General features: G+C 72.6%; 31 protein-coding genes and 1 tRNA gene. 16 read left to right on the plus strand and 16 right to left on the minus strand.

Going from position 1 to position 44,274, the window contains the following annotated elements:
• Window positions 1–39: 39 nt before the first annotated feature.
• Window positions 40–2,280 (minus strand): MMPL family transporter, encoded by a 2,241-nt coding sequence (locus tag QOZ89_RS29450; protein ID WP_071054296.1) that lies wholly within the window; start codon window positions 2,278–2,280, stop codon window positions 40–42.
• Window positions 2,281–2,830: 550 nt separating this feature from the next.
• On the opposite strand from QOZ89_RS29450, the gene QOZ89_RS29455 reads away from it, so the two are divergent.
• Window positions 2,831–4,537, plus strand: a complete 1,707-nt coding sequence (locus QOZ89_RS29455; protein ID WP_071054294.1) for a GGDEF domain-containing protein — start codon at window positions 2,831–2,833, stop codon at window positions 4,535–4,537.
• A gap of 785 nt (window positions 4,538–5,322) precedes the next feature.
• Window positions 5,323–6,393 carry a glycosyltransferase family protein gene (locus tag QOZ89_RS29460; RefSeq protein WP_071054292.1) on the plus strand — a complete coding sequence of 357 codons (1,071 nt, stop codon included), beginning with the start codon at window positions 5,323–5,325 and terminating at the stop codon, window positions 6,391–6,393.
• Window positions 6,394–6,451: 58 nt separating this feature from the next.
• Here the strand turns inward: QOZ89_RS29460 and QOZ89_RS29465 are convergent, their stop codons facing one another.
• The gene (locus QOZ89_RS29465; protein ID WP_071054290.1) at window positions 6,452–7,252 is read right to left on the minus strand and encodes a TetR/AcrR family transcriptional regulator; all 801 of its coding nucleotides are present in this window, start codon (window positions 7,250–7,252) and stop codon (window positions 6,452–6,454) included.
• Between the two features lie 182 nt (window positions 7,253–7,434).
• Between QOZ89_RS29465 and QOZ89_RS29470 the strand changes: the two genes are divergently transcribed.
• The gene (locus QOZ89_RS29470) at window positions 7,435–9,774 is read left to right on the plus strand and encodes an MMPL family transporter (RefSeq protein ID WP_071054288.1); all 2,340 of its coding nucleotides are present in this window, start codon (window positions 7,435–7,437) and stop codon (window positions 9,772–9,774) included.
• A gap of 77 nt (window positions 9,775–9,851) precedes the next feature.
• On the opposite strand, the gene QOZ89_RS29475 is transcribed toward QOZ89_RS29470, so the two are convergent.
• Together QOZ89_RS29475 and QOZ89_RS29480 are read right to left on the minus strand one after the other, a co-directional pair.
• Window positions 9,852–10,388 carry an ATP-binding protein gene (locus QOZ89_RS29475; protein WP_397428861.1) on the minus strand — a complete coding sequence of 179 codons (537 nt, stop codon included), beginning with the start codon at window positions 10,386–10,388 and terminating at the stop codon, window positions 9,852–9,854.
• 635 nt (window positions 10,389–11,023) lie between these two features.
• Window positions 11,024–13,414 (minus strand): SpoIIE family protein phosphatase, encoded by a 2,391-nt coding sequence (locus QOZ89_RS29480; RefSeq protein WP_312626764.1) that lies wholly within the window; start codon window positions 13,412–13,414, stop codon window positions 11,024–11,026.
• Window positions 13,415–13,528: 114 nt separating this feature from the next.
• On the opposite strand from QOZ89_RS29480, the gene QOZ89_RS29485 reads away from it, so the two are divergent.
• From QOZ89_RS29485 to QOZ89_RS29495, 3 genes are all read left to right on the plus strand, one after another.
• Window positions 13,529–17,782 carry a HAMP domain-containing protein gene (locus QOZ89_RS29485; RefSeq protein WP_083420084.1) on the plus strand — a complete coding sequence of 1,418 codons (4,254 nt, stop codon included), beginning with the start codon at window positions 13,529–13,531 and terminating at the stop codon, window positions 17,780–17,782.
• Between the two features lie 361 nt (window positions 17,783–18,143).
• Complete coding sequence (locus tag QOZ89_RS29490; RefSeq protein ID WP_071054284.1) at window positions 18,144–18,785, plus strand: response regulator; 642 nt, start codon at window positions 18,144–18,146, stop codon at window positions 18,783–18,785.
• Between the two features lie 448 nt (window positions 18,786–19,233).
• Window positions 19,234–22,077, plus strand: coding sequence for a WD40 repeat domain-containing serine/threonine protein kinase (locus QOZ89_RS29495; RefSeq protein WP_312626768.1), 2,844 nt, complete (start codon window positions 19,234–19,236; stop codon window positions 22,075–22,077).
• A 40-nt stretch (window positions 22,078–22,117) separates the two neighbouring features.
• Here the strand turns inward: QOZ89_RS29495 and QOZ89_RS29500 are convergent, their stop codons facing one another.
• From QOZ89_RS29500 to QOZ89_RS29535, 8 genes are all read right to left on the minus strand, one after another.
• Window positions 22,118–22,495 (minus strand): metal-sensing transcriptional repressor, encoded by a 378-nt coding sequence (locus QOZ89_RS29500; RefSeq protein WP_083420082.1) that lies wholly within the window; start codon window positions 22,493–22,495, stop codon window positions 22,118–22,120.
• Window positions 22,496–22,612: 117 nt separating this feature from the next.
• Window positions 22,613–24,091, minus strand: coding sequence for an allophanate hydrolase (atzF, locus tag QOZ89_RS29505; RefSeq protein WP_312626770.1), 1,479 nt, complete (start codon window positions 24,089–24,091; stop codon window positions 22,613–22,615).
• A 123-nt stretch (window positions 24,092–24,214) separates the two neighbouring features.
• On the minus strand, window positions 24,215–24,928 hold the full coding sequence (gene biuH, locus QOZ89_RS29510) for a biuret amidohydrolase (RefSeq protein ID WP_071054279.1): 714 nt from the start codon (window positions 24,926–24,928) through the stop codon (window positions 24,215–24,217).
• A gap of 187 nt (window positions 24,929–25,115) precedes the next feature.
• Window positions 25,116–26,288 (minus strand): BMP family ABC transporter substrate-binding protein, encoded by a 1,173-nt coding sequence (locus tag QOZ89_RS29515; RefSeq protein WP_071054278.1) that lies wholly within the window; start codon window positions 26,286–26,288, stop codon window positions 25,116–25,118.
• Between the two features lie 215 nt (window positions 26,289–26,503).
• Window positions 26,504–27,421, minus strand: a complete 918-nt coding sequence (locus QOZ89_RS29520) for an ABC transporter permease (protein ID WP_071054276.1) — start codon at window positions 27,419–27,421, stop codon at window positions 26,504–26,506.
• On the minus strand, window positions 27,418–28,620 hold the full coding sequence (locus QOZ89_RS29525) for an ABC transporter permease (protein WP_083420080.1): 1,203 nt from the start codon (window positions 28,618–28,620) through the stop codon (window positions 27,418–27,420). The genes QOZ89_RS29520 and QOZ89_RS29525 overlap by 4 nt, the downstream gene beginning before the upstream one ends.
• A gap of 41 nt (window positions 28,621–28,661) precedes the next feature.
• Entirely contained in the window at window positions 28,662–30,317 is a 1,656-nt protein-coding gene (locus QOZ89_RS29530) for an ABC transporter ATP-binding protein (RefSeq protein ID WP_312626777.1), read from the minus strand.
• A gap of 415 nt (window positions 30,318–30,732) precedes the next feature.
• Entirely contained in the window at window positions 30,733–31,542 is an 810-nt protein-coding gene (locus QOZ89_RS29535; protein WP_274536640.1) for a GntR family transcriptional regulator, read from the minus strand.
• A gap of 444 nt (window positions 31,543–31,986) precedes the next feature.
• On the opposite strand from QOZ89_RS29535, the gene QOZ89_RS29540 reads away from it, so the two are divergent.
• Window positions 31,987–32,673: an alpha/beta fold hydrolase gene (locus QOZ89_RS29540; RefSeq protein ID WP_071054385.1), complete on the plus strand. Its 687-nt coding sequence runs from the start codon at window positions 31,987–31,989 to the stop codon at window positions 32,671–32,673.
• A gap of 46 nt (window positions 32,674–32,719) precedes the next feature.
• Here the strand turns inward: QOZ89_RS29540 and QOZ89_RS29545 are convergent, their stop codons facing one another.
• Window positions 32,720–32,977 carry a hypothetical protein gene (locus tag QOZ89_RS29545; RefSeq protein ID WP_131804234.1) on the minus strand — a complete coding sequence of 86 codons (258 nt, stop codon included), beginning with the start codon at window positions 32,975–32,977 and terminating at the stop codon, window positions 32,720–32,722.
• A gap of 158 nt (window positions 32,978–33,135) precedes the next feature.
• On the opposite strand from QOZ89_RS29545, the gene QOZ89_RS29550 reads away from it, so the two are divergent.
• Window positions 33,136–33,366: a hypothetical protein gene (locus tag QOZ89_RS29550; protein ID WP_312626783.1), complete on the plus strand. Its 231-nt coding sequence runs from the start codon at window positions 33,136–33,138 to the stop codon at window positions 33,364–33,366.
• A gap of 331 nt (window positions 33,367–33,697) precedes the next feature.
• Here QOZ89_RS29550 and QOZ89_RS29555 read toward each other — a convergent pair whose 3' ends face one another.
• Together QOZ89_RS29555 and QOZ89_RS29560 are read right to left on the minus strand one after the other, a co-directional pair.
• Window positions 33,698–34,066: an FmdB family zinc ribbon protein gene (locus QOZ89_RS29555; RefSeq protein WP_071054270.1), complete on the minus strand. Its 369-nt coding sequence runs from the start codon at window positions 34,064–34,066 to the stop codon at window positions 33,698–33,700.
• 104 nt (window positions 34,067–34,170) lie between these two features.
• A complete protein-coding gene (locus QOZ89_RS29560; protein ID WP_312626786.1) occupies window positions 34,171–34,830 on the minus strand; it encodes a 5-formyltetrahydrofolate cyclo-ligase in 660 nt (219 codons plus the stop codon).
• An 88-nt stretch (window positions 34,831–34,918) separates the two neighbouring features.
• Between QOZ89_RS29560 and QOZ89_RS29565 the strand changes: the two genes are divergently transcribed.
• From QOZ89_RS29565 to QOZ89_RS29600, 8 genes are all read left to right on the plus strand, one after another.
• Window positions 34,919–35,839: a UTP--glucose-1-phosphate uridylyltransferase gene (locus QOZ89_RS29565; protein ID WP_071054268.1), complete on the plus strand. Its 921-nt coding sequence runs from the start codon at window positions 34,919–34,921 to the stop codon at window positions 35,837–35,839.
• Between the two features lie 566 nt (window positions 35,840–36,405).
• Window positions 36,406–37,677 carry a molybdotransferase-like divisome protein Glp gene (glp, locus tag QOZ89_RS29570; protein WP_071054266.1) on the plus strand — a complete coding sequence of 424 codons (1,272 nt, stop codon included), beginning with the start codon at window positions 36,406–36,408 and terminating at the stop codon, window positions 37,675–37,677.
• Entirely contained in the window at window positions 37,678–38,250 is a 573-nt protein-coding gene (gene moaC / locus QOZ89_RS29575; protein WP_312626789.1) for a cyclic pyranopterin monophosphate synthase MoaC, read from the plus strand.
• Window positions 38,247–38,834, plus strand: coding sequence for a MogA/MoaB family molybdenum cofactor biosynthesis protein (locus QOZ89_RS29580; RefSeq protein ID WP_312626791.1), 588 nt, complete (start codon window positions 38,247–38,249; stop codon window positions 38,832–38,834). Before moaC ends, QOZ89_RS29580 begins: the two co-directional genes overlap by 4 nt.
• Window positions 38,831–39,463 carry a GNAT family N-acetyltransferase gene (locus tag QOZ89_RS29585; RefSeq protein ID WP_071054262.1) on the plus strand — a complete coding sequence of 211 codons (633 nt, stop codon included), beginning with the start codon at window positions 38,831–38,833 and terminating at the stop codon, window positions 39,461–39,463. Before QOZ89_RS29580 ends, QOZ89_RS29585 begins: the two co-directional genes overlap by 4 nt.
• Window positions 39,464–39,859: 396 nt before the next feature.
• A complete protein-coding gene (locus tag QOZ89_RS29590) occupies window positions 39,860–41,494 on the plus strand; it encodes a SepX/GlpR family protein (RefSeq protein WP_312626794.1) in 1,635 nt (544 codons plus the stop codon).
• An 893-nt stretch (window positions 41,495–42,387) separates the two neighbouring features.
• Window positions 42,388–42,981, plus strand: coding sequence for a hypothetical protein (locus QOZ89_RS29595; protein WP_312626796.1), 594 nt, complete (start codon window positions 42,388–42,390; stop codon window positions 42,979–42,981).
• 145 nt (window positions 42,982–43,126) lie between these two features.
• Window positions 43,127–43,203 (plus strand) — tRNA-Ala (locus QOZ89_RS29600).
• 348 nt (window positions 43,204–43,551) lie between these two features.
• Here QOZ89_RS29600 and QOZ89_RS29605 read toward each other — a convergent pair.
• On the minus strand, window positions 43,552–44,274 hold a 723-nt coding region (locus QOZ89_RS29605), incomplete at its 5' end, for an HNH endonuclease signature motif containing protein (RefSeq protein ID WP_397428862.1).

A 44,274-nucleotide genomic window follows, 5' to 3' on the forward strand; every position in this document is an offset into this window, starting at 1 on the left:
CCTCGCAACGGGCCAGCCGTTTGTCGGGTGGGACCGTGGTCAGCTGATGGCTGCCCGCTCTTCGTCGGACGGTTCGGCGCGCGGCGAGGGCAGCGCCACAGTCGACGCCGCCGCCGCCCCACCGCCGTGCAGGTCGAGGTGCGGCAGGATCCGGTCGAGCCAGCGGGGCAGCCACCAGTTGGCGCGGCCGAGCAGGGCCATGGTCGCCGGCACCAGCACCATCCGGATGACGGTCATGTCGACCAGGACGGCGACCGCCATGCCAAGGCCGAGCATCTTGACGGTCACGTCCGGGTCCAGCGCGAAGCCGGCGAAGACGGCGATCATGATGAGGCCGGCGCTGGTGATGACCCGGCCGGTCCTGGCGAGGCCCCGCGTGACGCTGCCGCGCGCGTCGCCGGTGGCCAGCCAGTCCTCCCGGATCCGGGAGAGCAGAAACACCTCGTAGTCCATGCTCAGCCCGAAGAGCACCGCGAACATCAGTAGCGGCAGCCAGCTCGACATCGGCACCGCGTGCGGCAGGCCAAGGGCCTCAGCGCCCCAGCCCCACTGGAAGACGGCGACGATGACGCCGTAGGCCGCGGCAATCGACAGCATGTTCATCACCGCGGCCTTCACCGCAACCAGCGGCGAGCGGAACACCACCAGCAGGAGCAGCACCGAGACGCCGACGACGAAGCCGACGACCTCCCACAGCTGGTCGGCGAGCAGGGCGGAGATATCTGTGAACGAGGCCGTCCAACCGGTGATCTCGGCGCCGCCGGGCAGCACGTCGGCCCGCAGGTGGCGGACCAGCGCGGCGGCCTTCGGGTCGCTCGGGCCGACAGCCGGCTCGGCGACGAGAAGCGCCGTCGACCCGTCCGCGGAGAAGATCGGCGCGGCCACGTCGGCGACGTCGGGAGTCGAGCGGATCCTCTCGGCCAGCGGGTCGAGCTCGGCCCTCGGCAGCGTGCGCAGGTCCGCGGCGATCAGCAGCGGACCGTTGGCCCCCGGGCCGAACTCAGCCGCGATCAGGTCGTAGGCGCGCCGCTGCGTGAGCGACGTCGACTGGCTGCCGGCGTCCTGCGGCCAGGTCCGCATGTCGAGCACCGGGGCCGCCAGGGCGAGCAGCAGTCCGAGCGCGCCCAGCGCCCAGGGCAACGGCCGGCGGCCGACCCGGGCGGCCCAGCGCGCGGTGAGCGGTTGCCTGGCTGGCTGGCCGGCCATTGGGGCGGGGCCGGTCATGCCGGTCTCGCCGCCCGGGCCGGTCCCGGCGGCGGCCGCCGCCGCGGTAGCCGTCAGGGCCCGGCGGGTCTTCCGGCCGAGCAGCCGGTAACCGGTCAGGCCGCACAGGGCCGGCACCAGCGTGAGTGACGTCGCGACGACGGCGACGACGACCACGGCCGTGGTGAAGCCGGTCGTGGAATAGGTCTTGAGCTCGACGAGTCGCAGGCCCATCAGTGCCAACACCACCGTGGCGCCGGCGAACAGCACCGAGGTCCCGGACGTCGCCGTGGCCCTGGCCGCCGCCTCCCGCACCGGCAGGCCGGCGCGCAGGCCCTCGACGTGCCGGGTGACGAGCAGCAGGGCGTAGTCGATGCCGACGCCGAGGCCCACCATCGTGCCGAGGGTCGGGGCGATGGTGCTGACCTGGGTCGCCGCCGCGATCAGCGTGACGCCGGAGGAGCCGACGCCGAGCCCGATCAGGGCGACGGCCAGTGGTACGCCCGCGGCGACGACCGAGCCGAACGCGAGCAGCAGGATGACCAGGGCGGCGGCGATGCCGATCGCCTCGGCCGCGCCGTTGACCTTCTGGATGTTCTCCGCGACCTGGCCGCCGATCTCGGTGGTCACGCCCGCGGTCCGGGTGGGACCGGCCACGGCCGCGACCAGGTCGTGGAGTGCCTTCTTGCCGCCGACGTCGGTGACCGGCCGGTCGTAGTAGGCGGTGATGAGCGCCGTGTCGCCGTCGGCGGACAGCCGGGGCGGGGTGACCAGGTCGACGTGCTCGACGCCGGCGAGGTTTCTGGAGACGGCGGCGATGACGGCGTCGTCGAGCCGGCTGTCGCGGTCGTGCAGCACGATGCGCGCGTCGGCGCCCGCGACTTCGGGGAATCCGCTGCGCAGTAGGTCGGTCGCCACCTGGGACGGAAGGCCCGGGGTGTCGTAGTTGTCCTGCGGCGTACCGCCGAACACGCTCGCCAGCCCAAACGTCAGTACCAGCGCGGCGACCCAGGCGCCGATCACCCGCCAGGGATGGGCGGCGCAGGCCCCGCCCAACCGGTGCAAGAACCCGGACATCGTTTTCCTCGTTCCCCTCGGGGTCGCGGTCCCCGACATGACGAGCCGGGCCCGGGGACTGTGACATCCGTGGTCATCCGCGGGCAGTCGCGCGCGCGACTGGCAGACCGGCGGACATCTGACGAACCGGCGGCCGTATGTGACCAAAGGTTGCGTTCAGCACCATTGGGTAGATCTGTCGCATAAGCGTGTGCCCTGTGCGGGGTTCCTGGGCTGTTGGTAGGGCGACTGCGCCCCGCAACCGAGAGGAACAAATTCTGGACAAGTAAGGCACATGTTCCATGGCATGATCTATACGAAGAGCGACGACTCGATACTGTTGCGTTGGAAGTCACGGTAGGCCGGCTCCCAGCGGCAAACAGTTCATACCGGTATGTATGCGAACCGTGTGCTGGCGCCGTCGCGGGTGCCGGCACGGCCAAGATCGCGGGCGCGATACGTCTCCTTCGCCGTGGACGTCGTCTCGGCGGTGCCCGCGGCCCGTGTCCCGACGTGAGGCGGCCGCCCCGACGCGCGGCGCGTCCCTGGGCCCTCTGGCGAAAGGCTGCGCATGGCATCGGCTAACGATCTTTGCCAGGCCGGCTCGCCGTCGCCGGCCCGCCTGTCCGCGCCGGAGTTCGGCGCGCCCGGCGGCTCGCCGCCGAGCCCGGTGGGGCCCGCCCGGCTTGCGTCCGCGGGCCGCGTCGCGGTGAGCCTCGCCCGCTCGCCCGTCCCGGCCGCCGAGCGGGCGACCGCGCTCTCGTACCCGTGGGCGGGCCGGCTCTGGCTGGGCTACGTGGCTGTCGGCGCGGTGGTGGTCGCCAGTTGTTACGTCGCCGGGCACTGGGCGGGCTCCGCGTCCCACGGCTGGCTGGTCGCGCGGCTTGCCGTCTACAGCGCCACCACCGCGTCGGCCGCCGGCGCGGTGTTCTTCGGGCTCCTGCGGTTCCGCCCGGCGCACTGGTCGCCCTGGCTGCTCATCGGGATCTCGCAGCTGGTCTACGCCGGCGCGGGCGTCGCCTTCTGCGTCGATCATTACCTGTACGCCTCGCCGACGTTCCTGGCCGTCAGGGACGTGCTCTACCTGGCCCACTACCCGGTGCTGGTCGCCGGCCTGCTGCCGATCGTCCGCCTGCGCGCGCCCGGCGGGGACCTGCCGGGCCTGCTCGACGGGCTGCTGGCCGCCACCGGCGCGGCGACGCTGTCCTACCTGAACCTGATCAAGCCGCGACTCGATGGCGAACTGTCCACGGCGATCGCCGTCATGTGGGTCGCGTGCCCGATCGCCGACCTCATCCTGTTCGCGATCGGTGTCCGGCTGGTGCTGGGCACCGGCAGCCGCCCGCCGGCGTTCAGCCTGCTCGCCGCGAGTCTGTTCCTGAGCCTCGCCGCGGACGCCGGTTACGCGCTGCGACAGCTCGGCGACGGCTATTCGGTGGGCGGTGGGCTGGACGCGGTCTGGCTTGCCGGGAGCCTCGCCCTCGGCGCCGCCGCGCTGCACCCCACGATGGCCAGTATCGCCGAGCCCGCGCACCGTCCCGCCGGGCTCGGCCGCCTGCGGCTCTGGGCGCTCTATCTCGCCGGCCTGGCCGGGCCCCTCACCCTGGTCCTGCGGCGCGGGCGGGCAGACTCGTGCACCGAGCTGGTCAGCGCACTGGCCATGGCCGTGGCGACCGGACTGATCATGATCCGGATGCGGTACGCGGAGGTCCAGCAGCGCCGGCTGGCCAACACCGATGTGCTGACCGGCCTGTGCACACGGCGCTTCCTGGAAACCCGGCTGGCGCTGGCTACGGCGAGGGCCGCACCGCGCGGCTGGGCGCTCGCGCTGTTCCTGGTCGACATCGACCACTTCAAGTCGATCAACGACCGGTACGGCCACCCCGCCGGGGACCGCGCGCTGGCCGAGGTGGCGCTCCGGCTGCGCGCCGTGGCCCAGTCCCGGGACGTTGTGGCTCGCTACGGCGGCGAGGAGTTCGCGCTGCTCGCCACCGGAGTCGGCCAGGACGACCTGCGTGCACTTGGGGAGCTGCTGCGCGCGACGGTCGCGGCGACGCCGGTCGTCATCGCGGACGGAGTCCAGCTGACGGTGACCGTCTCGGTCGGCGCGGCCGCGGTCGCCGCGGCGCCCGCGAGCCCGGCGGAGCTGGTCGACCGCGCGGACCGGGCCCTCTACGCCGCGAAGTCCGCCGGCCGCGACCGCGTCGCCGTCGCCGACTGCGTCGAGTGCGAGCGCATTCGCGCCCATACCCGGCTGCGAGCGTTTGGCTCGTATTGATGCCATAGGGCATTTTGTGGCTCATGCGCCGGGCACGGCGGTTCGAAGGCCTATGGTGCGTGGCCGGGCCCCGAATCTACGGCGCGGCCATCGGGCATGGTGGGCGGTCCGGGTGACGCCGGGGTGTCGGAAAGACGTCAGGTGGCGAGTAAGCGTCGAGTCGGCGTCACGCGCATCGAACCGGCCGACTGCGGGTAGTCCCTACCGGACGCTGAAAACTCGGGTGCGGCCCCGCCCATTGTCATGAGGCCAAGATGCGTCAGGGTGACGATGTCGCCACCGACCATGACCGTCACCCGGGGCTCCGGTGTGAGGGAGCTAACGCCCCGCCCCGCGCCCGGGTGGGAGGAATGGCCGGAAGCGGATACTTTGGCCAGGAGGACCTTTCCGATATCGCCCGCCCCGTGCGGGCCGCCGCCGGTCTGCCCTCGCCGCGGCGAGGACGGACGCGACGGACCACGTTGTCAGGCAGATTGGCGGGTCGCTGTTCGGTGCCCGTGCCGCCGCTGGGCGGCCCGGGAGAGCGACCGTACGGATAGAGAGACCGTACGGATAGAGAGGAAGTGTTCCGGCCGACGGGCGGAGCCGGGCCGGGCGCGGTGCCCGGGCGAGCTCCTTCGCTGTCGCGACGCGCGCGCTGGAGCGGGGTGGTGCGGGTTCGGCGCGACTCGCACGTGGTGGCCGACACCCCGCGCCGACGACGCTCCAGGCGGCGGGCGCGACAACACCCATGGCCGGGTGGAGGGGATGTCCACACCAGACAAGGTCACCAGAGAGGGGCGTCCGTGCAAACGCTCGATCCCACCACCCTCGACCTCGACGCGATCGAGGAAGACAGGCTCGCGAGGGGAATCACGCTGAGCCTGCTGATTCCGGCCAGAGGGCCGGAGTCCGCGAAAACTTTGGGAAACATGATCGCGCAGCTTCGGGATCGATGGATGCGGGACCGGCATGTCCTCGACGAGATAGGCGTGATCGTCGATCCGACCTCGGACGGCGACGAGCACGGCCTGATGGAGATCGCCGAGGAGGCTGGTGCCAGCTGGGCGGTGCGCGGCGAGAGCGTGCTGGCGGCGCACGCGGGCGCGGAGGCCCCGTCGCTGGGCGGCAAGGCCGGGGCCATGCGCAGCCTGGCCTACCTCGCCTTCGGCAGCCGGCTGATCTTCCACGACTCCGACCTGGAGAACTACGACACGGCCACGGTCGGCCGGCTCGCGGCCGCGGCCACCGCCGACGAGGGCCTGATGTTCGTCAACGGCAGCTCGCCCCGGCTCACCGGCGGCGGCCAGCCGGGTGGGCGTACCACGGAGATGCTGCGGTCGCTCTACTCGAAGCAGCTCTCAGGCTACGTCCCGGCGATCACCGGGACGTACCAGCCCCTGATCGGTGAGTTCGTCCTCGACGCGGATGTCTTTGCCGCGCTGGCGTTCTCGCGGGGCTACGGCGTCGAGACGTCGGTGAAGGTCCTGGCCATGGACCTGCTGGCCCCCGAGGAATGCGCCCAGGTGGAACTGCCGATCAAATACCAGGTCGGCCAGCACTATCACGACCTGGTCAAGCAGTTCCATGAGATCAGTTTCACCGTCGACGTGCTGGAGGCATACTTCCAACGCCGCCGGGTCGATCCGCGCGTGACGGTCTGCGAGATCGCGGACGAGTACGACCTGCTGTTCCCGGGCCGGCAGTACGCGCTGCACCGGCCACCGGGCTACGACCAGGTCGACTTCGTCCCGCGCCTCGGTTTCTACCCGCCGCTGGCGAGCTCGCCCGCCTACCAGGCGCGGATGCCCGAGATCATGGCCGCGCGGCACGCGGCGCTGGACGCGCTCAGCCACAAGATGCGTACTTCCGCCTGACGGCCCGGCCCGCCGGGCACGTGACCGTGCCTTCTGCCCTCGCCCCTCCCGCGATCGGTTACCGAGCGGGATGGGCGCTGGGCGCGCCGGTGGGCGCCGCGCTCCCGGCGAGCCAGTCGGCGGGCGAGGGAGCGGCGGTGGTCGCGATGTCGATCGGGTGCCGGTAGCCGATGCGGACGATGACGTCCAGCATCTGCTGGTCGAACAGGTCGTCGAACTGGCCGAGTGTCGGCGGCAGGTGGCCGAACAGCTCCAGCGACAGGAAGCCGTGCAGCTGGGTCCAGACGATCAGGCAGCCGGCCAGGCCCGCCGCGGAGATCGGGGCGCCCTCGTCCACCCCCCAGTCGACCAGCCGCGCCCGCAGTTCCGGCTTGAGCTGCTCGTCGAGGTGGGACGGGTCGACCGCACCGCCGCCCATCTGCTCGATCATGCAGCGGAACAGCACGCCGGTGGCGCGGTGCATCTCGGCGCCGCACCGCCCGGACTTGTCCAGCTCCAGCGTGCGCGGCCCGAACAGCAGCGCGTACGCGGGCTCGTTCTCATGCGCCCAGTGGCGGTATGCCCTGGCCAGCAGCAGCCAGCGCCTGGCCTGGTCCGGCTCGTCGACGGCGGCGTCGAAGGCCGCCTCGAGCGTGTCCGCGAGCGAGCCGAACGCGTCCGCGCACAGCTCGGTGATCAGGACGTCGTGGCTGTCGAAGTACCGATACAGCGCCGACGGGGTCATTCCCATCGCCCTGGCCACGCCGCGCAGCGAGATCGCCGCGACCCCGCCCAGCGCGACCTGGTCGCGGGCAGCCTGCTTGATCTCCGCGATCGTCGCCGCGCGCTGTCGCTCGCGACGCGGTGCCAGTGGAGTCATCCGGGTCATCTTTCCAGCCGAGATCCGATGCCGCGACCGGTCGTGCCTGGCCGGCGAGTCGCATTCCGGTCAGTGCCAGCGGCCCTCGGGGTCCGAGGGGCGGGGCGCGGTGGTTGCTCTTGACAGCATTCTCTTCAGAGAACACTGTTCTCTCTTGAGACTATAGCTCTCAGGAGGCAACGGTGTTCACACGTCTCGCCGGGGCAGTCACCGGCCGGCCCCGCCTGGTCCTGACCATCACGTTGATCTTCGTCGTCGGGGCGGGCGTGCTCGGCGTCGGCGCCTTCGGCAAGCTGATGACCGGCGGCTTCGACGACCCGAAGTCCGACTCGTCCCGTGCCGCCGACATCGTCGACACCCAGTTCGGCGGCGCGCCCAACCTGGTCCTGCTGGTCACCGCGCGATCCGGGACCGTCGACGACCCAGCCGTCGCCGCGGCCGGCCGGTCGCTGACCGCCGAGCTCGGCAAGGAGCCGGGCGTGCGAGGCGCCGCCTCCTACTGGACGGGTGCCGGTCCGTCGCTGCGCTCGGACGACTCCCGCGAGGCGCTGGTCGTCGCGACGGTCGACGACGACCACGCGGATGACCTTGTCAAGAAGTACGAGGACGCGGCCGACGCGGCCGGCCCGGTCACGGTGCGACCGGGCGGGCCGGCGGGCGTGAACAGGGACATCGGCAGCAGCGTGAGCACCGACCTCGCCACCGCCGAGTCGTTCGCCATCCCGATCACGCTCGTCCTGCTGGTCATCGCGTTCGCCGGTGTCGTCGCCGCGCTGCTCCCGCTGGGCGTCGGCCTGATCGGGATCCTCGGCGGGTTCGCCGCGCTGTCCGTGATCGCCGAGGCGACCGACGTCTCGATCTTCGCGGTCAACCTGGCGACGTCGCTGGGGCTCGGCCTCGGCATCGACTACGCGCTGCTCACGGTGAGTCGCTTCAGGGAGGAGCTCGCCACCGGCAAGGACAAGCGCGCCGCGACGGTCGCGACCGTGCGTACCGCCGGGCGCACCATCCTGTTCAGCGGCGCCACCGTCATCGTCGCGCTCGCCGTGATGCTCGTCTTCCCACCGTTCTTCCTGAAGTCGATGGCGTACGCGGGCATCGCCGTCACCCTGGTCACGATGCTCACCGCCGTGGTGGCGCTGCCGGCCGTCCTGCTGCTGCTCGGCGAACGGGTCAACGCGCTGCGCGTGGGTGGCCTGGTCGGCCTGATCCGGCGTCGCCGCGTCGCCCGGGAGAGTGCGGCGTCCGCGGCGGCCGGCGCCACGCCGCGAGAGGCCACCGAGTCGCCGTTCTGGCGCGTCGTCGCGACCCAGGTGATGCGCCGGCCGCTGCTCACCGGCCTGCCGGTGGTCGCGCTGCTCCTGCTGCTCGCCGCTCCGCTCCTGCACGTCAGCTTCGGCACGCCGGACGACCGGGTGCTGAGCGGCGGCACGCCGAGCCGGGTCGTCGGCGACGTCCTTCGGGACGACTTCGACTCCAACATCAGCGGCGCGCTCGACGTCGTCGTCAACGGCCCCACCACGACCGACGCGCTCGCCGGCTACGCCACCGAGCTGTCCAGGCTGCCGGGCGTCGGCCGGGTCGACAGCGCCGTGGGCGAGTTCCGCGGCGGCGCGCGGACCGAGCCACCTGGCCCCGCCTCCGCCCGCTTCACCGCAGACGCCGGAGCCTACCTGCGGGTCGTCCCGTCGATCGACCCGATGTCCGCCGCCGGCCAGGACCTGGTCCGCGAGGCCCGCGCGCTGCCGGTGCCGGCGGACACCGAGGTCCTCGTCGGTGGCCAGTCGGCCTATCTCACCGACGGCAAGCACGCGATCAGCGCGAAGCTCCCGCTCGCCATCGGTCTGATCGCGCTCGCGACGTTCGTGCTCCTGTTCCTGTTCACCGGAAGCCTGGTTCTCCCGCTCAAGGCCATCGTGCTCAACGGGCTGGTGCTCGGCGCCGTCCTGGGCGTCTCGGTCTGGATCTTCCAGGACGGGCACCTCGCCGGCCTGTTCGGCTTCACGCCGGGCCCGTTGGACACGTCGATGCCAGTGCTGCTGTTCTGCATCGCGTTCGGCCTGTCGATGGACTACGAGGTCTTCCTGCTGTCCCGCATCAAGGAACAGCACGACGCGGGCCGGCCCAACGCCGAGGCCGTCGCCACCGGCCTCGCCCGCACCGGCCGGATCGTCACGACCGCCGCGGTGCTGCTCGCCGTCACCTTCGCCGCGTTCGCGACCGGCTCGGTGCGGTTCATGCAGATGTTCGGCCTGGGGACGGCGCTGGCGATCCTGCTGGACGCGAGCCTGGTCCGCGGCGTCCTCGTCCCGGCCTTCATGCGGGTCGCGGGCGACCTCAACTGGTGGGCTCCCGCGCCGCTTCGCTGGCTCCACGCCCGTATCGGCCTCAGCGAGGCCGGTGAGGCCACCCCGGCCCTCGCTCCGGCCGCGGCGGCGGCCCCGGTCCCGGCCAACATCCCGCGCCCGGGCGGCGAGCCAGAAGGCCGGACCTCCTCGGCCGCCTCCGCCACCACGCCCTGACCTCGCCATCCGACTCCGCGCCGGCTGTCAGCCCATCGGTCGCCGGCGCGGGTGTCCTTCGCGCCTCGGCGGCCGGCTCAGGCCGCCGGGGTCGGCCGCGGGGTGGCGGCCGGGACGGGAGCCGAGGCGTGGCCGTCGGGGGTGTGGGCCGGGGTGACGGCCAGGTCGAACCAGAGGTACTTGCCGGAGCCGACGGTCACGGCCCCCCAGCTGCCGGCGAGCGCGTCGAGGACGAGCAGGCCACGGCCGCCCTCGGAGTCGTCGTCGACGGCGCGGCGTTCGGGAAGCGCTGTGGAGGTGTCGGAGACCGAGGCGTGGATCAGCCCTGGGCGCAGCTCTACCAGCAGCCATACGGGCGGCTGGCCGTACTTCACGGCATTGGTCACCAGCTCGCTGACGAGGAGCTCGGCGACCGATGTGGCGTCCTCGTCCAGGCCGGCGCCACGCAGTGACTCACGCAGCACCTGGCGGGCGTGCGGCACGGCCGAAGGCAGGTAGGGCAACTCAGCGAGGATGTGGGTAGCGGGTGGGGTGCCCGACGACGCCCGGCGCACCACATTCACCGGCACCACATTCACCGGCACCGCCTCCCCCTTCGGTTCCGCGAGCGGCATCGAAGGGGACCCCTGCATCGCGCTCATCGACCACCAAATCGGAACGAGAACATCCAACACGGTCTACCCAGCCGGAGCGGTCCGGAAGCCTCGTTAGACACCGATTTTTCCGGCCACCTCGCCGTCCGGAGCCCGCGCGGCCGGTCCACCCGCGCGGCCGGCGGCCCGGGAACGCGGGAGCGCCGGTCTGGTGTCGGCGAGCCTTGGTCACGCTCCGGGTCGGCTCACCCCGAAATGACGGTCGGTCATTGCCGGGGGCTGCCGCCAGCCTCCTACCCCACTACCCGTTGTCGCAACCACCCGTCGTTGTTGACCACGGAGAGTCGCTGTTCGTTCCCGAGGATGAACGGCAAACCGGGGCAGACGGGACACACGCCGCACCGAATGGGGCCGGATACGTCGTCCATCTCCCGAACTCGCGCTGACGCGTGGCGGGACAGTCGCATCACTCTGGGTGATGCCACTCCAGGTCGCAGATGGCGCCGCCATCCCGGCGAACGACATGCCTGCCAACATCATCGGCGCAGCGCCACTCAGCGACCGCCGGTGACAGCGCCTCAGCGCAGCACCCGGGGTCCCTGCCAGATTGGCTACGCAAGCTCCGCCAATCCGGCAGGAACCCCGGCGGGACCGCCTCAAGGCTGGCTGGGCACGCGGAGGACGACGATGGCGATGTCGTCGCGCAGGTTGCCGCCCGCGAACCGGTCGGCCGCGGCACGCACCCGATCGGCGACGCCCTGCGCGGACAGCCCCGCGCAGCCGCCGACCGCTTCCAGGAGCCGCTGCTCGCCGAGCAGCTCCCGGCCCGACCGGGCCTCCACCACCCCGTCCGTATAGAGCACCAGGGCGTCGCCGGGGTGCAGCTCCACGTCCGTGGACGGGAACGCGACCTCGTCGTCGTCGAGCACGCCCAGCAGCGTCCCGGGCACGCCCACGTAGGCCGCGCCGCCGTCCCCGGCCAGCAGCACCGGTTGCGGATGGCCAGCCAGGTGCAGCGTGAGCCGAACACCCTTCTCCGACGGCTCGGCGAGGCTCGCCGTCGCCATGGTGCAGAACCTCGGCTGGCCGTGGGGGTAGGCCGTCGCGGTGTCGCGCAGCGTCCTGTTCAGGTCGACGAGGATCTTTCCCACCGGGGTGGCCTGGCCGGTGAGCAGCCGCAGGACGGCCCGCGCGACGCCGGTGACGGTGGCCGCCTCGGCGCCCTTGCCGCAGACGTCGCCGATCGCGACCGTCCAGCCGTCGGGCCCGGGCATCAGGTCGAAGAAGTCGCCGCCGACGTCCAGCCCGGCGGAGCGGGCGGCGCCGTAGGCGGCGCCGAGGTCGAGGCCGGGGATCTCGGGCAGCACGGGCGGGCGTAGCCCCGCCTGCAGGCCGTCGGCGAGCTCCACCTGCCGGCTGTAGAGCTTGGCGTTGTCCACCGCGAACGCGGCCCGGCGGGCGAGGTCGGCCAGCAGGTCGGCCTCGTCGGCCGCGAACATGCCACCAGGGTCACGCCCGATCGCGACCACGCCGAGCACCCGGCGCCGGGCACGCAGCACGGCCACGAGGACCGGGCCGTCCGGGGTGGTCACCTGCCGCACCGGTGTCGTGCCGGCGCCGCGCACGGCCGCCAGCAGGGGGCCGGCGGGGTCGGTGGCCGCCGCGGTGAGCTCGGGCTCCGCGGCCTCCTCCGCGTGCGCGACCGCCGAGAGGACCGGGTTTCCGTCGTCGCGGCGCAGGTAGACGGCACACCACCGGCCGATCCGCGGCACCGGCAGGTGGGCCAGCATGGACAGCGTGTGCTCCAGCTCGAGGCTGCCGGCGAGCAGGTCGGAGGCCTCGGCGAGGAACGACAGCATCCCGATCCGGCGCTCCTCGGCCTGGCGCATGTCGCCGCCGCCCAGCGCGAGCGCCATCCAGCGCGCGACGAGCCGGACCCGCTCCGCGTCGACGGCCGCCGGCTGGCCGCCGTGGCCCGGATGGGCGGGGTCCGGCCAGAGCAGCACCTCGCCGAGGCTGTCCTGGGTCGGGTCGAGCGGGAACGACAACGCGTCGGTGGGCTCGCCGGTGTTGCCGAGGGCGGCGACGATCTCCGGCTCCGGGTCGTCTGGCGACGGCCGGTGAACCAGTCCGCCGGTCACCGGCTGGGCGTCGACGAGCTGGGCGAGCAGCTCGGCGACCTCGCCCTCGGCCGTGAGGGCACGCGCGGTCGACCGGGAGATGATCCGAGGGGACCGCGGGTAGGGCTCCAGCGCCGGTTCGGGGGCGGCCGACGGCGAGGCGCCCGGGGTCCCTGCCGGATCGACGAACGGGGTCCCTGCCGGATCGGCGGAGCCGATCTGGGAGGTCGTGATCTGGCAGGTTCGCTCGCTGTGACGAGGGAGAAAACCGTCGGCGGGCGGGTCGGTGGGTACCGCGGTCGGCTGTGTCGGCCCGGCCAGCGGGCTGGCCGGGGACCGCTCCACCCGCGCCGGCGTGGTGCTCGCGGCGGGGGACGACCGCGCCGCGGGCGCAGATGTGAGAGAAATCACATTGTCTGCCGGCTCGGAGGGGGCGGTGGCTGGCTCGCCGGGCGATGATTCCGTCCGGGTGGTGCCGATGAGACGGAACCAGACGGTTTTGCCTCCAGCGCCGTGCTCAGTGCCCCAGCTGCTGGCCAGCGCGTCGACGAGGGCGAGACCTCGGCCGTCCTCGCGCAGGCCGCCCAGGCCCGACTCGCCGAGGCCACCCTCCTGGCCACCAGCCTGCCCGTCGCCCGCGCCGCGCCGGGAGGAGCCGATGCGCACCGGATGCAGATCGTGCACCCGGACCGCCAGCTCCCCAGGCGAGATGGCCGTGACATCGACCGTCGCCGGCGTGCCCGCATGGACCACCACGTTGGTGACAAGTTCCGTGACCAGCAACAACGCCGAGTCGAGGGTGTCCTCGTCGATCCTTCCGCGAAGAGCGGACAGCAGGAACCTGCGGGCGGAGCGCGGTGACTCCGCTGCGGGCGGCAGTGTGATGGTGTGGTGAGGTAGCCGTCCATCCAGCCCTACGGCGCTCATGTCGGTCAGTCTCTCCTGTGATGTCCCCGGCTAGGCGGATACTGACGCCGGGTGTGACCTGCCGAGGGACGAATAGCTACCACCGGTGTGCTGCCGTAGACCCCGAGGAGACAGATGAGCCTCGATCGTGACCACGAAGCGCCGGACGCGCGCCAAGATGATGGTGCCCTGTCCGGTTCGTCGGCGAGCACGAAGGCCCGCTCAGCATTGGCCGACCACGGGGGGACCACGGAGGGTGCTGGATCGTCGAGCCAGAACGGCGGCGGTCATGGGACAGCGACCGCCGTTCTGGACGGCGCGCCGCCGGATGGGCCAGGAGGGGGCCACGACCTCGCCTCGGCCGCCGTGGACGACCTGCTGGCAGATCTGCTTGCCGGCCTGTCCGGACTCTGTGACGGCGACTTCAGCGTCCGCCTCGGCCTCCGGGACGGGCTGTCCGGCGAGGTCGCCCGCCGGTTCGACGAGCTGGCCGCCACCCAGGAGCGGCATGCCCGCGAGCTGGAGCGGGTGAGCAATGTCATCCGCCGCGAGGGCCGGCTGACGCAGCGGATGGACGACCTCGGCGGCCGGGACGGCTGGCGCAGCCTCACCCGGTCGGTGAACTCGCTGATCGACGACCTCGCCCGCCCGACGCACGAGGTCGGTCGGGTCATCGCGGCGGTAGCCGAGGGCGATCTCTCCCAGCACATGCCGCTGGAGATCGCGGGCCAGCCGGTGCGGGGTGAGTTCCTGCACATCGGCACGACTGTGAACACTATGGTCGACCAGCTGTCCTCGTTCGCCGATGAGGTGACGAGGGTGGCCCGCGAGGTGGGCACCGAGGGCAAGCTGGCCGGCCAGGCGCAGGTCAAGGGCGTCTCCGGCGTGTGGCGGGACCTGACCGAGTCGGTGAACTCGATGGCGGGCAACCTGACCGCCCAGGTCCGCGGCATCGCCCACGTCACCACCGCGGTGGCGAACGGCGACCTGTCGCAGAAGATCACCGTCGACGCTCAGGGCGAGATCGCCGAGCTCAAGCACACCGTCAACACGATGGTCGACCAGCTCTCCGCCTTCGCCGACGAGGTCACCCGGGTCGCCAAGGAGGTCGGCACCGAGGGCAAGCTCGGCGGCCAGGCGACGGTCAAGGGCGTCTCCGGCGTCTGGCGAGACCTGACCGACTCGGTCAACGTCATGGCCGCCAACCTGACCACCCAGGTTCGCGGCATCGCCGAGATGGCGGCGGCGGTCCAGCGCGGCGACCTGACCCGCCAGATCCAGGTCGACGCCCGCGGCGAGGTGGCCGCGCTCGCGCACACGCTGAACACGATGGTCGACCAGCTCTCGTCGTTCGCCGACGAGGTGACCAGGGTCGCCTGGGAGGTGGGCACCGAGGGCAACCTGGCCGGCCAGGCGCACGTGCGCGGGGTCTCCGGGGTCTGGCGGGACCTGACCGAGTCGGTGAACTCGATGGCGGGCAACCTGACCGCCCAGGTCCGCAACATCGCCCTGGTGGCGAAGGCCGTCGCCAACGGCGACCTCTCACAGAAGATCACCGTTACCGCTCAGGGTGAGATCCTCGACCTCAAGGAAACCCTGAACACGATGGTCGACCAGCTCTCGGCCTTCGCCGACGAGGTCACCCGGGTCGCCAAGGAGGTGGGCACCGAAGGCAACCTGGGCGAGCAGGCGCACGTACGCGGGGTCTCCGGGGTGTGGCGGGACCTGACCGACTCGGTCAACGTCATGGCCGCCAACCTGACCACCCAGGTCCGCGGCATCGCCCTGGTCACGACGGCGGTCGCCAAGGGCGACCTGTCCCAGAAGATCACCGTCAACGCGCAGGGCGAGATCGCCGAGCTCAAGGACACCGTCAACATCATGGTTGACCAGCTGTCCTCGTTCGCGGCCGAGGTCACCAGGGTGGCCCGCGAGGTCGGCGTCGAGGGCGAGCTCGGTGGCCAGGCGACGGTCGCCGGGGTCGCCGGCGTGTGGCGCGACCTGACCGACAGCGTCAACCAGCTCGCCTCGACGCTCACCATCCAGCTGCGCGCGATCGGTGACGTGTCGACGGCCGTGACCCGCGGCGACCTGACCAGGACGATCTCGGTCGAGGCCGAGGGTGAGGTCGCCGAGCTCAAGGACAACATCAACCAGATGATCACCCGGCTGCGCGAGACCACCGAGGTGAACGCGCAGCAGGACTGGCTGAAGTCGAACCTGGCTCGGATCGGCAGCAAGATGCAGGGCCAGCGCGACCTGTACGCCGTCTGCCAGATGATCATTTCCGAGATGACCCCGGCGGTGAACGCCCAGCAGGGCACCGTCTACCTGCTCGACTTCATCGAGGGCGACAAGCTGCGCTACGTCGCCGGCTACGGCTCGGTGCCGCGGCGCCGCTCGGACGGCACGTTCCTGTTCGGCGAGGGCCTGATCGGCCAGGCCGCCGTCGAGAAGAACCGGATCAGGGTGGAGAAGGTGCCGGCCGGCTACCTCACCATCCGCAGCGGCCTGGGCAGCGCGCCGCCGTGCGACCTGGTCGTGGTGCCGGTGCTGTTCGAGAACCAGGTGCTCGGCGTGATCGAGCTGGCGAGCTTCACGCCGTTCTCGGACCTGCACCTGAACCTGGTCGAGCAGCTCGTCGACACGATCGGCGTGGTGCTCAACACGATCATGGCGAACGCCAGGACCGAGGAGCTGCTGGCACAGTCCCAGCGGCTCACCCAGGAGCTGCGTTCCCAGTCGGTCGAGCTGCAGCGCACGAACGCCGAGCTGGAGGAGAAGGCGCAGCTTCTCGAGGTGAAGAACCGCGAGATCGAGCTCGCCAGGATCGGCCTGGAGGAGAAGGCCGAGCAGCTCGCGCTGTCGTCGCAGTACAAGACCGAGTTCCTCGCCAACATGAGCCACGAGCTGCGCACCCCGCTGAACAGCCTGCTCATCCTGGCGAAGCTGCTGGCCGACAACCAGGACGACAACCTCACGTTCCAGCAGATCGAGTTCGCCAAGACGATTCACTCGTCCGGCTCCGAGCTGCTCATGCTGATCAACGACATCCTCGACCTGTCGAAGGTCGAGGCCGGGAAGATGGACGTCGAGGCGGCGACGGTGCGCACGGACGCGCTGTGCGACGGCATCGGGCAGGCGGTCAGGCCGCTGGCCGCGCAGAAGGGGCTCACCTTCGCGGTGACGGTCGCCTCGGACGTGCCGGCGGAGTTCGTCACCGACGAGCAGCGCATCCAGCAGGTGCTGCGCAACCTGCTGTCGAACGCGGTCAAGTTCACCGATGCCGGCACGGTCCGCCTGGAGGTCACGGTGGCCTCGTCCGACGGGCCGTTCATCGTGCCGAGCCTGCGCTCGGCACCGACCGTGCTGTCGTTCGCTGTGTCCGACACCGGCATCGGGATCGCCGCCGACAAGCTCCGCATGATCTTCGAGGCGTTCCAGCAGGCGGACGGGACGACGTCGCGGCGCTACGGCGGCACGGGGCTCGGCTTGTCGATCAGCAAGGAGATCGCGCGGCTGCTCGGCGGCTCGATCGCGGTGTCCAGCGCGTTCGGGCAGGGCAGCACCTTCACTCTCTACGTCCCGTCGGTGATGCCCACGGATCACGTGCCCTACGGGCTCACGCCCGGCGAGCCGGACGATGTCCTGATCATCATCGGGGACGAGGGCGCGTCGAGCGGGGGCCAGCCCGGGCTCGACGGCCACGGCGCGTTCACCCCGCCCGGCCAGCCCGGCACCGGCTACCCGGCCGTCGGCCCTGGCGACGCCTGGGCCCCCGACACCTCGGTGACGCGTCTCGCGCCCTCCCAGCCGGCGCTGCCGAGCGGCGAGCCGGACGCGACCGACCTCCCGGCCATGCGGACGCTCCCGGCCGGCGAGCCGGTGGGCGGCGCCGGCACGGGCGTCGCCACCGGGCGTGGGGAGCTGGGTACACCGGAGCCGGGCGGGACGCCGTTCCTCACCGAGACCTCGCGGCCGCGCCGCGAGGTCGACCCGGACGAGGCCGACCCGCTGCAGGGCACCACGGTGCTGGTCGTCGACGATGACGTTCGTAACGTCTTCGCGCTGACGAGCGCGCTGGAGATGTTCGGCATGCGGGTGCGGTACGCGGACAACGGGCGTGACGCAATCAAGCTGTTGCAGCAGGAGAGCGACGAGGCCGTCAGGCTGGTGCTGATGGACGTGATGCTGCCCGGCATGGACGGCAACGAGGCGACCACGGTGATCCGGGCGATGCCGGCGTTCGTCGATCTGCCTATCCTGGTGCTGACCGCGAAGGCGATGCCAGGCGACCGTGAGAAGAGCATCTCGGCCGGCGCGAGCGACTACATCACGAAGCCGGTCGACCTCGACCGCCTCCTCTCCGTCATGCGCTCTCATCTTTAGCGGGCGCCGGGGCGCCCGTCACAGATGAGAACTGTCGGGCGCCAGCGCCGTCCCTACGTGGTTCCGGGCCGAGGTATATGGCGGTGGCTGAGCTGATTCCGGGTCGAGGAGGTGGCTGAGTTGGCGCCGCGCCGATGCGCCGTCACCGGGCGGCGGCGTGCCTCGCTGGGCGGGGACCGGCGCCTGCCTGGGAAGCCGGTAGGCGCGGCTCACAGGCGATTCTTCGGGGGGCGGTGGTGACCGCTCGGGGGCTATCAGCGATGGTTGGTATGCCGGCGCGCGCATGGAGGACGAGTCTGGGGCCCCATGACCCGCGGAACCGGCGCGACCGAGGCGCATCACGACAGGAGGAGGAAGGCGGGTGACCGAGCGGACCGGCGGTCCTGTCGACCCAGGAGACGGGCCGAGTGCGGAACGGCCACGGAGCAAGATCCTGTTGGTCGACGACCGGCCCGACAACCTCATGGCGCTGGAGGCGATCCTGGCCTCTCTGGACCAGGAGCTCGTAACCGCCTCCTCCGGCGAGGAGGCGCTCAAACGGCTGCTCGTCGATGACTTCGCGGTGATCCTGCTGGACGTGCAGATGCCCGGTATGGACGGGTTCGAGACCGCCCACCGGATCAAGCAGCGTGGGCGGACCAGGGACACGCCGATCATCTTTCTCACCGCCATCGACCGTGAGCCGCATCACGCCTTTCGGGGATACGCCGTCGGCGCCGTCGACTACATCGCCAAGCCGTTCGACCCGTGGCTGCTGCGGGCCAAGGTCAGTGTCTTTGTCGAGTTGTTCGAGAAGAACGAGCGGCTCAGCGAGCTGGCCCACCAGCGGGTCCGCGACTTCGACCTGATGACCGAGGTCGCGGAGCGGTTGACCGCGCTCGATGTGCTGCTGGAGGGTGCGCGCGACGCCTCTCCCGAAGAGATCATCGCGGCGGCGGGCGCGGAGGTGCGCGGGTTGGTGGCACGACTGCGGCCGTTCGCCCGGTCAACGCCCGCCGGCTGATGTCGCCTGGGTGATCGGCGGTCGTCGGTGGCCGGCCCTTTGTTGTCGATGGTCGGGGTGGCGGCGTGCGGCGGTCGGGGAACGCGGGCGAAACGCCCGCGCGTCCGCATCTGCGCTGTCCGGGCATTCCGGCTCGTCATCGGGCCGCCCGGGCACGCGGATAGCATCCGACCTGGACAGACGTACCGAACGGCAAACTCGATGACACCTCCGAGTCCGGCTTTCAAGGACGGCCGGGTCGTCGCGGTTGCCGGCGGGCCAGCGGTATCCGCTGGGGTAACCAGGCGGCTGGATGTCGTTCGGCGAGACCGCGTCGTCCCCTGGCTGGTCGGCGTTTCCTGGAGGTCTGTGCGTGGCCGGTGAGCGCCCGACACCCGCGCGCCGGAGCCGCGGCGGCCGCGCGGAACACCCGACGCGGATTGGTCCGTACTTCGTGGAGCGGGTCCTCGTGACCAGCGGCACCGGGGTGGTGCACCTGTGCCGCGCGGGCGACGGAAGCCGCTCGGCCGTGAAGATCATCGCTCCCGACCTGGCCTGTGACCGGGCGTTCCTGGGGCAGCTGCGCGTCGAGGCGCTGCGTGCGCGAGACACCGCGCCGGCCTGCCTGGCCGAGGTCCTGGGCGTCGACGTGGACGGGCCGACGCCGTACGTCGTGACGGAGTTCCTCGACGCTCCGACCCTCGGCGCGATGGTCGCCTCCGGCGGCCCGTTGTCCGCGGCCGCGGTCGGGCGGCTGGGAGCGGCGATGGCCACCGGGCTCGCCGAGCTGCATCACCAGGACCTGGTGCTAGGCGACCTCAAGCCGGCGCGGGTCGTGCTCGCCGCCGGCGGGCCCCGGTTCATCGACTTCGGCGTCGCCCGGGCCGCCGGCCGCCTCGGCAAGGGGACGCGCCGCGGCCCGGCGATGGCGACCTTCGGCGCGCCCGCGTTCATGGCACCGGAGCTGGCCCTGGGCCATTCGCTGACAGCCGCCGCCGACGTGTTCGCCTGTGGTGCGCTGATCATCTACGCGGCCACCGGCCGGCCGCCGTTCGGCGAGGGCGCGCCGCGCGCGCTGTTGCAACGGGTCGTCTACACCGAGCCCGACCTCGCGGGCGTGCCGGCGCCGCTCGCGGCGCTGCTGGCCGACGTGATGCGCAAGAACCCGGACCGCCGGATCAGCGCGCGCGACCTCGCCGACCGCCTGCTCGAGCTGGCCAACCTGCCCACACCGGCCACCGCGCCTGTCCCCGCGCCCCCGGCCCCCCTCGCCCGTGCCACGGCCGGCCAGTTCGCGGCGGCAGCCGGGCTCGAGGACCTCTTCGAGGACGTCGCGCCGCGGCTGGAGAACGACGACACCCGTCCAGCGGACGAGCCGGTGGCGGTGGACGAGCCGACCGCGGTGGACGAGCCGGCGGCGGTCGATGAGCCAGCCGTGGCGGACGAGCCGACGCCTGCGGAGCCGAAGCCTGCGGAGCCGACGCCTGCCGAGCCGACGGCGGACGATGCCACGTCAGCACCAGCCACGTCCGCGCCGCCCGGGTCCGCGACGGCTACGGCAGCCTCGCCCGAGGAGACAGCCTCGCCCGAGGAGACAGCCGAGCCCGTCGCGACGGCTGAGGCATTGAGCGCGGTCGACCTTCCGGAAGGCGCCGCAACGGTTCCGGACGCCCCGGTGGTGGTGCCCGACGACGAGGTGCCCGACGACGAGGTGCCTGACGAGGACGGCCCACCGGCGCCCGACGAGGACGCCGGTGCATCCGCGCCAGCGGCGTCCGCCCCAAAGGGCGGGACGAAGCTGACGGGGGACAGCGAGCCGTCCGCCGAGCCGACGCGATCGGATGACGCTCCCGGCGAGTCCGCCATCGTCCCGTTGCCCTCCGCCGCCCAGGGCGCCGACGACGAGTCGGCCTCGCCGCCGGCGCCGGACACCGAGCCAGCGCGGGGCGGGGGCGGTAGCCGCTGGCTCCGGGCGGCCGCCCGCCGGCCGCGGGCGCTGGTGACGCCGGCGAGCGTGCTAACCGGCGCCATCATGGTCGCCGTGGTGGTCGTCGGCGTGATCGCCATCCTTGACCGGGCGCACGCGGCCCGGGACGCCGCGACGTCGCGGCGGCTGGCGGCCGAGGCGGGTCAGCTCCTCCCCGCGCGCCCGGATTTCGCCGGCCAGCTCGCCGTGGCCGCATACCGGATCTCCGAGACGCCGCAGGCCGCGAAGGTGCTGGTCGACGCCGCGGTGCGCGAGACCGGGCAGGCGGGCGGCGCTGTCCATGACGTCGCGCTCAGCGCGGACGGCGCCACCCTCCTGCAGGCGGGTGACACCGGCGTTGGCGTCTGGGACCTGCGCGACCCGAGCACGGTTCACCGCGGTGCCACGCTCCTCGCGAAGACGGGCGCGGTCATGGCGGTCACCGCCGCGCCGGCGGACGCCGGCAACCGGCGGGTGATGGCCACCGGCGGGGCCGACCGGCTGGTCAGGCTGTGGGACCTCACCGACCCGGCCCGCCCCGTCCAGCTCGCGGCGCTGCGCGGCGCCGCGGCGACGGTCAACGACATCGCCTTCTCCGCCGACGGCCGCACGCTGGCCACCGCCGAGGCGGATGGCGCCGTGCGGCTCTGGGACGTCGCCGACCACGCCCACCCCCGCCAGCTCGCCGCCGTCAGGGTCGCGGGCCCGGCGCTGTCGGTCGCGCTCGCGCCGGACGGCCGGACCCTCGCGGTCGGGGCCGTCGGCTTCCTGCGGATCTGGGATCTCCCGGAGCGGGCCCAGCCTCGCCCGTACGCCGAGTTCTACGTCTGGGCCAAGGCGAGTCAGGTCCGGTTCAGCCCGGATGACTCCCTGCTCGCCGTCGCCACCACCCCGCTCGACCGGCGCTCCGCCGGCGTCGCCGCGTCCACGGCGTCGGACGGCGGCAAGGTCCAGCTCTACCAGCTTTCGGGCGGCCGGCGGCCACGGCCGGTAGCCACGTTCGGCGCCCGCCCCGCCGGCGTCGCCGGACTGGTCTTCAGCCTGGACGGGCGGACGCTTCTGACCGGCGGTGCCGACGGTGAGATCTCGGTCTGGGACATGACGTCGCCGACGCGCCCGAAGGTCGGCGGGACCCTGCGCGTGGACGGGACGCCGGGCGCGCTGGCCCTCAGCTCGTCCGGCCGCGGCTGGGTGCTGGCCGCCGCCGGCGCCGGCTCGGCGCGGGTGTGGGAGCTCGACCCGGCGGTCGCCGCGGAGCAGGTCTGCGCCCGCGTCGGCACTCGCCTCACCCAGGCCGAATGGCTGCGCGCCGCCCCTGGCCGCACCTACGAGGCCCCCTGCCCGTAGCCCGCGGGGGAGGACAGGCGAGGGGCGGGAGCGGGCAAGGTCAGGAGCGGACGAGGCGGGCGATGGCGGCGCTCGCCTCGCGCAGTTTCTCGTCGGCGACCGGGCCGCCGGTGGCGACGGCGTCCGCGACGCAGTGGCCGAGGTGGTCCTCCAACAGGCCGATCGCGACGGACTGCAGGGCGCGGGTGGCGGCGGAGACCTGCGTCAGGATGTCGATGCAGTACTTGTCCTCGTCGACCATGCGCTGCAGACCACGGACCTGGCCCTCGATCCGGCGCAGCCGAGCGAGGTAGTCATCGCGGTGCGCACTGTAGCCGTGCTGGCCGTGTGACGGCACCGCCTCGGCGACCGGGTCCTGGGTCCCGTCCTCGTCGCCGCTCACGTCGGGCCCGTCGCCTGCCCGCGGCTTCGTCGACATGGCTGCCACGCCCCGTCCCTAGCCCACCAGGTACTCCCCAAGGGTACCCAGCCGGCTCGCCGCCGTGGGGCGGGCCGCGGCCGCCACACGGCCGTGGCCCGGGCTCGTCGGGCGCGATCAGGCAGGCAGGCTGGTGGCCGCCGTCCCGGGTGCCGCGGCCAGCGGGAAGGTGCCGCGTCCTGGCGCGAGGCCGGAACTCGTGTGCAGCGCGGCGCCGACGGCGGCGAGCTGGGCGTCGGAGCCGGCCGGGCCGATGACGCTCACGCCGTAGGGCAGACCGCCGCCGAAGCCGACCGGGACCGCGACGGCGGCGAGGTCCAGCAGGTTCGCGAACGTCGTGTACCGACCGAGGCGGGCGTTGCGCCGGATCGGGTCGGCCAGCATGTCCGCGACGGAGAACGTCCGGGGCACGGTCGGCAGCACCAGCGCGTCGACCGCCCGCCACGTCGCCTCGGTCTGGCGGCGCAGCGTCCGCAGTCGGTCGACACCGGTGAAGACGTCCACGCCGCTGATCCGGGCGCCGGGCGCGAGCAGCTCGGCGACGACCGGGTGCACGGCGTCCGGATGCTCCTCCAGGAAGTCGCCGACCGCGGCGTAGCGCTCGGCAAGCCACGGGCCCCCGTAGAGCATGGTCCCGGCCTCGAAGAACGGGGCGAGGTCGATCTCGACCAGCTCCGCGCCCATGGCGGTGAGCAGGTCGAGCGCGCGCCCGAACACCGCCTGGACCGCGTCGTCGCAGTCGGCGGCCACCATGGCCGCGGCCGGGATCCCCAGCCGGACGGACGGCGCGCCCAGCCCCCCGAGACTGGGCGCGCCTCCCTCGCCCGTCCAGGGGACCCGGCCGGGTGTCGGCGAGGGAAACTGGCGCGACCAGGGGTCGTGCTCGTCGAAGCCGCTGATGACGTCCAACACGAGCGCGCCGTCGGCGATCGACAGCGCCGCCACGGAAGGGCAGTCCAGCGACCGGCAGGCCGGCACAACGCCCCTGGAGCTGACCAGCCCCCGGGACGGCTTGATGCCGACGGTGTTCGTCAGCGCGGCCGGCACCCGGCCGGAGCCGGCGGTGTCGGTGCCGATGGCGAACGTGACCAGGCCCGCGGCGACCGCGACCGCCGACCCGGAGCTGGACCCGCCGGCGATCATCGCCGGGTCGAACGGCGAGGTGGGGATGCCATAGGGGCTGCGGACCCCGGACAGGCCGGTGGCGAACTGGTCGAGGTTGGTCTTGCCGACACAGACGGCGCCGGCGGCGAGCAGCGCGTCGACCAGCTGCGCGCCGACGGTGGCCTGGTAGCCGAAGCCCGGGCAGGCGGCCGTCGTCGGCATCCCGGCGACGTCGATGTTGTCCTTCACCCCGAACGGCAGGCCGAACAGCGGCGGGAGGTCGTCACCGGGCGCCACCGCCGCGGCACGCGCGTCGAGCTCGGCCGCCCTGGCGAGGAGGTCGGTGCGGTCGGCGACGTGGATCCAGACGCCGTCGTCGCCGCGGGCGGCGATCGCCGCCAGCACCGCGTCGACGACGTCGGCCACGCGCAGCCGCCCCGAGAGGTAGGCGGCGCGCAGCACGGCGGCCTGCAGGTCGAGCGGCGCCGGCACGAGCGCCGGCGCGGTCGGGGAAGCCGGGGCTGGGGCTGGAGCTCCGGTCAGGGCTTGGGTTTGGGTTTGGGTTTTAGGATGTGCCAGGGCTTCGGGCTCGGGGAAGGCGCTGACCATCGCCGGTCAGCCGGCGACCGGGGCGGCCACGGCGGTGAGCAGCGCGTCCGAGGTGGCGACCGAACCGAAGACGCCGCCCTGCATCTTGACCATGTTGAGGGCGGCCTCGTAGTTGCCGTGGTCGGTCGCGCCCGTGCAGTCGGACAGCAGCAGGCACTCGTAGCCACGGTCGTTGGCGTCGCGCATCGTGGTGTGGACGCACACGTCGGTGGTGATGCCGGTCAGGATGATGTGGGTGATGCCGGCGCGCTGCAGGACCAGGTTCAGGTCGGTCGCGTAGAACGAGCCCTTGCCCGGCTTGTCGATGACGACCTCGCCGGGCAGTGGGGCGACCTCGGGGACGATCTCCCAGCCTGGTTCGCCGCGGGTCAGGATCCGCCCGCACGGGCCCTCGTCGCCGATGCCGGCGCCGATCCGCTTCGAGCGCCACAGCTTGTTCGGCGGGCAGTCGGACAGGTCCGGGCGGTGGCCCTCGCGGGTGTGCACGATGAAGAACCCGAGCGGCCGCAGTACCTCGAGCAGTCGCGCCGTCGGTGCGAGCCCCGCCCTGGTGAGCTCCAGGTCGTAGCCCATGGCGTCGACGTAGCCGCCCTTGCCGCAGAAGTCGACCTGCCAGTCGATGTTGATCACGGCGGTGGTGGCCGGGGAGAACGATCCGTTGTACGGCCAGTTGTACGGGTCCGCCTCAACGGTGGCGAAGGTGACGTCGTTGGCGGTCATCGTGGTCCTTTCGGTTTCCCCGAGCTGCTGGCGTGGTCGACGGCCGGCGACGGCGGCCGTCGGCGGCCCGGACGCCCCGGCGGCACGGAAGCCGCGCCCCGGGGCGTCGCGGGGGTGGAGCGGTAGACCTGACCGCGGCGGGACGGCGACGCCCCTGGCCGCGGTCAGGTCATGATCCGGGCCGTCCTCAGGACTTGGGAAGCTCCCCGACGACGCCGTCGACGAAGTAGTCGATGGTGTCGAGGGTGGCGTAGTCCGGGACCGTGCCGGCCGGGATGCGCACCTTGCCCTCCTGGTCGGTGATCGGGCCCTTGAACGGCGAGCCGTCCGCCGCCGAGATGTCCGTCTTGGCCTTCGTGATGGCGTCCTTCGTCTCCTGGGTCACGGATGGCCCGAACTTCGACTGGACGAAGGGGTTCTCACCGTTCTTGTATCCGACGCGGTAGTTCGCGTTGTACTTGCTACCGGTGAAGGTCCCGCCCAGCGCGGTCTTCACGATGTCGGTGTAGAGCGGGCCCCAGGCCCATTCGGAGCCGGTGAGCCAGCCCTTAGGCGCGAGCGACGAGGCGTCCGCGTGGTAGCCCACGGTGAATGCCCCGCCGGCCTCGGTCGCCTTGATGACGGTGCCGGTGCAGTCCTGGTGCTGGCTGATGACGTCGACGCCCTGGGAGAGCAGGCTCTGCGTGGCCTGGGCCTGCTTGGCCGGGTCGCACCAGTTGGAGGTGTTGACGGTGTAGGTCTTCGCGTCCGGGTTGACCGACTTCGCGCCGAGCTCGAACGCGTCGATGTTCGCGATGGTCTGCGGGATCGGGAACGCGTAGACGTAGCCCAGCTTGTTGGACTTCGTCGCCTTCCCGGCGGCGATGCCGGCCAGGTAGACCGGCTCGTAGACCGTGCCGAAGTAGGTGCCGGTGTTCGCCGTGACCTTTCCGTCGGCGATCACGTTGCCCTGCTGGACGACGACTACGTCCGGGTGGGCGGCGGCGACCTTGAGCGCGGCGTCCAGGTGGCCGTAGCTGGTGGCGAAGATGATCTTCGCCCCCTTCTGGATCATGCCTTCCATGACCCGGGCCGCGTTGTCGTCCTCGGGGACGTTCTCCGCGGTGATGACCTGCAGGTCCGGGAAGGCCTTCTTGATTTCCTGGCTGCCCTGGTAGGCGGCCTGGTTGTAGCCGTAGTCGTCCTTCGGGCCGACGAAGATGAAACCGACGGCCTTGCTGTCCTTGCCCGGCGCCGAGGAGCCGGAGGCGGTAGCGGCGGAGTCGTGGGACGCCGCGCTGCTGCAGCCGGCGGCCGCGATCGCGAGCGCGGAGGCGACGGCGGTGAACGCCACCACGACCCGCCGTGAACGGAATCGCATTGTGAAAGAGGTCCTTCCCGGTGGAAGTGAGCCGAGGTTCCCGCGAACGGGTCGTTCTGGGCAGGGAGGGATGGCGCCGTGGGGTCAGTGCGGCGCGCGGGCAGGAGGAGATGGCCGGACGGCCAAAGGGGGCAGGGGAGGATCCCGGCCGGTCCGGCCGATCGGTCAGAAACCGATGCGGGGGCTTTGTGGCGCCGCGCGGCGCGGGTCTCGCGCTAGGCGGCGCGGGTCTCGAAGACGCGGCGCAGCTCGTCGGGCGCGGCGAGCAGAGTGCGCTTGCCCAGTACGGCGAGCACCAGGATCGTCACGACGAACGGGATCGCGTCCAGGGCGAACTGGTTGATCCCGTAGCCACGGGCCTGCAGCGCGGGGGAGAGGGCGAGCGCCGCGCCGAACAGGTACGAGCCGGCCATGACCCGCAGCGGGTTCCAGGTCGCGAAGATCACCAGCGCCACCGCGATGAAGCCGCGGCCGACCGTCATGTTCTCAAACCAGGCGTTCGAGTAGGCGATCGACAGCTGCGCCCCGCCGAGCCCGCACAGCCCGCCCCCGGCGATGACCGACACATAGCGCACGGTGTTCGTCGAGTAGCCATGGACGAGCAGCACCTCGGAGTGTTCGCCCGCCGTGCGGATCAGCAGGCCGACCCGGCTCTTGTAGAGCAGCCACCACACCATTGGGGCGACCGCGAACGAGATGTAGGTCAGCGGGTCGTGGTCGAACAGGATCGGGCCGACCCAGGGGATGGCCGACAGGCCCGGCACCTTCCACGGGTTGAGCGCGTGGATCTGCCGCCCGACGTAGGCCGCGCCGAACAGGGACGTGAGGCCCAGCGCGAAGAACATCACCGTCAGGCCCGACGCGAACTGGTTGGCCTTGCGGGCCACCACCAGCACCGCGTGCACGCCGGCGAGCGCCGCGCCCGCGCCCATACCGGCGAGCACACCCACCCACGGGCTGCCCGAGGTCGCGGTGGCCGCGTAGGCGGCCAGGGCGCCGCCCAGCATGCTCCCCTCGGTGCCCAGGTTGATCACGCCCGCCCGCTCGGAGATGGTCTCGCCGAGCCCGGCATACATGATCGCCGTGCCACCGCCGACGGCGCCGGCCAGGACGTCGACCACCAGGCTGCTCATCGCGCCTTCCCCCCGCTCTTCTTGCGTGTCGTCCAGCCGAGGACGGCGATGAGCACCAGGCCCATCAGGATGTTCACCGTGGCCGCCGGCAGCGCCGAGTCGAGCTGCAGGCTGTCGCCGGCCACCGTGATGGCCGCGAGCGCGAGCGCCGCGAGCACGACGCTCACCGGGTTGTGCCGCGCGAGCCAGCTCGCGAGGAACGCGATGTAGCCGAAGTTGGTGGTGATGCCGGTGCGCAGCTTGTACTCGACGCCGGCGTAGTGGACCATGCCGCCGAGCCCGGCGAGCGCCCCGCCGACGAGCATCGCCGAGAGCAGCAGCAGCGCGACCGGGAGCCCGGCGCGCCGGGCCGCCTCCGGGTTGCCGCCGATCACCCGGAGCCGGAAGCCCCAGGTCGTGTAGCGCAGCAGCAGCCAGACGACCGCGGTCGCGATCAGTGCGAACACGATCCCGACGTGGACCGCGGTGGTGCCGAGGTAGGGCAGCTTCGCCGTGTCCGCGAGCGGTGCGGTCGTCGGCTGCCCGGTGCCGTGCGGGTCCTTCCACGGCGAGTAGATCAGGTAGAGCAGCAGGTCGAGGGCGATGTAGTTCATCAGCAGCGTGCTGACCGCCTCGTTGATGCCGACCGTCAGGCGCAGCACCGCCGCGAGCCCCGCCCAGGCCGCGCCCGCGGCCATCGACGCGACGACCATGAGGATCATGACCAGCCCGCCGCCGAGCCTGTCGCCGAGCGAGATCCCGATCCCGCCGGCGGCGACCGCGCCGATCACGATCTGGCCCTCGCCGCCGACGTTGACGAGCCCGGCCCTGGCCGGCACCACGACGGCGAGCGCGCCGAGCAGCAGCGGCGCCGCCTTGACGAAGATCTGTTCGATCGACGGCTGGTTGGTGAACGTCGAGGTCCACACGTTGGAGTAGACGCTCGCCGGGTTCGCGCCCTTGAGCAGCAGGAGCACGGTGAAGATGGCGATCGCGCCGGCGAGCGCGGCGGCCCACCGGGCGACCCCGCGTCCGATCCCGGTCAGCCGGCTCTCGACGGCCGGCGCGGCCGGCACGGCGGAGGCGCCAGGAGTCCCCGGGGCGACCGGTACCTCGGGAGCAAGGGTCGCCGTCGCGACCGCGCCCCCACCGCCGGTCGCGTCCTCCGGCTTGAACTGCGCGACTATCTGCGGGCCTCCGGCGGCGCGAGGCTCCGCCATTGTCGCGCCTCCTTCGGCCTGAGCCGGAATGGTCGTGTCGCTCATGCCCCCTCGCCCCCCTCAGGCATCGGGCCGTCCGCCAGCTGTCCAGCCACGGCGACCTGCTCGGCTGGCACCGGGGCCGCCGCCGCCGGCGGCTCGGCCGGGGCCGGTGCGCCCGTCATCAGGGCGCCGAGCTCCTGGCGGTTCGTGGCCGCCGCCGACACGACGCCGGTGAGCCGGCCGGCGCAGAACACCGCGATCCGGTCCGCGACCGACATCAGCTCGTCGAGGTCCTCGGAGACCACCAGCAGCCCGGCGCCGTCGGCACGGCGGCCCAGTAGCAGCTCCTGGGTGCGCCGGGTGGTGGCGATGTCCAGGCCGCGGCTCGGGTAGGCGGCGACGACGAGGCTCGCCTCCCGGCCGAGCGCCCGCGAGAGCATGACGCGCTGGATGTTGCCGCCGGACAGGTCGGCGACCCGGCGGTGCGCCGGCGCCATCCGCAGCCTGACCCGGTCGTTGATCTCCGTTGTGTGCCTGCCGATCCGGCGCCAGTCCACGCCGATCCGGCGCAGGAAGGCCCGCAGGTTGCCCAGGGCCATGTGCTCGAGCACGGTCAGCGTCGGGACGACGGCGTCGTTCACCGGGTCCTCCGGCACGTCGACGGCACCGGCGGTGATCCCCGCGGTCGGGCCGCCGCGGCCGAGCTCCTGGCCGCTCACCCGGACGGTGCCGGCCGACGCCGGGCGGGCGCCGACGGCGACCTCGCACAGCTCCCGCTGCCCGCTGCCAGCCACGCCGGCCACGCCGACGATCTCGCCTGGCTGGACGGTGAGGGTGACATCGTGCAGCGCGGTGACGCCGCGGTCGCCGACCGCGCTCACCCCGACCAGCTCCAGCGCCGGCGGCGCCTCCGAGACGACCGTCGGCCGCTGGGCCGGCAGGGGTGCCACCGTCTGCCCGACCATCGCCTCGACCAGCTCGGCGTCGGTCATCGGCTTCGGGTCCACGCCCCCCAGCACGACCCGCCCGCCGCGCAGCACCGTCACCCGGTCGGCGATGGCCCGCACCTCGGCCAGTTTGTGGGTGACGATCACGACGCCGAAGCCCTGCGCCTTCAGACCGTTCACCATCGCGAACAGCGCGTCGACCTCGGACGGCGCGAGCACACTGGTCGGCTCGTCGAGGATGACGATCCGGGCGCCCGTCATCAGCACCTTGAGGATCTCGGTGCGCTGGCGCTCACCGATCGACAGGTGGCGCACCAGCGCCGTCGGGTCGACGGCCAGCCCGTAGGACTCGCTGGCCTCGGCGATCCGCTTGCGCAGCTCGCTCTGCCGCAGCGTGAGGCCGGCCCTGGCCAGCGCCAGCGCGTAGTTCTCGGTCACGGTGAATGCGGGCACCAGCCGCAGGTCCTGGAAGACCATGCCGATACCGAGGGCACGGGCCTGCGTCGGCGATCCGACGGCGACCCGCTCACCGGCCACCCGCATCTCGCCGGAGTCCGGCCGGTACATGCCGTAGACGAGCTTGAGCAGCGTGGACTTTCCGGCGCCGTTCTCGCCGATGAGGGCGTGTACCTCACCTGGCCGGACGTCGAGGCTCACGTCCGAATTGGCGAGTACCTCGCCGAACCGCTTGGTGAATCCGGTGACGGCGAGCAGCGGCTCGGCGGTGGTGGTCGCCCCGCCGGTCGCTTCGACGGTCACCGTGGACATGGCGTGTCCTCAGTGGCTCCGGGCAAACACCCAGACAATCCTGACATCGCGGCCTTCCGGTTCCTCGGCCCGGAGAGGTGTCCTCGCTGGGCCTGTCGGGCGGTGCTGGATCCGTGTCTTCGAAAGGTGTTCTCGAAGACGCGAAGGAAGGGCGTGCGCCTTGGGCGAGGCGCGCGGCAATGCTGCTTAGTTAGCCAAGATCGACCGTCATCACCGCAGGTCAACGGTTTGCATGAAGATCGCGGAGGATCCTAACTACGTGGCATTGCCTTGCGCGTAGCCCGCGGGTCGCACTTCCTTCGGCAGCGCCCGGCCGTCCGGCCGCGTGGGCCCGCCGCGCGCGGCACCGGCGAACGTGGTCAGCGGGAGATCTGTCTCCCGCGGGCCGACGACGGCGGCGAGCGGCGTGGCGATGTCACGGGCCTTGGCGCGGTGAGCGGCCTCGGCGGAGCACCATCTGGGTGATTGCGCGGGCGGCCCGCTTCTCCACGACCTCCATCGACTCGCCGACGTGGCTGCGCAGCTTGCGCACCGCGTCGGTCAGGTCGCCGGCGAGCACCGTCTCGACGATGCCGAGATGCTGCTCGATCGTGAGGTGGATGCGGTCCTCGGTGAGGAAGTCGTGCATGCGGACGGGCCGGATCCTGGCGTTTATGGCGTCGAGCAGGTTGGCCAGCTCGAGGTTGCCGGACGCCCGGGACAGCGTTAGATGGAATTCCTCGTCGAGGGCGACGAAGGAGGGGTCAGGGTCGGGAGGCGCGGTGCGTAGCGCCCGCCAGTAGTCGCGCAGCGGCTCCAGCAGCGCGGCCTCGTGCGGGACGCCGGATTCCAGCGCCCGTTCCATGCCTCGCAGCTCCAGCACGACCCGGATCTCGTAGAGGTCGCGCAGGCCGGTGAGATCCGGCTCCGCCGGGTAGTAGCCCCCGTCCGGCCGTTTCTCGACCAGGCCGTCTCCCGCCAGCCGGGTGAGCGCCTCGCGCACCGGTGTTCGCGAGACCCCGAGCAGCGCGGCGAGCCGCTCCTCGGTCAGCCGGTCGCGGAAGGAGAACTCGCCCTCCATGAGCCGCTGCCGCAGGGCGACATAGGCGTGCTCGCGCAGGTTCCCGACCGCCGCGGGCTTCGCCGACGGCCGTCGCTGCACGGCGCGCGGCTGCGCGCCCGAAACCTGCGCGCCCGGCGGCCGTGCTGCTGGCGGCTGCGCTGTCGGCGGTTGCGTCGGTGTCATGCAGCCGAGCATCCGTCATGGACCACCGCCGCGTCGCAGGCCCCCACCAGCCGCTGGCGACGACCGGGCCGGACCTGGCTCCCGACGGGCGCGGCGACAGGCACGGTCGTACCTCCTGAAGCGGGCGGCTGCTGGGAGCGGTCTGGGCCGTGGCGGGGAAGGAGGGGCGGCACGCCGCGGCGGCGGGCGGGCTGCGCGAGGCATGTCGTGACCCCCTTCCGTTTCTGAATACGGGTCTGTATACAGGCCCGTGTACATGCAGGTGACGGTAGAGATTCGCGTGTTTCGGATCAACGCGCTGCTTGTTACGTTCCCGCGTCGCGGCAGGCGTCTCCGGAGGCCCCCGGGCGTGGTGGACCGATGATGTCGGCCGGGGCCGCCGCGCCTGCCCACGGCGCCTGGCGGGCGGCGGCCGCTCTCACGAATGGAGGTGTGACCGCGAGGATGAGTACGGCTGAGCCGGCGTCCGCGCCGTCGTTCCTGCTGCTGCATGGGGCGGCGACGACCGGCGCCATCTGGGCGGGCGTGCGTCGGGAGCTGGGGGAGCGCCCGGTGCTGGCCCCTGACCGGCCGTCCACCGGCGATCTCGCGCGGGAGCTGGCCGCGTTGCGCGCCGCCGTCGACGAGGCCGGACGGCTCGGCGTCCCGGTGCCCACCCCGGTGGTGTTCGGTGGGGTGAGCGGCGGGGCGACCCTGGGCCTGGCGGCGCTGGCCGCCGGGGTGCCGCTGGCGGCGGCCGTGCTGCACGAGCCGGCCGTCGGGTCCCTGCTGCCCGGCCTGCTCGCCCCCATGGCGGCCGCCTTCGAGACGGGCGGGGTGGCGGCCTTCGGGCGGACGCTCTATGGCGAGCGCTGGCGACCGTCCAACGCGCCCGCCGACCCGGGCGCGGTCGCGCGCGACCTGGCGATGTTCCTGCGCTTCGAGCCGGCCGCGCCGGGGCCGACGCCCGGCCCGGTGATCGTCACGGTCGGCGAGCGTTCCCCCGACGTCCGCCACCGTGCCGCCGAGCTGCTGCATCGCGAACTGGGTGTGACGGTCCGGGTGCTCGCCGGCTGCGGGCACGCGGCCCACCTGGAGGCGCCGGCCGAGTTCGCCGCCCGGCTGCTCGATGCCGCTAGAAGCCTGGACTGACGGACGGTTTCTTGGGCGCCCGGTCCTCGCTGGTCGTCGCTAGCCCTCAGTCCTCGTCTGGCCAACCGACAGCGGAGGCCCGGTCGACGTGGTGCGGAGGCACGTCCGCGAGCAGGCGAGCGAGGTCGTCGCCTCCGCCGTTTCCGCCGCGCAGCGAATCCTCAGGGTCGACGTCCTGCGCGGGCTCGCGTTCCCAGTCAAGGTCGAGGTGACGTCGCGGCACCCGTGGCGCGGGAGCGTCGCGAGCGTCCGCCGGAATCCTGTCCTCCGTTCGACCATCCTTGGGCCGGCTTTCGCTTGTCATGGTTCGATCGTGCTCCCTACAGCTGTGCGCGGGCTCGGTGCGTCGTGCCGATCGTCTCCGGTTCGCTCGGGCGATGAGGCGCCGGATTCATCCGCAACTTATCGCTAGAAAGCAAATCGGCCCTAGTGTCTATCTTGCACGAGAGCAAAGTGGCTACGATGTCCGCCGTGGACGACGGTGAGCAGTTGGTCGGCATCGGGGACATCGCGTTCCAGCTCAAGATCACGCGTCAGGCGGTGGACTACTGGACTCGTAGGGACCCTAAGTTCCCTGAACCCTTGCAGGTCATCAACGCACCCACGGGCAGCGGGGCCAAAGGAACTCGGGTCTGGCGCAAGTGTGAGGTAGATGCGTGGATCATCGATCACTACCGAAGGCGCAAGGCGTAGCGGCTCGAGCGGTCAAACACCAGGGCGCTTCGCCCGTTGGTGGCGTCCAGGTTGTCGTCCGCCCGCGCTTTGATGGCACTGGGTGCCTTATTGTCGCCGGTTAAACGGAACGTCCGTTGCCAAACTTGGCTACTCCGACCGCTTCGCGGATCGATCGGCGGAACCCAGGGAAGCAGAACCAGGGAACCCAGTGAACGGACCGATACGGAAGGGCCAGCTCGCGCGTGGGCCGGCCAGTTGGCGGACCGAAGGCTCTCCCCACGATCCGTGGAAGCGGATCGTGGGGCCCTGGCCCGCGATCATCGCGGGCCCTCCCGTGGCCGGGCTCGGGTCAGGCGGCGTTGGCCGCGTTGCCCCCGCTGCCGGTGGACGAGGAGGAGGCACTCGCGGCCGTCGGCGTCGCGGTGGACTTCGCCGCGTCCGAGCTCGTGTCCTTGCCACCGCCCCCGGTCGCGGCCTCGTTGCCGCCGCCGTCAGCCGCGGCCTCCTTGGACCGCTGCGCCGGCGCGGTCGCGGACGAGCCCGAGCGGCTGTCGGTCTTGTAGAACCCGCTGCCCTTGAAGACCAGGCCAACCGAGCTGAACACCTTGCGCAGCCGGCCTGCGCAGACCGGGCACTCGGTCAGCGCGGGGTCGCTGAAGCTCTGCACGGCCTCGAGGTCATTGCCGCAGGCGGTGCAGCGGTACTGGTACGTCGGCACGGTCTCCTCCCCAGGAGTTGGCACTCGACAGTAGCGACTGCCAACTCTAACCGGTCGGCCGCCGTCACGTTCCCGCCGGAGCCCGCGCACGGGTATCCGACCTGTCACACCGGCCCGCGGCGCACGACCTGGGTGGGTGTCACGATGACGGAGACGGACAGGTCGTGCGCGTCGACGGGCACCCCGTCCACGATCGCGAGGTCGTCGACGACGGCGACCAGGGGCGCCTGGGGGTGTACCCGGCGCAGCGCGCGATCGTAGGAACCGCCTCCACGGCCCAGGCGGTGGCCGCGCCGGTCGACGGCGACGGCGGGAACGAGCACGACGTCCGCCGCCGCGAGGTCGACGGCCGGCGCCGCCGGTGGTGGCTCCCGGGTGCCCAGCGCTCCTGGGACGAGGGCGCCGGTGAACTCGCGAAAGTCCAGGTCCAGGTCCTCCCGGACCGCCGGCAGCAGCACCCGGGTGCCATGGGCGCGCAGGGCCGCCAGCAGCTGCCTCGTGTCGGGCTCGTTCGGCAGGCCGACGAACGCCGCCACCCACACCGCGGTGGCCACCTCGGGCAGGGCGAGCACCCGGCGCGCGATCTCGGCGCCGCCGGTCTGGGCGGCCCGCGGCCCGCTGCCGCCCCGGCGCGCCGCCATCAGCCGGCGGAGCTCCGCCTTCGCGTCCGCCGTCGCGTCCGCCTCAGAGCCGGCCTTCGGGCCGGCGCTGGCCGGCCCGGTGGTCGGCGAGTCGGGCCGGTCACCCGAACGTCTCTCCCGCACCGCTCCCTCCGATCCCTCGGTGTGGTGTTTACCGAGCCGTGCGGCCATGGCTGTGCCTCCGACAGTTGGGGCTACTAAGGTTCCGGCCATGGCAGTGACGAAGGCGGTTATTCCGGCCGCGGGCCTCGGGACCCGGTTCCTTCCGGCGACGAAGGCCGTGCCCAAGGAGATGCTGCCCGTCGTCGACCGTCCGGCCATCGAATACGTGGTCGAGGAGGCGTCGCGGGCTGGCCTGCGGGATGTCCTGCTCATTACGAGCGGGTCGAAGAAGGCCATCGAGGACCACTTTGACCGGGATGCCGAGCTGGAGCTGCTGCTCGAGCGCAAGGGCGACGCCACCCGGCTCGGACGGGTGCGCGCCTCGAGCGAGCTGGGCGAGGTGCATTCTGTCCGGCAGGGGGCGCCGCGCGGCCTTGGACATGCCGTGCTGTGCGGTGCCGCCCATGTGGGTGACGAGCCGTTCGCCGTGTTGCTCGGTGACGACCTGATCGACGAACGCGACCCGCTCCTGCCGGAAATGATCGCGGTGCAGGCCCGGTTCGGCGGCAGCGTCGTCGCGCTGATGGAGGTCCCGGAGGAGATGGTCTCGCTGTACGGCGTGGCCACCGTGGACCCGGAGCCGGTGCGGGCCGATGGCCGTTACCAGACGGTGCGCATCCGCGACCTGGTCGAGAAGCCGCCGGTCGCCGAGGCGCCGAGCAATCTCGCCATCATCGGCCGCTATGTTCTCTCGCCGGCCGTCTTCGACGTGCTGCGGCGTACCGGGCCCGGCCGCGGCGGTGAGATCCAGCTGACCGACGCGCTGCGGGAGCTGGCGATGGCGGCGGACGAGGCCGGCGAGCCGGTGCATGGTGTGGTCTTCACCGGCCGCCGCTACGACACCGGCGACCGGATCGACTATCTCAAGGCGGTCATCCGCCTGGCCTGCGAGCGGCCCGACATCGGTCCCGAGCTCTACCCCTGGCTCGAGGAGTACGTCGCGGGTGGCGGCCCGAAGGCCGACATCTGACCTCGTCCTCGGCGCCGCGCGCGTCGACGGCCAGGCCAGGTGACCGGCATCCCCCAAAAGGGTGGGAAGGGAAGGTGCTCGCGCTGTGGCCATCAGCACACGGTGCTCCTTTCCCACTGATCGCCCGCCACTCACTATCGCGGAAGGGCGCGCGACAGCCGTGTAGCCCTGCGTGCCGGAGCCGCCTCAGTCGGAGTTCCTTCAGGAGTGGGCGGCGGCTGGCGACGGCGGTGGATGGTAACTGTGGGCGACTGACTTGGTGGTGCGCGTCGCGGCCGGGCCGCGCCCGGTGCCTCGATCTGGCGTGGCCCGACGGTGCCTGTGCACAAACCGGCGGCGATCGCTTGACGCCGGTGGTGTGCCGCCGGAACGCTGCGGGGTCTGGGACGTGTGAACGCCAGGCCCGCCGGTCGGCGGCCGGCCGCCGGAGACGCTGGCCGCGGTCGGCCGAGGTGCTCGGGTGTCCGGACGTCGGGCCAAGGCTCGTAACGGTTCGCGACCGGAGGACGCGGGTTGGCCGAGCCGTCCACGGAACGCGTTCCGTGGGTTATGGAGGTCAAGCGCCGATGAAGACGGTCGATGAGTACATTTCGGACATTCTAGGCGCGGTCGCGGTGCTGCCGGCGAAACGTGTGCCCTTGGCCGCCGCGCACGGGTGTGTGCTGGGGGCCGACGTACGGGCGACCCTCGCGCTTCCTCGATTCGACAACTCCGCGATGGACGGTTACGCGGTGCGTTCGGCCGACGTCGCGGCCGCCTCGGAGCATGCCCCGGTGCGCCTGCCGGTGGTCGGGGAGATCGCCGCGGGCGCCGCGACGCCGGGCGAGGTCGCGGTGGGCACCGCGGTGAGAATCATGACTGGCGCGCCGTTCCCGCTGGGCGCCGACACCGTCGTGCAGGTCGAGTGGACCGACGGCGGCACCGAGACGGTGTCCGTCTATCGACCGGCGCGCCGGAACCTGCACATCCGCCGCGCCGGCGAGGACGTCGCCCCTGGCAACCTCGTGCTCGCCGCCGGAACCCCGCTCGGTGCCGTGCAGATCGGCCTGCTCGCCGCCATCAACATCGCCCGCCCCCCCGTCCACCCGCGCCCGCGCGTCGCGGTGCTCTCGACCGGCAGCGAGCTCGTCGACGCCGGCGAACGGATCGGCCCCGGGCAGATCGTCGACTCGAACAGCCACGCGATCGCGGCGGCGGCCCGCGAGACCGGGGCCGAGGTGCACCGGCTGATCGGCGTGCCGGACGACCCGGCACGCTTCGAGGCCACGCTGCGCGCCGTGCTGCCCACGGTGGACGCGGTCGTCACCACCGGCGGGGTCAGCGTCGGCGCGCACGACGTCGTCAAGGAGGTGCTCGCCGCCACCGGCGAGGTCACCTTCGAACGGATCGCGATGCAGCCGGGCAAACCGCAGGGGTTCGGCGTGATCGACGGCGTCCCGGTGTTCACGCTGCCCGGCAACCCGGTCAGCGCGCTGGTGTCGTTCGAGGTGTTCGTCCGGCCCGCGCTGCGCAGGATGCGCGGGCTGATCGGGCCGGGCCGTCCGCGGCTGATCGTCACCGCCGCCGAGAGGCTGACCTCGCCCCCCGGAAAGCGCTCCTACCTACGGGTGCGCGTCGGCCGAGGGGAGGATGGTGGGCTGGTGGCATGGTCGGCCGGCGGCCAGGGCTCGCACCACCTGTCCGCCGCCGCGGGGGCGAACGCGCTGCTCGTCGTCCCGGAGGACGTGACCGAGGTGGAGCAGGGCAAGCCGCTGACCGCCATCCTGCTCACGGCCGACCCTGCGGACTCCCTGCTCGCCGCCGCGGCCATCACCGAGACCCTGGAGACCGACGCCTAGATGGCCACCCCGCCGCCCACGCCCCGCCTGACCCACGTCGACGAGACCGGCGCCGCCCGGATGGTCGACGTGTCCGCGAAGGACGTCACCGTCCGCACCGCCACCGCCGGTGGCCGCCTGCTGGTGAGCCCGGCCGTGGTCGAGCTGCTGCGCGGCGAGGGCGTGCCGAAGGGAGACGCGCTGGGCACCGCCCGGATCGCCGGAATCATGGGCGCGAAGCGGACGTCCGAGCTGGTGCCGCTGTGTCATCCGCTCTCCCTGTCCGGAGTAGCCGTCGACCTCGCCGTGCGCGACGACGCGGTGGAGATCACCGCCACGGTGAAGACGACGGACCGGACCGGCGTCGAGATGGAGGCGCTCACGGCGGTCGCGGTAGCCGGCCTCACACTGCACGACATGGTCAAGGCGGTGGACCCGGCGGCGGAGCTCACCGACGTCCGGCTGCTGGCGAAGTCGGGCGGCCGGCACGGTGACTGGCGCCACCCGAGGACGGCCGACGCCGCGAAGACGGCCGACGGCCCGAAGACGGCCGACGCGACGCGGAGGGCCGGCAAGGAGCAAGGTCAGTCGTGAGCGGAGCCGCTGGGTTGCCGGAGGACGCGCGGGCCAGCGTCGTCACCGTCTCCGACCGGGCGTTCCGCGGAAGCTACTCGGACCGGTCCGGCCCGGTGCTGGCGGAAGGGCTCGCGGCGCTGGGCTTCGCCGTCGACGGCCCGGCGGTCGTGCCGGATGAGCGCGAGCAGATCGCCGCGGCGCTGCGGGCGGCGATCGCGGCGGGGGCCGACCTGGTCGTCACCACCGGCGGCACCGGGCTCGCGCCCCGCGACGTCACGCCGGAGGCGACGGCCGAGGTCATCGAACGGGCGGTGCCCGGCCTCGCGGAGGCGCTGCGCGCGGCGGGCCGGGCCAAGGTGCCTACCGCGGTGCTCTCCCGCGGGCTCGCCGGCGTCGCCGGCCGCGCGCTCGTGGTGAACCTGCCCGGTTCGACCGGCGGGGTGCGCGACGGTCTCGCGGTACTCGGGCCCGTCGTCGGTCACGCCATCGACCAGCTTCGCGGCGTCGGCGACCACCGAGCCGTCGACCACCGAGCCGGTGGGCAGGGCGGCGGTGGTTCCGACGCCCACGGCACGGGCGTGGAACCGGCAGCGGGCCCGTGAACGCGCCGGGCTGGCCCGCGCGGCTGGCCGACGGCCCGGTCGAGGTACGCCCGCTGCGGGTCCGCGACGGACCGTCCTGGGTCGACGTGCGCCGGCGCAACGGCGACTGGCTCGCGCCCTGGGAGGCGACGCCGCCGGGCGTGACGTCCTTTCGGCTCAGCTGGGCGCAGCGCCAGACGCTCGGCATCTACAGCCAGATGCTGCGCCGGCTGCGCCAGCAGGCCAGGGTGGGCATCGCCCTGCCGTTCGCGACCTTCTACGGCGGAACGCTGGTCGGGCAGGTCACGGTGTCGACGATCGTGCGCGGCGCGTTCAACAGCGGTCACGTCGGCTACTGGGTGGATCGCGGGCACGCCGGGCGCGGAATCACGCCCACCGCGCTCGCGCTCGTCGTCGACCACTGTTTCGGACCCGTCGGCCTGCACCGGCTCGAAGCGAACGTGCGGCCGGAGAACGTGGCGAGTCGTCGCGTACTGGAGAAGCTGGGATTCCGCGAGGAAGGCATGCATCGGCGCTACCTGGCCATCGATGGCTTCTACCGCGATCACATCGGCTACGCGCTCACCACGGAGGACGTGCCCGAAGGGCTGCTGAGCCGATGGCAGGCGCTGCGCTCCACCAAGCCGTGACCGAGCCCGGTGCCGTCCGGTGCCGCCCGGCGCCGCCCGGCGCCGCCCGGCGCCGCCCGGCGCCGCCCGGCGCCGCCCGGCGCGGTCCGGCGCGGTCCGGTGCGGGCTCCGGGCGGTACGGAAAGTCCGCGGGGGTGTCGAGGCCGCGCGCTTGACGAGCGCCAGCTGTTGCGCGACACGCGGGCTTGTGGTCGGTGACCGGACGGATTTCCCTCACTAGCGTCAAGCAAGAAATCGGAAACCCACCGCCAAAGTCACACCACGACAAGGAAGGTGTTACATGGCCGGCACTCCCGCGCTCCGTGCGCGTTCGGCGTCGAGCTGGCGCCGTCGCCACGGCTGGCGGGCGGTTCCGGCGCATGGAGCCGCCGGTCACCCGAGACGGGTGGTCGCCACATGAGCGCGTTGATCTGGCTCGCGATCGTAGGCGTGTGGGGATTTGTCCTCATCCCGATGTGGCTGCGCCATCATGACGGCGCGCTCGAGCAGCGTTCCGCCGACCGGTTCTCCACCGCGATGCGTGTGCTGTCCCGCCGCGGTGGGCGCGCTCAGCCGGCACCGGCCGCCGCGTCCGGAGTCGTCGACGCCGGCGATGCGGACCCCGCCGGCCGCCGCGAGGCCGAGAACGTGGATGAGGCGACGGACGCGGACGACCAGATGGTTGGTACGGACGACCAGATGGTTGGTATGGCGTCCGATGATGTGGCCGCCCCGGCCGTGCGCGGAGAGTCCCGGGCATCGAGGGATGGGCAGGTCGTCGATGTGCCCTCCTTCGCTCGGCTCGGTGGGGCCGCCGACGGTGCGTCGGTGTCCCGGTTGCCTGGGCCGGGCCTTGACTCCGGCCTGGCCGGCCCAGCCCGCTCGGGCCGCCCGGCGGCAAACGGCGGGACGGCGTCGGGCAGGCGGCCCGGCCCGGGCCGCGGCCCGGGCGGGCAGGTAGCGCCACCGCGTGCGGACACGCCCGTGGCGGACAGCTTTGGCCACGGTGAGCCGGACGAGACCGTGCACACGGTGGCCGTGGGGCCGACCCGGCCCGTGCCGCCGGCGCGGACGGCCGACCCGCGGCGCCGGGCGCTGCTGCGGCTGCGTCGTCAGCGGCTCGGGGTGCTGCTCGCCGCCGTGCCGATCACGGTCGGGCTCGCCGCCGGTCTGGCCGGCATGTGGATCGTCGTGCAGATGCTCGTCGACGTCGGGCTCGTGATCTACGTCGCTCATCTGCGGCGCTCGACGCGGGCCGAGCGCCGCCTCGCGGCCTCCCGCGCCGCCCGCGACCGCCGGATCGCGGCGGAGCGTGCCGCGCGCCGCGCGAGCCGGTCGGCGTCACCGGTGCCGCCTAGCAGGGCGACGGCCTCGCGCGGCTCGGCCGGCCTCGCCGGCGGGCGGGCGGCGGGTGAGACATCCTCGGCGCGGATGACCTCACCGGCCTCGACCGGGAAGATGCCGCCGCCGTCGCACCCGGCGGCGGCCCACGGTGCCGAGTTCTCTGACAGGTTCTCTGACAGCGACCCGGCCGGCAGCGACCTCGCCGGGCGGCCACGCGTGCCCAGCGACCAGGCTGGCCGGCTGGCATCGCCCGAGTACGCCCCCGTCCGGCTTTCCGGAGACGACGGGCGGCCGCTTACCGAGGAGGAACTGGCCACCGCGCACGCCCAGACCGTTGACCTCGGCGGCTACGCGGCGGCCGCGTCAGCGGTGACCCCGGGCGGGGCCGAGGGGAGCCCGCCGGCCGGCGGCCAGGACGAGGGATACACCAACAACGTGCGGGTGACGGGCACGCGCCCGGCCGGGCGGCCGAACGCCCGTCCGCCGACGTCGCGCCCGGGGCGGGTGCAGGTGAATCCGCCGGGGACCCACGGCGGCCTGACCGCTCCGCCAGCCGCGGGCGGCGGGGTCGCCTCGCCTCCCGGCGTCGCCTCCGCGAGCGTGGTCAGCCCGGGCTCCACCGGCGTGCCCTCCGACGGCCAGTCGTCGGGCGGCCACGAGGAGGAGGGCGGCGCCGTCCGGGTCCTGCGCCCCGCCGTCGGCAGCTGACACGACGGAACGTGACCCTCGCCGCGCACCGTGAGGGTGTGAGCCGCGACGCTGCGCACCGTGAGGGCGTGAGCCGTGGCGCGTGGGCGCGTGTTCGGGTGGCGCGCATGCGGGTGGCGCACGTCCAGGCGGCCTGTGTCCAGTTGGCTGCCTCGCCGGCCTGGAGGTCGTCAGGACGAGGTGTCATGCCGGGCGTCCGGTGAGCTGACAGCGGGCTAGCGGGACCGGACGAGACGCCGGAAAGGCCCTGTTCGCGCTGGTCGCGGCAAGGTTCCGGTTCGGCTATGGCCTCCGGCACGGGGGCGTCGCGAGGGCGGAGCGCCGGACCGCGGCCGTGCATAATGGACCCGTGACCCACCGTGTGCGGCCGAGCCTCGCGCCCCTTGGCGCAGTGGCCGGTGCGCGCTGCCCGCGGTGTTGTCGTTGTCGACGCCCTCGCGTCCGCTGACGCCCGCGCTCGTTCATCCCGCGGTGACGTCATAGCGCCGCTGGCCAGCCACGGAAGGCTGGTGGCACGGGACGCGAGGGGTTCCGAGCTGGCTGATCCTGAAGCCTGGCCGATGGCCGCGACCGCGTTCCGGGAACACTCCCGACGTCGCGTCTGACTCGACCGGCAGGGCCGGAGGCTGATCGCCCGCCAAAGGCGATCACCTGGCCACAGGCAGGGCCACGTCTTACTCGTCAGCCTGCTGTCCACCCGCGCGTGGGTGCCCGCCTCATCGCTGTGACTGGCGGTGCTGTCTTCGTGCCGCCTTGCCGCCTTGTCTTCCTGCCGTCCTGTTGTCCTGTCGTTCGGGCCGCGGGTTGGGAAGCGGTGCCGCCTACCGGGGCGGGGGTGCCTGAGGACAGCTGGCCGGGCGGACACCGACCACCACCATCGAAAGGCAGCCACCGTGACGTTCGAGGCCTGGCTCGCCCGGCTCCGGAACGACGGATACCTGCTCTGCCCGGCCAGCACGGCCGTGCCCGTGGAACTGCGCGCCGTGCGCCCCGACGGTTGGGGCCTGCACCTGCGCTGCCGCGGCGTCCGTGTCCAGCTCGGCCTTTACCGACCTGGCCGTCCGGCCTGGCAGGTACCGCTGTGGGACCGCGACGTCCTGCCCGAGGACGCCTTGGAACTGTGGGAACACCGGCCGCTGCCCCTCGCCGAGGTGGACGTGCCCGAAGGCACCCGCATCGCCTTCTCCGGCGCCCACGAGGCGCCCGACCACCTGGTCGTCTTCGACGGTGCGCGCGAGCGCGGCTGGCGGGGACACGAGGCCGGTCTGCTGCGCCCGGGCGCCGCCGCCGAGATCTTCGCCGCTCTGCTGGCCGACGCGGAGCCCGAGCTTGTCCGCTGGCGCCCGGCCACTCCTGGACGCCGTACCTCGACCGGCGCGGTCGTCTCCGTGGACCCGTTCCCCGGCGACTTCCCCGGCGACCTGGTGCCGTTGGCGCGGGCCGCGGGGGCGCGAGACGTCCGCCCCACGGTCGCGACATCCCGCTGACCGCCGACCTGCCTTGGCCGTGCCAGCCGCCTCCGTGCCAGCCGCCTTGGCCGAGGCGGCTGGCGGTCGGATTTGCCCTGGAAGATCCCGATCGGGCCCAGAGCCCACACCCGCATGTCCGTCCTGTAAGCTGCGAAGTGCTTCTGGGGGTGTAGCTCAGCCTGGTAGAGCGCCTCCCTCGCACGGAGGAGGCCAGGGGTTCGAGTCCCCTCACCTCCACCAGAGTCGTCAAGTTCGAACCATGATCTTGACTGCCCCGGTCCCCTGAAGCAGTTCGCCGTTCGGGTAAATCCCGAACGGCGTTTTTTTTGTGCCCGTTGAGGCGTGGGCGTGAGGGCAGTGACGCTGGATGCTCTGGGGTAGCGGACCCGGCCACGGTGACGTCCGGCGGACGAGTGACGGTGTCCCGTGCTGAGTGGTCCCGTGCTAAGTGCTTGTTAGAGCGGTCTGTCGTCGTCTTGGGCGCGTAGTCGCCTGAAACTCGTGCGCCGTGGATTCGGCCGCGCGCAGTCGTCCTTCTGCGCCTTTATCTCTACCTCCGACCCTGATCCAACAATCCAGCGTCAGGTTTTAGAACGGGCAACGGTTGTCGGCCAGAGGCCGAGTGTCCGATGCATTCCGTGTCCTGGTCTGGGTGTCGGATGTCAGGCTGGCGGGGTCGGTGGTCCAGGTGTGGGGGTCTTCTTCGGGAAGGAAACCTTCCTCGTCGTTGGTGGTGGTGTTGACGTGGTGGGTTCGGCCGGTGGGGGTGATCCAGATGAAGGTGCCTGGTTCGGGTTGGTGGAGTTGCCATCCTGGGCTGTGTTTCATGACGTGGTGGCGGCGGCAGAGGGTGCCGAGGTTGTCGAGTGCGGTGTGGCCGTTGGTGGTTCTGGCGAGGGTGTGGTCGAGGTCGCAGGCCGTGGCGGGCATCGCGCATCCTGGGTAGACGCAGCGGGTGTCGCGGTGGCGGACCAGGCGGGCGAGTGCCGGGGTCGGTACGCGGCGATGCCCCAGGTCGAGGACCGTTCCGGTGGCGGGGTCGGTCAACACCCGGCGCCAGCGTGCGTCCGCGGCCAGGGTCCGGCCGATGTGTGCGGGGATCGGTCCGTGGCCGACGAGTTCGGTGGGGTTGTCGTCGAGTCCGGCGAGGGTCCCGACCGGGGCGATCACCTGGATCTCGACGGTGACCCGTTCGCGCCGGTTCCCGAGGAGCAGGGCGGTCAGGACGTCGGCGCGTCGGGCGCCGATCGGGCGGCTGTCGCCGTCGCTGTGGGCGTCGGTTCTGGCGATCCGGTCGATCAGGTCGAAGAT

The organism is Pseudofrankia coriaricola (genome assembly GCF_032027725.1).
Classification (GTDB): Bacteria; Actinomycetota; Actinomycetes; order Frankiales; family Frankiaceae; genus Pseudofrankia.

Coding starts and splice junctions, on each gene's coding strand:
- glp (WP_071054266.1), top strand. CDS start 36,406: ATGAAGACGGTCGATGAGTACATTTCGGACATTCTAGGCGCGGTCGCG.
- QOZ89_RS29515 (WP_071054278.1), bottom strand. CDS start 26,288: ATGCGATTCCGTTCACGGCGGGTCGTGGTGGCGTTCACCGCCGTCGCC.
- QOZ89_RS29480 (WP_312626764.1), bottom strand. CDS start 13,414: ATGAGCGCCGTAGGGCTGGATGGACGGCTACCTCACCACACCATCACA.
- QOZ89_RS29455 (WP_071054294.1), top strand. CDS start 2,831: ATGGCATCGGCTAACGATCTTTGCCAGGCCGGCTCGCCGTCGCCGGCC.
- biuH (WP_071054279.1), bottom strand. CDS start 24,928: ATGACCGCCAACGACGTCACCTTCGCCACCGTTGAGGCGGACCCGTAC.
- QOZ89_RS29550 (WP_312626783.1), top strand. CDS start 33,136: ATGTCCGCCGTGGACGACGGTGAGCAGTTGGTCGGCATCGGGGACATC.
- QOZ89_RS29530 (WP_312626777.1), bottom strand. CDS start 30,317: ATGTCCACGGTGACCGTCGAAGCGACCGGCGGGGCGACCACCACCGCC.
- QOZ89_RS29450 (WP_071054296.1), bottom strand. CDS start 2,280: ATGTCCGGGTTCTTGCACCGGTTGGGCGGGGCCTGCGCCGCCCATCCC.
- QOZ89_RS29485 (WP_083420084.1), top strand. CDS start 13,529: ATGAGCCTCGATCGTGACCACGAAGCGCCGGACGCGCGCCAAGATGAT.
- QOZ89_RS29540 (WP_071054385.1), top strand. CDS start 31,987: ATGAGTACGGCTGAGCCGGCGTCCGCGCCGTCGTTCCTGCTGCTGCAT.
- QOZ89_RS29520 (WP_071054276.1), bottom strand. CDS start 27,421: ATGAGCAGCCTGGTGGTCGACGTCCTGGCCGGCGCCGTCGGCGGTGGC.
- QOZ89_RS29535 (WP_274536640.1), bottom strand. CDS start 31,542: ATGACACCGACGCAACCGCCGACAGCGCAGCCGCCAGCAGCACGGCCG.
- QOZ89_RS29475 (WP_397428861.1), bottom strand. CDS start 10,388: ATGCCGCTCGCGGAACCGAAGGGGGAGGCGGTGCCGGTGAATGTGGTG.
- QOZ89_RS29465 (WP_071054290.1), bottom strand. CDS start 7,252: ATGACTCCACTGGCACCGCGTCGCGAGCGACAGCGCGCGGCGACGATC.
- QOZ89_RS29565 (WP_071054268.1), top strand. CDS start 34,919: ATGGCAGTGACGAAGGCGGTTATTCCGGCCGCGGGCCTCGGGACCCGG.
- QOZ89_RS29500 (WP_083420082.1), bottom strand. CDS start 22,495: ATGTCGACGAAGCCGCGGGCAGGCGACGGGCCCGACGTGAGCGGCGAC.
- moaC (WP_312626789.1), top strand. CDS start 37,678: ATGGCCACCCCGCCGCCCACGCCCCGCCTGACCCACGTCGACGAGACC.
- QOZ89_RS29545 (WP_131804234.1), bottom strand. CDS start 32,977: ATGACAAGCGAAAGCCGGCCCAAGGATGGTCGAACGGAGGACAGGATT.
- QOZ89_RS29525 (WP_083420080.1), bottom strand. CDS start 28,620: ATGGCGGAGCCTCGCGCCGCCGGAGGCCCGCAGATAGTCGCGCAGTTC.
- QOZ89_RS29590 (WP_312626794.1), top strand. CDS start 39,860: ATGAGCGCGTTGATCTGGCTCGCGATCGTAGGCGTGTGGGGATTTGTC.